This is a genomic window from Actinomadura sp. NPDC047616, from assembly GCF_040642915.1.
GTDB lineage: Bacteria > Actinomycetota > Actinomycetes > Streptosporangiales > Streptosporangiaceae > Spirillospora > Spirillospora miaoliensis.
Genome location: NZ_JBEYTB010000028.1, coordinates 1 through 56,191, shown reverse-complemented (window position 1 = coordinate 56,191; position 56,191 = coordinate 1). Strand labels below are relative to the sequence as shown.

The 56,191-nt window shown below is 73.0% G+C and carries 47 protein-coding genes and 1 pseudogene (1 of these 48 cut by a window edge); 25 read left to right on the top strand and 23 right to left on the bottom strand.

The window, feature by feature from the left end; genetic code table 11:
• Both ABZ801_RS40095 and ABZ801_RS40090 read right to left on the bottom strand, forming a co-directional pair.
• Positions 1–530: the 5' portion of a DUF4245 domain-containing protein gene (locus ABZ801_RS40095; RefSeq protein ID WP_344959423.1), read on the bottom strand. It extends 253 nt beyond the left edge of the window; the window shows 530 of its 783 coding nt (coding positions 1–530); its start codon is at positions 528–530; its stop codon lies beyond the left edge, outside the window.
• Between the two features lie 20 nt (positions 531–550).
• A complete protein-coding gene (locus ABZ801_RS40090) occupies positions 551–1,243 on the bottom strand; it encodes a TetR/AcrR family transcriptional regulator (RefSeq protein WP_344959425.1) in 693 nt (230 codons plus the stop codon).
• A 180-nt stretch (positions 1,244–1,423) separates the two neighbouring features.
• Here ABZ801_RS40090 and glpX point away from each other — a divergent pair, with 180 nt between their 5' ends.
• Positions 1,424–2,458: a class II fructose-bisphosphatase gene (glpX, locus tag ABZ801_RS40085; protein ID WP_360708823.1), complete on the top strand. Its 1,035-nt coding sequence runs from the start codon at positions 1,424–1,426 to the stop codon at positions 2,456–2,458.
• A gap of 84 nt (positions 2,459–2,542) precedes the next feature.
• On the opposite strand, the gene ABZ801_RS40080 is transcribed toward glpX, so the two are convergent.
• Positions 2,543–3,151, bottom strand: a complete 609-nt coding sequence (locus ABZ801_RS40080) for a DUF1707 domain-containing protein (protein ID WP_344959429.1) — start codon at positions 3,149–3,151, stop codon at positions 2,543–2,545.
• A gap of 154 nt (positions 3,152–3,305) precedes the next feature.
• On the opposite strand from ABZ801_RS40080, the gene ABZ801_RS40075 reads away from it, so the two are divergent.
• The 3 genes from ABZ801_RS40075 (at position 3,306) to ABZ801_RS40065 (ending at position 6,423) form a co-directional block, all read left to right on the top strand.
• A complete protein-coding gene (locus tag ABZ801_RS40075) occupies positions 3,306–4,265 on the top strand; it encodes an ABC transporter ATP-binding protein (protein WP_360708819.1) in 960 nt (319 codons plus the stop codon).
• Complete coding sequence (locus tag ABZ801_RS40070) at positions 4,262–5,074, top strand: ABC transporter permease (RefSeq protein WP_344959433.1); 813 nt, start codon at positions 4,262–4,264, stop codon at positions 5,072–5,074. Before ABZ801_RS40075 ends, ABZ801_RS40070 begins: the two co-directional genes overlap by 4 nt.
• 119 nt (positions 5,075–5,193) lie before the next feature.
• The gene (locus tag ABZ801_RS40065; protein WP_360708816.1) at positions 5,194–6,423 is read left to right on the top strand and encodes an MFS transporter; all 1,230 of its coding nucleotides are present in this window, start codon (positions 5,194–5,196) and stop codon (positions 6,421–6,423) included.
• A gap of 54 nt (positions 6,424–6,477) precedes the next feature.
• Here the strand turns inward: ABZ801_RS40065 and ABZ801_RS40060 are convergent, their stop codons facing one another.
• Both ABZ801_RS40060 and ABZ801_RS40055 read right to left on the bottom strand, forming a co-directional pair.
• Entirely contained in the window at positions 6,478–6,708 is a 231-nt protein-coding gene (locus ABZ801_RS40060) for a hypothetical protein (protein WP_344959438.1), read from the bottom strand.
• A gap of 29 nt (positions 6,709–6,737) precedes the next feature.
• Positions 6,738–8,264 (bottom strand): PLP-dependent aminotransferase family protein, encoded by a 1,527-nt coding sequence (locus ABZ801_RS40055; RefSeq protein ID WP_360708813.1) that lies wholly within the window; start codon positions 8,262–8,264, stop codon positions 6,738–6,740.
• Positions 8,265–8,439: 175 nt separating this feature from the next.
• On the opposite strand from ABZ801_RS40055, the gene ABZ801_RS40050 reads away from it, so the two are divergent.
• The 3 genes from ABZ801_RS40050 (at position 8,440) to ABZ801_RS40040 (ending at position 13,017) form a co-directional block, all read left to right on the top strand.
• Positions 8,440–10,080, top strand: a complete 1,641-nt coding sequence (locus ABZ801_RS40050; protein ID WP_360708811.1) for a fumarate hydratase — start codon at positions 8,440–8,442, stop codon at positions 10,078–10,080.
• A 95-nt stretch (positions 10,081–10,175) separates the two neighbouring features.
• A complete protein-coding gene (locus tag ABZ801_RS40045) occupies positions 10,176–11,465 on the top strand; it encodes a serine/threonine-protein kinase (protein ID WP_360708808.1) in 1,290 nt (429 codons plus the stop codon).
• Positions 11,466–11,604: 139 nt separating this feature from the next.
• Positions 11,605–13,017, top strand: coding sequence for a class II fumarate hydratase (locus ABZ801_RS40040; RefSeq protein ID WP_360708805.1), 1,413 nt, complete (start codon positions 11,605–11,607; stop codon positions 13,015–13,017).
• 34 nt (positions 13,018–13,051) lie between these two features.
• On the opposite strand, the gene ABZ801_RS40035 is transcribed toward ABZ801_RS40040, so the two are convergent.
• The 4 genes from ABZ801_RS40035 to ABZ801_RS40020 all read right to left on the bottom strand — a co-directional run bounded on the left by ABZ801_RS40035 (position 13,052) and on the right by ABZ801_RS40020 (position 17,504).
• Positions 13,052–13,963, bottom strand: coding sequence for a lytic transglycosylase domain-containing protein (locus ABZ801_RS40035; protein WP_360708802.1), 912 nt, complete (start codon positions 13,961–13,963; stop codon positions 13,052–13,054).
• 476 nt (positions 13,964–14,439) lie between these two features.
• Positions 14,440–15,798 (bottom strand): PhoH family protein, encoded by a 1,359-nt coding sequence (locus ABZ801_RS40030; protein ID WP_344959450.1) that lies wholly within the window; start codon positions 15,796–15,798, stop codon positions 14,440–14,442.
• A 132-nt stretch (positions 15,799–15,930) separates the two neighbouring features.
• Positions 15,931–16,686, bottom strand: coding sequence for an isoprenyl transferase (locus ABZ801_RS40025; protein ID WP_344959567.1), 756 nt, complete (start codon positions 16,684–16,686; stop codon positions 15,931–15,933).
• 296 nt (positions 16,687–16,982) lie between these two features.
• Positions 16,983–17,504 (bottom strand): hypothetical protein, encoded by a 522-nt coding sequence (locus ABZ801_RS40020; protein ID WP_344959452.1) that lies wholly within the window; start codon positions 17,502–17,504, stop codon positions 16,983–16,985.
• Between the two features lie 116 nt (positions 17,505–17,620).
• On the opposite strand from ABZ801_RS40020, the gene ABZ801_RS40015 reads away from it, so the two are divergent.
• The gene (locus tag ABZ801_RS40015) at positions 17,621–19,162 is read left to right on the top strand and encodes an MFS transporter (RefSeq protein WP_360708799.1); all 1,542 of its coding nucleotides are present in this window, start codon (positions 17,621–17,623) and stop codon (positions 19,160–19,162) included.
• Complete coding sequence (locus ABZ801_RS40010; protein ID WP_360708796.1) at positions 19,143–19,838, top strand: TetR family transcriptional regulator; 696 nt, start codon at positions 19,143–19,145, stop codon at positions 19,836–19,838. Before ABZ801_RS40015 ends, ABZ801_RS40010 begins: the two co-directional genes overlap by 20 nt.
• A gap of 68 nt (positions 19,839–19,906) precedes the next feature.
• On the opposite strand, the gene ABZ801_RS40005 is transcribed toward ABZ801_RS40010, so the two are convergent.
• The 3 genes from ABZ801_RS40005 to ABZ801_RS39995 all read right to left on the bottom strand — a co-directional run bounded on the left by ABZ801_RS40005 (position 19,907) and on the right by ABZ801_RS39995 (position 24,310).
• Positions 19,907–21,088, bottom strand: a complete 1,182-nt coding sequence (locus ABZ801_RS40005) for a C40 family peptidase (protein ID WP_360708793.1) — start codon at positions 21,086–21,088, stop codon at positions 19,907–19,909.
• A 245-nt stretch (positions 21,089–21,333) separates the two neighbouring features.
• On the bottom strand, positions 21,334–23,319 hold the full coding sequence (locus tag ABZ801_RS40000) for a thioredoxin domain-containing protein (RefSeq protein ID WP_360708790.1): 1,986 nt from the start codon (positions 23,317–23,319) through the stop codon (positions 21,334–21,336).
• Between the two features lie 31 nt (positions 23,320–23,350).
• Positions 23,351–24,310, bottom strand: a complete 960-nt coding sequence (locus ABZ801_RS39995) for a ribonuclease Z (protein WP_360708787.1) — start codon at positions 24,308–24,310, stop codon at positions 23,351–23,353.
• Positions 24,311–24,400: 90 nt separating this feature from the next.
• On the opposite strand from ABZ801_RS39995, the gene ABZ801_RS39990 reads away from it, so the two are divergent.
• Positions 24,401–24,877 carry a pyridoxamine 5'-phosphate oxidase family protein gene (locus tag ABZ801_RS39990; protein ID WP_360708784.1) on the top strand — a complete coding sequence of 159 codons (477 nt, stop codon included), beginning with the start codon at positions 24,401–24,403 and terminating at the stop codon, positions 24,875–24,877.
• Between the two features lie 60 nt (positions 24,878–24,937).
• Here the strand turns inward: ABZ801_RS39990 and ABZ801_RS39985 are convergent, their stop codons facing one another.
• A complete protein-coding gene (locus tag ABZ801_RS39985) occupies positions 24,938–25,204 on the bottom strand; it encodes a hypothetical protein (protein WP_360708828.1) in 267 nt (88 codons plus the stop codon).
• The gene (mca, locus tag ABZ801_RS39980) at positions 25,204–26,058 is read right to left on the bottom strand and encodes a mycothiol conjugate amidase Mca (RefSeq protein ID WP_344959571.1); all 855 of its coding nucleotides are present in this window, start codon (positions 26,056–26,058) and stop codon (positions 25,204–25,206) included. The genes ABZ801_RS39985 and mca overlap by 1 nt, the downstream gene beginning before the upstream one ends.
• A 225-nt stretch (positions 26,059–26,283) precedes the next feature.
• Between mca and ABZ801_RS39975 the strand changes: the two genes are divergently transcribed.
• Together ABZ801_RS39975 and greA are read left to right on the top strand one after the other, a co-directional pair.
• On the top strand, positions 26,284–26,676 hold the full coding sequence (locus ABZ801_RS39975) for a DUF4307 domain-containing protein (RefSeq protein ID WP_344959466.1): 393 nt from the start codon (positions 26,284–26,286) through the stop codon (positions 26,674–26,676).
• A 179-nt stretch (positions 26,677–26,855) separates the two neighbouring features.
• Complete coding sequence (greA, locus tag ABZ801_RS39970) at positions 26,856–27,356, top strand: transcription elongation factor GreA (RefSeq protein ID WP_344959468.1); 501 nt, start codon at positions 26,856–26,858, stop codon at positions 27,354–27,356.
• Positions 27,357–27,715: 359 nt separating this feature from the next.
• On the opposite strand, the pseudogene ABZ801_RS39965 reads toward greA, so the two are convergent.
• A pseudogene (locus tag ABZ801_RS39965) lies at positions 27,716–28,186 on the bottom strand (Lrp/AsnC family transcriptional regulator); the annotation flags it as partial.
• 122 nt (positions 28,187–28,308) lie between these two features.
• Between ABZ801_RS39965 and hppD the strand changes: the two are divergent.
• The 4 genes from hppD (at position 28,309) to ABZ801_RS39945 (ending at position 33,483) form a co-directional block, all read left to right on the top strand.
• Positions 28,309–29,400 (top strand): 4-hydroxyphenylpyruvate dioxygenase, encoded by a 1,092-nt coding sequence (gene hppD / locus ABZ801_RS39960; protein WP_360708781.1) that lies wholly within the window; start codon positions 28,309–28,311, stop codon positions 29,398–29,400.
• 139 nt (positions 29,401–29,539) lie between these two features.
• Complete coding sequence (locus ABZ801_RS39955) at positions 29,540–30,250, top strand: RDD family protein (protein WP_360708778.1); 711 nt, start codon at positions 29,540–29,542, stop codon at positions 30,248–30,250.
• A 70-nt stretch (positions 30,251–30,320) separates the two neighbouring features.
• On the top strand, positions 30,321–31,931 hold the full coding sequence (locus ABZ801_RS39950) for a M1 family metallopeptidase (protein WP_360708775.1): 1,611 nt from the start codon (positions 30,321–30,323) through the stop codon (positions 31,929–31,931).
• 127 nt (positions 31,932–32,058) lie between these two features.
• The gene (locus ABZ801_RS39945; protein ID WP_360708772.1) at positions 32,059–33,483 is read left to right on the top strand and encodes a M1 family metallopeptidase; all 1,425 of its coding nucleotides are present in this window, start codon (positions 32,059–32,061) and stop codon (positions 33,481–33,483) included.
• A 41-nt stretch (positions 33,484–33,524) separates the two neighbouring features.
• Here ABZ801_RS39945 and ABZ801_RS39940 read toward each other — a convergent pair whose 3' ends face one another.
• On the bottom strand, positions 33,525–34,529 hold the full coding sequence (locus ABZ801_RS39940; RefSeq protein ID WP_360708769.1) for an aldo/keto reductase: 1,005 nt from the start codon (positions 34,527–34,529) through the stop codon (positions 33,525–33,527).
• Positions 34,530–34,590: 61 nt separating this feature from the next.
• On the opposite strand from ABZ801_RS39940, the gene ABZ801_RS39935 reads away from it, so the two are divergent.
• Together ABZ801_RS39935 and ABZ801_RS39930 are read left to right on the top strand one after the other, a co-directional pair.
• On the top strand, positions 34,591–35,469 hold the full coding sequence (locus tag ABZ801_RS39935; RefSeq protein ID WP_360708767.1) for a LysR substrate-binding domain-containing protein: 879 nt from the start codon (positions 34,591–34,593) through the stop codon (positions 35,467–35,469).
• 112 nt (positions 35,470–35,581) lie between these two features.
• Entirely contained in the window at positions 35,582–37,006 is a 1,425-nt protein-coding gene (locus ABZ801_RS39930; protein WP_360708764.1) for a M1 family metallopeptidase, read from the top strand.
• A gap of 81 nt (positions 37,007–37,087) precedes the next feature.
• Here the strand turns inward: ABZ801_RS39930 and ilvA are convergent, their stop codons facing one another.
• From ilvA to ABZ801_RS39915, 3 genes are all read right to left on the bottom strand, one after another.
• Positions 37,088–38,311 carry a threonine ammonia-lyase gene (gene ilvA / locus ABZ801_RS39925; protein ID WP_360708761.1) on the bottom strand — a complete coding sequence of 408 codons (1,224 nt, stop codon included), beginning with the start codon at positions 38,309–38,311 and terminating at the stop codon, positions 37,088–37,090.
• Between the two features lie 76 nt (positions 38,312–38,387).
• Positions 38,388–39,332 carry an ROK family protein gene (locus tag ABZ801_RS39920; protein ID WP_344959488.1) on the bottom strand — a complete coding sequence of 315 codons (945 nt, stop codon included), beginning with the start codon at positions 39,330–39,332 and terminating at the stop codon, positions 38,388–38,390.
• Positions 39,325–40,488 carry an FIST N-terminal domain-containing protein gene (locus ABZ801_RS39915; protein ID WP_360708758.1) on the bottom strand — a complete coding sequence of 388 codons (1,164 nt, stop codon included), beginning with the start codon at positions 40,486–40,488 and terminating at the stop codon, positions 39,325–39,327. The genes ABZ801_RS39920 and ABZ801_RS39915 overlap by 8 nt, the downstream gene beginning before the upstream one ends.
• Positions 40,489–40,650: 162 nt before the next feature.
• Between ABZ801_RS39915 and ABZ801_RS39910 the strand changes: the two genes are divergently transcribed.
• The 3 genes from ABZ801_RS39910 to ABZ801_RS39900 all read left to right on the top strand — a co-directional run bounded on the left by ABZ801_RS39910 (position 40,651) and on the right by ABZ801_RS39900 (position 44,785).
• Positions 40,651–42,105: a sigma 54-interacting transcriptional regulator gene (locus tag ABZ801_RS39910; protein ID WP_360708755.1), complete on the top strand. Its 1,455-nt coding sequence runs from the start codon at positions 40,651–40,653 to the stop codon at positions 42,103–42,105.
• 45 nt (positions 42,106–42,150) lie between these two features.
• Positions 42,151–44,133 (top strand): hypothetical protein, encoded by a 1,983-nt coding sequence (locus ABZ801_RS39905; RefSeq protein WP_360708752.1) that lies wholly within the window; start codon positions 42,151–42,153, stop codon positions 44,131–44,133.
• Between the two features lie 106 nt (positions 44,134–44,239).
• On the top strand, positions 44,240–44,785 hold the full coding sequence (locus ABZ801_RS39900) for a hypothetical protein (RefSeq protein ID WP_360708749.1): 546 nt from the start codon (positions 44,240–44,242) through the stop codon (positions 44,783–44,785).
• A 90-nt stretch (positions 44,786–44,875) separates the two neighbouring features.
• On the opposite strand, the gene ABZ801_RS39895 is transcribed toward ABZ801_RS39900, so the two are convergent.
• The gene (locus tag ABZ801_RS39895) at positions 44,876–46,003 is read right to left on the bottom strand and encodes an alpha/beta fold hydrolase (protein WP_360708746.1); all 1,128 of its coding nucleotides are present in this window, start codon (positions 46,001–46,003) and stop codon (positions 44,876–44,878) included.
• Positions 46,004–46,126: 123 nt separating this feature from the next.
• Positions 46,127–47,275, bottom strand: coding sequence for a cystathionine gamma-synthase (locus tag ABZ801_RS39890; protein WP_344959500.1), 1,149 nt, complete (start codon positions 47,273–47,275; stop codon positions 46,127–46,129).
• A gap of 234 nt (positions 47,276–47,509) precedes the next feature.
• Here ABZ801_RS39890 and ABZ801_RS39885 point away from each other — a divergent pair, with 234 nt between their 5' ends.
• Positions 47,510–49,666 (top strand): MMPL family transporter, encoded by a 2,157-nt coding sequence (locus tag ABZ801_RS39885; protein ID WP_360708743.1) that lies wholly within the window; start codon positions 47,510–47,512, stop codon positions 49,664–49,666.
• A 276-nt stretch (positions 49,667–49,942) separates the two neighbouring features.
• On the opposite strand, the gene ABZ801_RS39880 is transcribed toward ABZ801_RS39885, so the two are convergent.
• The gene (locus tag ABZ801_RS39880) at positions 49,943–51,313 is read right to left on the bottom strand and encodes a cystathionine beta-synthase (RefSeq protein WP_360708740.1); all 1,371 of its coding nucleotides are present in this window, start codon (positions 51,311–51,313) and stop codon (positions 49,943–49,945) included.
• Between the two features lie 174 nt (positions 51,314–51,487).
• Between ABZ801_RS39880 and ABZ801_RS39875 the strand changes: the two genes are divergently transcribed.
• The 3 genes from ABZ801_RS39875 (at position 51,488) to ABZ801_RS39865 (ending at position 54,273) form a co-directional block, all read left to right on the top strand.
• Complete coding sequence (locus ABZ801_RS39875; protein ID WP_360708737.1) at positions 51,488–52,525, top strand: SGNH/GDSL hydrolase family protein; 1,038 nt, start codon at positions 51,488–51,490, stop codon at positions 52,523–52,525.
• Positions 52,526–52,631: 106 nt separating this feature from the next.
• Positions 52,632–53,852 carry an acetyl-CoA C-acetyltransferase gene (locus ABZ801_RS39870; protein ID WP_360708734.1) on the top strand — a complete coding sequence of 407 codons (1,221 nt, stop codon included), beginning with the start codon at positions 52,632–52,634 and terminating at the stop codon, positions 53,850–53,852.
• A 193-nt stretch (positions 53,853–54,045) separates the two neighbouring features.
• The gene (locus tag ABZ801_RS39865) at positions 54,046–54,273 is read left to right on the top strand and encodes a DUF4287 domain-containing protein (protein ID WP_344959510.1); all 228 of its coding nucleotides are present in this window, start codon (positions 54,046–54,048) and stop codon (positions 54,271–54,273) included.
• A 465-nt stretch (positions 54,274–54,738) separates the two neighbouring features.
• Here ABZ801_RS39865 and ABZ801_RS39860 read toward each other — a convergent pair whose 3' ends face one another.
• Positions 54,739–55,551, bottom strand: a complete 813-nt coding sequence (locus tag ABZ801_RS39860; protein WP_360708730.1) for a Bax inhibitor-1/YccA family protein — start codon at positions 55,549–55,551, stop codon at positions 54,739–54,741.
• Between the last annotated feature and the right edge of the window lie 640 nt (positions 55,552–56,191).

Sequence of the window (56,191 nt, the reverse complement as noted above, 5' to 3'; positions counted from 1 at the left end):
TACTCGGACGCCTTCTCGTTGCTCTGCTCCAGCGCCGCGTACTCGTCGCTGGGGGTGACGAACCCCAGATGCCACGCCACCGGTCCCTTGCCCTCGCCCAGGCCGTGCAGCCGCGAGCTGGTGGGACGCCACGTGGGCGGCAGGTTCTCGGGCGCGTGCACGGTGTAGGGGGCGTCGCTGCGCATCGCCCAGAGCTGGCTCTGGTAGTCGACGGTGGGCAGGACCTCCTTGTTGCTGCGCGGCGTGATCACGTAGATCGCCGCGACGAGCAGCAGGCAGGCGCCCATCGCCAGGGTGAACCCGCCCAGCCCGGTGGTCAGCCGCTTGTAGACGGCGGGGCTCACCCGGACCGGCCCCGTGGCCGCGGCCTGGTCGCCGCCCGGCGCCGCGGCCCGCGCCGGCGCCGACTCGTCCGGCGCGGCACCGTCGGAAGCGGCGGCGTCGTTTGGAGCGGTGTCGCCGGGCACGGTGTCGCTCGCGGGGGCGTCGCTCGGCGGGGCGTCGGACGTCGGTGGGGTCTTCTCGCTCACGTTCCCAGGATCCCGCACGGTCAGCCGTGCCCCGTCCGGGGGTTGTGGATCGTGGACACGATGGCCATGACGTCGTCGGCCAGCGCGCGCGAGGCCGCCTCGTCGTCGCTGAGGGAGATCTCCGACACCGCGCCCGCCATCGCCCCGGTCAGCACGACGACCAGCGCCTCGTCCACGCCCCCGTCGGCGGTGTGGAACAGGGCGGCGTTGCGGCGGGCCCACTTGTTGAGCCGCTGGCGCATGACGCGGTCGAAGCCGGGCGGCCCGTCGCCGGAGATGAACAGCCGGGCCACGTCCCGTTCGGCCAGGCAGCCGTCCAGGTAGGCGCCCGCCCCGGCGATGAACAGCCGCATGGGGTCGTTCTCACCGGCCTCGCGCGCCCGGTTCACCGCCTCCCGGGTGCGCTCCTGCTGGCGTCCCTGGAACTCCTCGAACAGCGTGAGGTACAGGTCCGCCTTGCCGTTGAAGTGGTGGTAGAGGCTGCCGACGCTGGCCCCCGCCTTGGCGACGATGTCGGTGACGGCGGCCTGGGCGAAGCCCGCCTCGCAGAACACGTCCCGCGCGGCGGCCAGCAGCGCGCTGCGCGTGGCGGCGCCGCGGTCGGAGGTGCGGGCGGGGGCGTCGCCGCCGGCGTCCGCCCGTGTCCCGGCCGCGTCCGCACCGCCGCCGGCCGCGGCGACCCCGCCGGAGGGGACATCGATCTCGCTGCTCATGAGCCCTGAGATTACGCCCTCCGGGCCGGTGGAGCGCGATCCGCCGATGCCCGGTCCGTCAAAAACGGGCCGTTCGGGGTATTGGATCCCCCATGCGCCTTGTCTGGTCTGGTCCAATTTGTGACCTCGGACGCGGCGCGCCGAGAATCCACGGAGATCACCGACCGAAAGGCCGCCGCCATGTCGCACGAGACCACCGTCCACTCCCCGCTCGTCACCGAGCCCGCGGCGCCGGACCGCAACCTGGCCCTGGAGCTGGTCCGGGTGACCGAGGCCGCCGCCATGGCCGCCGCCCGCTGGGTGGGCCGCGGCGACAAGAACGGCGCCGACGGCGCGGCCGTCAACGCCATGCGCCAGCTGATCAACACCGTGGCGATGCGGGGCGTGGTGGTGATCGGCGAGGGTGAGAAGGACAACGCCCCGATGCTGTTCAACGGCGAGCACGTGGGCGACGGCAGCGGCGCCGAGTGCGACGTGGCCGTGGACCCGATCGACGGCACCCGGCTGACCGCGATGGGCATGAGCAACGCGATCGCGGTGCTGGCGGTGGCGCCGCGCGGGTCGATGTACGACCCGTCGGCCGTGTTCTACATGGAGAAGCTGGCGACCGGCCCGGAGGCCGCCGACGCGGTGGACATCGAACGCCCGATCGCCGACAACATCGCCGCCGTCGCCCGCGCCAAGGGCTCCTCGCCGCACGACGTGACCGTGGTGATCCTGGACCGGCCGCGGCACGAGGACATCGTCCGGCAGGTCCGCGCCACCGGCGCCCGGATCAAGTTCATCACCGACGGGGACGTGGCCGGCGCGATCATGGCGGCGCGCGAGGGCACCGGCGTGGACCTGCTGCTGGGCATCGGCGGCACCCCGGAGGGGATCATCGCGGCCTGCGCGATCAAGGCGCTGGGCGGGGTGCTGCAGGGCCGGTTGTGGCCGCGCAACGACGAGGAGCGCGACAAGGCGCTGGCCGCCGGGCACGACCTGGACCGGGTGCTGACCACCGACGACCTGGTCACCTCCGACGACGTGTTCTTCGCCGCCACCGGCATCACCGACGGCGAGCTGGTGGACGGCGTGCGCTACCGCAAGGGCACCGCGGTCACGCACTCGCTGGTGATGCGCTCGCGCAGCGGCACCATCCGCTCGATCACCAGCGAGCACAAGCTGAACAAGCTGCGGGCCTACAGCGCGATCAACTTCGACACCGCGCAGTAGCGGCGCCGGCGGCCGGAGCCGCGGCCACGCGCCGCGGCTCGGCGGCGGCTCGACTCAGCGGCGGCTCAGCGGCGTGGCGGTGGCTCAGCGGCGGCGGTTCAGGCGGTCGCGGACGCGGTCGCGCAGGGTGCGCTTCGGGGTGCGGGCCCGCACCGAGCCGAAGATCATCGTGCCGCCGATCTCGACCGTGGGACCCTCGTCGTAGGGGCGGGTGCGCACGTCGCGGGTGCTGAGGACGGTGCGCCCGGTCACGTCCACGCGGACGCCGTCGGGCACCAGCAGGCGGATGCGGCCCCCCAGCACCATGGCGTCCAGCACCACGTGCCGCCGCTGCAGCACGGCCTGCCGCAGGTCGAGTTCGACGGTGCCGAACAGCGCCAGCAGCGGCAGCCGGACCGGCACCACCCACCGGCCCTCCCGCCGCATCCGGCCGAACATGGCGGACACGGGACGGTCGTCGACGAGGATCGGCTGGGTCTCCTGGGGGCCGAGATCGGCGGTGAGGCCGGTCAGGTCGCCGAGGGTGCGGGCGGCGTAGACGCGTTCGGTGCGCTCGGCGTGCTCGTCGATGGTGAGCCGCCCGTCGGCCAGGGCCTCCCGCAGCACGGCCGCCACGCGTTCCCGGTCGGCGTCGGAGGCGCGCAGTTCCCGCACGCTCGGTTCGCTCGGGGGCCGTCGGCTGGGGGTCTCCACGCTTAGAGGGTAGCCGCCGCCCGTCCCGGTCCCGCCGAACCCGCCGAACCCGCGGGGGCACGGAAGCGGGGTCGGAAGCGGCGTTGGAAAAGGTCGTCCACGGCCCGGAAAAATCTGTGGGGAATTGCCCGATCCGTCACCTACAGTGACGCTCATGGCCGTACAGCGTGGTGCGCAGACCTCCGTCCGGGGACCGGCCGCCGGGAGCGCGGCCGCGATCAGCCTGCGCGGGGTGGTCAAGCGCTTCGGCGACTTCACCGCCGTGGACGGCCTCGACCTGGAGGTGGCGCCCGGCACGTGCCTGGGCCTGCTCGGCCCGAACGGCGCGGGCAAGTCGACCACGATGAAGCTGCTCACCGCCCAGGCGATCGCCGACGAGGGCACGATCCACGTGCTGGGGCTGCCGGTGCCGGGCGAGTCCAAACGGGTGCGGGCGGCGATGGGCGTCGTCCCGCAGCAGGACAACCTGGACGAGGAGCTGACCGCCCGGGAGAACCTGGAGGTGTTCGCGCACCTGTACCGGGTGCCGCGGCGCCGGCGGCGGGCGGCCGTGGACGACGCGCTGGCCCTGGCGCACCTGACCGGCCGGGCGCACACCAAGGTCGACGACCTGTCGGGCGGGATGCGGCGGCGGCTGCTGATCGCGCGCGGGCTGGTGCACCGTCCCGCGCTGGTGCTGCTGGACGAGCCGACCGTGGGGCTGGACCCGCAGGTGCGCGCCGACCTGTGGGGGCTGATCGACGGGCTGCGCTCGCACGGCACGACGGTGCTGATGTCCACGCACTACATCGAGGAGGCCGAGCGGCTGGCCGACGACTGCGCGCTGATGTCGCGCGGCCGGGTGGTGGCGCGGGGCGCGCCCGCCGAGCTGATCGCCGAGCACGCCGGGCGGCAGGTCGTCGAGCACTTCGGCCCGCCGGAGCGGCTGGCGGAGGTCGAGCGGCTGGCGCGCGCGGCGGGGCTGGCGACCCGGCGCACCGGCCCGTCGGTGTCGGTGCTGAAGGCCGAGGCGATGCCGCCGTCGCTGGCCGAGGAGCTGGGGCCGGACGGCGTCCGCCGCGCCGCCACCCTGGAGGACGTGTTCGTGGTGCTCACCGGGGAGAAGGTCGAATGACCACCGATCACGCGACGGGGCAGGTCGCGCCGCCGCGCCCGCTGCGCAGGTTCGAGCTGGCGCCGGTGGGCGGGATCTGGCGGCACGAGCTGGCGCTGTTCCGCCGCTACTGGAAGTCGCAGACGTTCGCCGCGACCGTCGAGCCGACGTTCTACCTGCTGGCGTTCGGCTACGGGTTCGGGTCGCTGGTCGCGGTGGTGTCCGGCATGCGCTACCTGGACTTCATGGCGACCGGCGTGGTGGGCATCGCCGCGTTGTTCACCGCCGTGTTCCCGGGGATGTTCAACGGCTACATCCGGCGGGTGTTCCAGCACACCTACGACGCGATCCTGGCCACGCCGGTGGACGTGCACGAGCTGGTCACCGGCGAGGCGCTGTGGATCGCGGCCAAGGGGTCGGTGTACTCGTGCACGCCGCTGGTGGTGGCGCTGTTCTTCGGGCTGGACCCGTCGCCGGGCATGCTGCTGGTGCCGTTCCTGGTCTTCTGGCTGTCGCTGGGGTTCGCGCTGTTCGGGATGTGGACGTCCACGATCGTGCCGTCCATCAACTCGTTCGACTACGTGATCACGGGTGTGATCACGCCGCTGTTCCTGGTGGCGGGCACCTTCTTCCCGGTGGACGCGCTGCCGCGGTGGGCGCAGTACGTGGCGTGGGCCAACCCGCTGTACCACTGCGTGGAGCTGGTGCGGCACGCGGTGTTCGGGCTGCGTCCGCTGGTCGACCTGGGGCATCTGGCCCTGCTGGTGGTGTTCTCCGCGCTGATGTGGCTGCTGGCCGTGCGCGGCATGCGCCGCCGCCTCATCGACTGAGATCGCCCCGGCAAGGGGACCGGCCAGGGGATTCGCGCGCCGGGGGCGCTGCGGTACGCTGCCGCCCTGACGCGAAACTTTCTCATCTTCGGCCCCGGTGGCGGAGAGGCGGGCGCCGCATGACCGTGCGGATCACCGGGCGGGACCGGCGGGCGCGGCCGGCCGCCTACGCCGCGTTCGCCGTGCAGGGCCTGTGCTTCGCCTCGCTGGTGACGCAGGTGCCGCGGATCCAGAAGGCGCACCAGCTCAGCGACGCCACGCTGTCGCTGGTGCTGCTGACGGTGCCGCTGGTCGCCGGGCTGGGCAGCGTGCTGGCGGGCGCGGCGTTCGCGCGCGTCGGCAGCGGGCCGGTGCTGCGGGTGGCGCAGCCGGGGGTGTGCGCGGCGATCGTGCTGATCGGGACGACCGGCGACGCGGACGTGCCGCTGTACGCGGCGGTCGCGCTGTTCGGGCTGTTCGTCGGGGCGGTGGACGCGGCGATGAACGCCCAGGGCATCGCGGTCGAGCGGCGCTACGGCATGAGCCTGATCACCGGCTGCTACGCGGTGTGGAGCGTCGCGGGCATCCTCGGCGGCCTGTGGGCCTCGCTGTCCAACCGGATCGACCTGTCGCTGCCGGTCTGCTTCACCGCGGCCGCGGCGGTGGGGCTGGCCGGGACGCTGGGAACCGGACACCTGCTGTACGGCAGGCACGAGGAGGGCGACGGGCCGAGCGCCGAGGAGCTGAAGGCGGCCGGGCGGCGCGTCCCGTGGCGTCCGATCCTGGTGGTGGGAACGGCGATGGCCGTGGCGTACCTCGCCGACGCGGCTCTGTCCAACTACGGCGCCAAGTACCTGGACGACGAGCTGTCCGGCAGCGACTGGGTGGCTCCGCTGGGCTACGTGGCCTACCAGATCGCGATGGTGGTCAGCCGCGCCGTGGCCGACTTCGGCGTGCGGCGCTCGGGAGCGGTGCGGGTGGTGCGCGTGGGCGGGGCGATCGGCCTGGCGGGGATGGCGGGCGTGGTTGCCGCGCCCAACGCCGCCGTCGCCATCGCCGCGTTCGCCGTGGCGGGGCTGGGCCTCAGCGTGATCGCGCCGGTGTCGTACTCGGCCGCGGGCAAGGTGGACCCGACCGGGCTGGGCGTGGCCGTGGCACGGGTCAACGTCTTCAACTACGTGGGGTTCGTGCTGGGCGCCGCCGTCGTGGGGGCGATCGCGCCCATCGACCCGGACCACGGGCTGCGGCTGGCGTTCGTCGTGCCGACGGTGCTGGTGCTGCTGGTGTTCGTCACCGCCAGGGGCTTCGACCCGGTGGTGGACGGGAAGGCTCGGCCGGGCGCTCCTGCGATGGAGCGCCCGGCCGTCTGACCCGGGAGCCTGACGCCGTCGGCCGGACCTCCCGGAACGGGGCGTTAGTCAGGCTCAGGCATCTTCCAGGGCGACGACGGCGCGTTCCCCCGCGGCCTGCGCCTCCTCGGGGGACATGTCCTGCTGCGCACGGGCGAGGGCGACCTCGGCCGCGTCCACGGCGGCCCGGGCGGTGACCGCGTGCTCCTGAGCCCGGTCGAGGTCGCCGAGCCCGACACAGTCGAACGCCACCTGCGCGTCGTGAACGGCCATCTTCAGTTGTCGCGCGGCCTCGTCCAGACTCATCCATACCTCCTTCTGCGGGGAGCCTCTTCCTACCCTCCTGCACCCTCCGTAATCGCCCTACCCAGCAGTTCGGCGGCGCGCGCCAGGCGGGCCTCCGGCAGCCGGGCGTAGCCGAGCACCAGCGCGGGCGGGGCCTGCCCGGCGCGCGCGGCCGACCACATCGGCGCCGCCCCCGCCACCGCCACCCCGGCGCGGGCGGCGGACGCGACGACGGCCTCCTCGTCACATCCCCTGGGCAGCTCCAGGTAAAGGTGAATCCCGGCGGAGATTCCCCGCACCGCCGCGTTGGGCGCGTGGGCGCGCAGCGCCTTCACCAGGGCGTCGCGACGGGAGCGGTACTGCCGTCGCATGACCCGCAGGTGCCGGTCGTATCCGCCGTCGGCGATGAAACGTGCCAACGCGTACTGCTCCAGAACGGGATTCCCGAGGTCGGTCTGGGCGCGGTAGGCGCGCAGCCGTTCGGCCAGGTGCGGCGGCGCCACGGCCCAGCCCAGCCGCATGGCCGGGGCCAGGGACTTGCTCACCGACCCGAACAGCACGACGTGTTCGGGGGCGATGCCCTGCATGCACCCGACGGGATCGCGGTCGTAACGGAACTCGGCGTCGTAGTCGTCCTCCAGGATGAGGCCCCCCGTCCTGCGCGCCCACGCGATGAGGGCGGCGCGGCGGTGCGGGGCCAGCACCACACCGGTGGGGTACTGGTGCGCGGGCGTCACCAGCACAGCGCGCGCTTGGGTACGGACGAGCGCGTCAACGTCCAGGCCGTCACGGTCCACCGGGACGCGCACCAGCCGTATCCCGGTCGCCTCCAGCATCGGCAGCTGCCGCACGCTCGTGGGGTCCTCGACGGCCAGGACGCGGTGCCCCTCCTCGGCCAGCAGCCGCACCGTGGCCGCCAGGCCCTGCGCCACCCCGTTCATCACCAGCACCTGCTCCGGCCCGGCGTGCGCGGCGCGGACGCGGCCCAGGTATCCGGCCAGTTCGGCGCGCAGCGCGGGCACGCCCGCGGGGTCGGGGTAGATCAGCTCGTCGTTCGGCACGTCGCGCAGCACCGCGCGCATCGTCGCCAGCCAGCGCGCCCTGGGGAAGGCGGCGAGGTCGGGGATGCCGGGCCACAGGTCGTAGGCGAACTCGCCGCCCGCGTCCCGCGGCTCGGCGGCGGGGTCGTGCGCCGCCGCGGACGTCCCGGCGCGGGGGGACGGCGCGTCGACGGCGGGCGCCCTGCGCACGGTGGCCTTCGCCTGCGGGGCGGGTGCGGTGGGCGCGTCGTCCCAGGGTGCGAGGCGGGGCGGCGGGGTCTCGTCGGGGCGGGCCAGGGGCGCGACCCGCGTGCCGTCCCCGCGTCGCGCCAGGAGGAAGCCCTCGGCGACGAGTTGCTCGTAGGCGGCGACCACCACACCGCGGGAGACGTCGAGGTCCCGGGAAAGGTCGCGGCTGGACGGCAGCCGCGTCCCTGGGGCCAGCCGCCCGGAGCGGATCGCCGCGCGGAATCCGGCGGCGATCTGTGTGGCCAGCCGTCCGGCGGACCGGTCGAGGGGAAGATGCAGATCCGTCACATGAGGTTCAGCGTTTCCAACGCCGTATCCCGTCACCCGTGGACCACGAGGTCCGTGCCCCAGCGCCGCCCCGCGCGCGCGGCGGTCGTACGCTGTAGGGCGGCCCCACCGGATGCCCGGGCCGCGCCCCCGCCGGGTGCGCGCCCGTGAGCAAGACAGCGCGCGAGGTTCATCGATGCCCGAGTTCTCCTACACCGACCTGCTGCCGACCGGCCCGGACGACACCGAGTACCGGCTGCTGACGTCCGAGGGCGTGTCGACGTTCGAGGCGGGCGGGCGGAGGTTCCTGCAGGTCGAGCCGGAGGCGCTGCGGCTGCTCACCGAGACCGCCATGCGCGACGTCGCGCACCTGCTGCGGCCCGCCCACCTGGCGCAGCTGCGCAAGATCCTGGACGACCCCGAGGCCAGCCCCAACGACCGGTTCGTGGCGCTGGACCTGCTGAAGAACGCCGGCATCGCCTCCGGCGGCGTGCTGCCGATGTGCCAGGACACCGGCACCGCGATCGTCATGGGCAAGCGGGGCCAGCACGTGCTCACCGACGGCCGCGACGAGGAGCACATCTCGCGCGGCGTGTACGACGCCTACACCCGGCTGAACCTGCGCTACTCCCAGATGGCGCCGCTGACCATGTGGGAGGAGAAGAACACCGGCAGCAACCTGCCCGCGCAGGTCGAGCTGTACGCCACGTCCGGCGACGCCTACAAGTTCCTGTTCATGGCCAAGGGCGGCGGCAGCGCCAACAAGTCGTTCCTGTACCAGGAGACCAAGGCCGTCCTGAACCCGAAGCGGATGATGTCCTTCCTGGAGGAGAAGATCCGCTCGCTGGGCACGGCGGCCTGCCCGCCGTACCACCTGGCGATCGTGGTGGGCGGCACGTCCGCCGAGTACGCGCTCAAGACCGCCAAGTACGCCTCCGCGCACTACCTGGACGCCCTGCCCACCGAGGGCTCCCCGCTCGGCCACGGCTTCCGCGACCTGGAGCTGGAGCAGCAGGTGTTCGAGCTGACCCAGCGGCTCGGCATCGGCGCGCAGTTCGGCGGCAAGTACTTCTGCCACGACGTGCGCGTGGTGCGGCTGCCCCGGCACGGCGCGTCGTGCCCGGTGGCGATCGCCGTGTCGTGCAGCGCCGACCGGCAGGCCCTCGGCAAGATCACCGCGGAGGGCGTGTTCCTGGAGCGGCTGGAGACCGACCCGGCCCGCTACCTGCCCGACACCACCGACGACCAGCTCGACGGCGAGGTGGTGCGCGTCGACCTGAACCGGCCGATGGACGAGATCCGCGCCGAGCTCACCCGCTACCCGGTCAAGACCCGGCTGTCGCTGACCGGGCCGCTGGTGGTGGCCCGCGACATCGCGCACGCCAAGATCAAGGAGCGGCTGGACGCGGGCGAGCCGATGCCGGCGTACCTGCGCGACCACGCCGTCTACTACGCGGGCCCGGCCAAGACGCCCGAGGGGTACGCCTCCGGCTCGTTCGGCCCGACCACCGCCGGTCGCATGGACTCCTACGTCGAGCAGTTCCAGGCGGCGGGCGGGTCGATGGTCATGCTGGCCAAGGGCAACCGGTCGCAGCAGGTCACCGACGCGTGCAAGAAGCACGGCGGCTTCTACCTGGGCTCCATCGGCGGCCCGGCCGCGCGGCTGGCGCAGGACTGCATCAAGAAGGTGGAGGTCCTGGAGTACCCGGAGCTGGGCATGGAGGCCGTCTGGAAGATCGAGGTGGTCGACTTCCCGGCGTTCATCGTGGTGGACGACAAGGGCAACGACTTCTTCGCCGACACCACCGGCCCGCTGCTGACGATCGGGCGGCGGTAGCGGCGCGGGACACCGGCAGGCACATCACCCGACACCCCAACAAACTGCCCCAGACCGCCGGGTGACGGAGGGGCCCCTCCGGTATCTTGTCCGCCATGTCCCGGTCAGAGCGCCTCGTTCTCGCGACGCGCTACCGGCTGGTCTCGCGCATGGGCCAAGGCGCCAACGGCACGGTCTGGAAGGGTCACGACGACCTCCTCGACCGCGCCGTGGCGATCAAGGAACTGCGGGTGCCGGAGGACCTGTCCGAGGACGACCGGGTCGTCTTCTACCGGCGCACCCTGCGCGAGGCGCGGGCCCCGGCCCAGCTGCGCACCCCGTCGATCGTCGAGGTCTACGACGTGGTGATCGAGCAGGGCCGGCCGTGGATCGTGATGGAGCTGGTCGAGGCGCCCAGCCTGGAGCAGATCATCCGGGAGTCCGGCCCGCTGCCGCCCGAGCGGGTCGGCCCCATCGCCCGCCAGCTGCTGGACGCGCTGGCGGCCGCGCACCGCGCCGGGATCGTGCACCGCGACCTCAAGCCCGGCAACGTGCTGCTGGACGGCGACCGGGTGGTGCTCACCGACTTCGGGCTGTGCTTTCCGGCCGGGTCGGCGAGCCTGACCGGGTCGGGCCACTTCATGGGGTCGCCCGCGTACGTGGCGCCGGAGGTGGCCGCCGGCGAGCAGGCCACCCCGCGTTCGGACCTGTGGTCGCTGGGCGCCACGCTGTTCGCCGCGCTGGAGGGCCGCCCGCCCTTCGAGCGCGGCAACGTGATGGCCACCCTCAGCGCGCTGGCCAACGAGCCCGCGCCCGTCCCGCGCAACGCCGGGCCCCTGGCGCCCGTGGTGAGCGGCCTGCTGGAGAAGAACCCCGCCCGGCGGCTCAGCCACGCCCGCGCGGCCGACCGGCTGGAACGGGCGCTGGCCGGGCCGCGCTCGGGCCGCCGCCCGCCGACCCCGCGGCTGCGGGTGATGGCGGCGATCGCGCTGGCCGGGGCGACGGTGGCGTCCTGCGGCATCGGCGCCACCGCGCTGGTCATCGGCATGTCCCGGGAGAGCTCCGGCCCGTCGCCCACCGAGCCCGCCACGGCCGCCGCGCGCCCCCGGGCGGGCGGCGGCGACGCCGACGCGGCCCCGCCCGGCACCGCGTCCGCCACGCTGGTCGTACGGGCCCGCACCGACCACTGCAAGGTCTTCGTCTCGGTGCCCGGCCCCAGCATCGAGGTGCTCACCGACGAGACGCTGCCGCGCGGGGACGCCCGCCAGTACGACCGGCCCCGTCTCAACGCCGTGATCCACGACGCGTCCGCGTGCGACGTGTGGGTCAACGGGCAGCGCAAGCCGCTCGGCGAGCCGGGCCGGCGGCAGACCTACACCGTCACCAAGGACACCCCCGGAAGCTGACCGCTCGCCGCGCCCCGGGCGCCGGGCGTCAGGCCATGCGTCGGCACGGAATGCGGCAGGCCCCGCCGGGAATGCACAGGGCCGTCTTCGAAGCTGCTGAGAGAGCAGGGTTGAGATCCGAAGCCGGAGGTGGCCTTCCATGAGCGAGCACGCGCAGTTCCGGATCGAGCACGACTCCATGGGCGAGGTGCGCGTCCCCGCCGACGCCAAGTGGCGGGCGCAGACACAGCGCGCGGTGGAGAACTTCCCGATCTCCGGGCGGACGCTGGAACCCGCGCACATCGCGGCGCTCGGTCACGTGAAGGCGGCCGCCGCGACCGTCAACGCCGAGCTGGGCGTGCTGGACAAGGACCTGGCCGAGGCGATCCGCGAGGCCGCCCTGGAGGTCGCCGACGGCCGCTGGAACGACCAGTTCCCCGTCGACGTGTTCCAGACCGGGTCCGGGACGTCGTCCAACATGAACGCCAACGAGGTCATCGCGACGCTGGCGCAGGAACGGCTGGGCCGCCCCGTGCACCCCAACGACCACGTCAACGCCTCCCAGTCGTCCAACGACGTGTTCCCCTCCTCCATCCACATCGCGGCCACGGGCGCGGTCGTCAACGAGCTGATCCCGGCGCTGCGGCACCTGGAGGCGGCGCTCGGCCGCAAGGCCGCCGAGTTCGCCACCGTCGTCAAGGCGGGCCGCACCCACCTGATGGACGCCACCCCGGTCACGCTCGGCCAGGAGTTCGGCGGCTACGCGGCGCAGGTGCGGCACGGGGTGGAGCGGCTGGAGGCCGTGCTGCCGCGGCTGGCCGAGCTGCCGCTGGGCGGCACCGCCGTCGGCACCGGCATCAACACCCCCGAGGGCTTCGCGCCGCGCGTCATCGCCGAGATCGCCCGCGTCACCGGGCTGCCGCTGACCGAGGCGCGCGACCACTTCGAGGCGCAGGGCGCCCGGGACGGCCTGGTGGAGGCCAGCGGGGCGCTGCGCACCGTCGCGGTCGGCCTCAACAAGATCGCCAACGATCTGCGCTGGATGGGCTCGGGGCCGCGCGCCGGGCTGGCCGAGATCCGGCTGCCCGACCTGCAGCCCGGCTCCTCGATCATGCCGGGCAAGGTCAACCCGGTGATCCCCGAGGCGGTGACCCAGGTGGCCGCCCAGGTGATCGGCAACGACGCGGCCGTCGCGTTCGGCGGCGCGTCCGGCAGCTTCGAGCTGAACGTCATGCTGCCGATGCTGGCCCGCAACCTGCTGGAGTCGATCACCCTGCTGGCCGGCGCGTCACGGCTGCTGGCCGACCGCTGCGTCGACGGCATCGAGGCGAACGTCGAGCGGCTGCGCGAGTACGCCGAGTCGTCCCCGTCGATCGTCACGCCGCTCAACCGCTACATCGGCTACGAGGAGGCCGCCAAGGTCGCCAAGCAGGCCCTGGCCGAGCGCAGGACCATCCGCGAGGTGGTGCTGGAACGCGGCTACGTCGACGACGGCAGGCTCACCCTGGAGCAGCTCGACGCGGCCCTGGACGTGCTGTCCATGACCAACGCCGAGCCGCCAGGACGCTCCTGACCGCGACCTGCGTCCGTCGGGGACGGACGGGCCGTCAGTACCAGCCCGTGCTCTGCGAGTGCTGCCACGCCGCGCACGGGCTGCCGTACCGGCCCTTGATGTAGCCGAGGCCCCAGCGGATCTGCGTCTTGGCGTTGGTGCGCCAGTCGGCGCCCTCGCTGGCCATCTTGGAGCCGGGCAGTGCCTGCGGGATGCCGTACGCGCCGGAGGTGGGGTTGGAGGCGCGGTAGTTCCAGTGGCTTTCCTTGTTCCACAGGTTCACCAGGCAGCCGAACTGGGTGCTGGGGTTGAACCCGTAGTTGTCCATGATGGCCTTGGCGTACGCCTGCGCCTCGCCCGCGGGCATCGGGTTGCCCGCCGTCGGCGCGCCGCCCGACCCGCCTTCGTCCTTGTCCTCGGGCTTCTTGGTCGGGATCGGGGTGCCCTTGGGCAGCAGCGCGGGCCGCTTGACGGTCTCCTTGCGCGCGTTGCGGGAGGCGCGTTCCACCGCCTGCTTGTGGCGCGCGGCGGCCAGGGCCTCCAGGTCCACGGGCGGCTGCTTGGGGGCGTCCGCCAGCGGGGACGGCTGCACGACGGTCTTGTCTCCCTCGCCGCCGGTGAAGGCGAACGCGGCGACCGCGCCGCCGCCGACCAGCACCAGCGCGCCGGCCGCCACCGCGGCGACCTTCAGTCCCGTGCGCCCGCCGCCCGGCCGGCCCGGCTCACCGGGAGCCTTGGCCGCCTTGGGCGCCTTTGAGGCCCTGCGCGCCCTGGCGGGCTTGCGGGAACGCGGCGCAGGCCCCTGGGGCATGCCCGGGCCGACCTCGATCTCCTCGCGCGGGGCGTCGGGGGCGCCGTAGGGCGCCTGCGCCGGGTCGCCCGTGGAAACGGCCTGCAACGTGGCGGTGTCCCCGCCGGGCTCGCCGAGACCGTCGCCCGCACGCGCGGACGCCCCGGCGACGCGCACGTCGCTCTCATGGGGGCTCTGCCGCGGAAGCTGGTGGGGAGCCGCCTGGAAGGGCGTCTGCGGCTCCGGCTGTGGGGACTGTCGATCGTCTCGCCTAGGGGACCCGGGGCGGTCTCCGTACAAGGCGGTCCTTCCGACGGTCGCACGCGCATGGTCACGCGCACGAACTGCTTCCACCCCCGGCCCACTCGGGGGGTGCTTACGGGGAGACACAATGCCCGACGGAAAGGGAGGCTCCGCAACAGGAACGAGACGAATGCTGCGGATGAGACTTTTGTCAACCCACCGGTAACGTCCCCAAAACGGGGATGAGACCTGCGATTCCGCAGGACGCCGTGCGGTCTTGTGACCTTCCTCACATGTACACGCAGCGGCGTTTAACGATCACAATGCGCACCCGGATTGGCCTCGGAAAGCACCGCGCCCCGGCGGCCCGCACGGGACCACCGGGGCGCGGCGCGCGACCCGCTCGACCGTCAGGCGCCCACGTCGCCCAGCATGTCGGTCACCAGCTCGGCGATCGGCGACCGTTCCGAGCGCGTCAGCGTGACGTGCGCGAACAACGGGTGCCCCTTGAGCCGCTCCACCACGGCGGCCACCCCGTCGTGCCGCCCCACCCGCAGGTTGTCGCGCTGCGCGACGTCATGGGTGAGCACCACGCGCGAGCCCGCGCCGATGCGCGACAGCACGGTGAGCAGCACCCCGCGCTCCAGCGACTGCGCCTCGTCCACGATCACGAAGGCGTCGTGCAGGGACCGGCCGCGGATGTGGGTGAGCGGCAGCACCTCCAGCATGCCGCGGTCGAGGACCTCCTCGATGACCTCCGGGGTGGTCACCGCCGACAGCGTGTCGTAGACGGCCTGCGCCCAGGGCGACATCTTCTCGTTCTCGGTGCCCGGCAGGTAGCCCAGCTCCTGGCCGCCGACGGCGTACAGCGGGCGGAACACCACGACCTTGCGGTGGCGGCGGCGCTCCAGCACGGCCTCCAGGCCCGCGCACAGCGCCAGGGCGGACTTGCCGGTGCCGGCCCGGCCGCCCAGCGACACGATGCCCACGTCCTCGTCCATCAGCAGGTCGAGCGCCACCCGCTGTTCGGCGGAGCGGCCGCGCAGGCCGAACACCTCGCGGTCGCCGCGCACCAGCCGGACCGACTTGTCGGGCTGCACCCGGGCCAGCGCCGAGCCGCGCTCCGACAGCAGCCGCAGGCCCGTGTGGCACGGCAGGTCGCGCGCCTCCTCCAGGTCGGCCGTGCCGGTGTCGTACAGCTCCTCGATCAGGTCGGCGGGCACCTCCAGCTCGCGCATCCCGGTCCAGCCGGACTCCACGACCGCCAGCTCGGCCCGGTACTCCTCGGCCGCCAGCCCCACCGCCGACGCCTTGACCCGCATCGGCAGGTCCTTGGACACCAGCACCACGTCGCGGCCCTCCCGGGCCAGCCAGGCCGCCACCGACAGGATGCGGGTGTCGTTGTCGCCCAGCCGGAACCCGTCCGGGAGCACGGTGGGGTCGGAGTGGTTGAGTTCGACCCGGACCGTTCCACCCAGCTCCCCGACCGGCACCGGGTCGTCCAGCCGCCCGTGCGCGACCCGCAGGTCGTCCAGGGTCCGCAGGGCCTGCCGGGCAAAGTAGCCCAGCTCCGGGTGGTGGCGCTTGGCCTCGAGCTCGGAGATGACGACGATGGGGAGTACGACCTCGTGCTCGGCGAACCGGGTCATCGCCCCCGGGTCGGCGAGCAGGACGCTGGTGTCGAGGACGTACGTGCGCCGAACCGAGCCGTCGGTCCCGGGCCCGGAGGAGCCCCCGGAGAGGGGCCGGCGCGTGGAGGTTGTGGCCACTCGATCTCCCTGTGCAGAGGGGATTTGCCGGTGGCGCCGCAGTCCGCCCCCGTCACGTCCGGGACCGGCGCGGTCTCCGGGACATCTGGGGCGGTGATCGGCGGGAACGGCGGGCGCTCCCGCGAGTGATCCTCAGGAACCGAAGCGCCGGTGCCGCGCGGCGTAGGAGCGCAGCGCCCGCAGGAAGTCGACCTTGCGGAAGTCCGGCCAGTGGACCTCGCAGAAATAGAACTCCGAGTGGGCGCTCTGCCACAGCATGAACCCCGACAGGCGCTGCTCCCCCGAGGTGCGGATGAGCAGGTCCGGGTCGGGCTGGCCGCGCGTGTAGAGATGCTCCGCGATGTGCTCGACGTCGAGGACCTCGGCGAGCTCCTCGATGCTGGTGCCTTTGCCCGCCTGCTCAAGCAGCAGTGAGCGCACCGCATCAGCGATCTCACGCCTACCTCCATACCCAACCGCGACGTTCACAATCAGGCCGGGGGCGCCGGATGTGGCCTCATAGGCGTCTTTCAGGACACGCGCCGTCTTGTCGGGCAGCAGGTCCAGCGCGCCGACCGGCTTGACGTGCCAGCCGTCGGCGGCGAGTTTCTGCACGGTGTTCTCGATGATCTCCAGCAGCGGGTCGAGCTCGGCGGCGGGCCGCGACAGGTTGTCGGTGGACAGCAGCCACAGCGTGACCACCTCGACCCCGGCCTCGGTGCACCAGTGCAGCAGTTCGGAGATCTTGTCGGCTCCGGCGCGGTGGCCGGTGTTGACGTCGGTCAGGCCCATGGAGCGGGCCCAGCGGCGGTTGCCGTCCAGGATCACCCCGACGTGGCGGGGGATGTTGTCGGTGGGCAGCGACGCCTCGACGCGCCGCTCGTACATGCGGTAGACGGCGTCGCGGATCGCCGCGTACGGGCCGCTGCGGCGGACGGCCGAGGTCACGCGTGCGCGGTGTCCGTCCTCCTTGGCAGTGTCACGGCTCACGTCGGATTCCGCTCCGCGACGCGTCCCACCCCACCGAACCCCCATGTGGGCTTCCCTTCGAGCAGCCGTCTCCTGTGAGAACGAGGCTCAATTATGGCTCGCGAGCAAGGGTTGTCCTACCGTCTTGGACGTTTGCGGCCTCGTGCGCGGTTTCAGCATATTTCGCACCGAACGGCAGGAAATCCCTCGGGAGGGCGACGCGCGGGCCGGGGCGGCTACGCCTGGGGTCCGGCCGCGCGGGCGCGCTCGACGTGCTCCAGGGCGGCGCGCAGTTCGGCGAGCCACTCGTCGGTGTTCTTGCCGACCAGCCGGACGCACCAGGCCAGCGCGTCACTGCGGCTGCGCGCCACGCCCGCCTCGACCAGGGTGTCCAGGACGCGTCGTTCGGGCTGGCGCAGCCGGGTCATCACCGGCACCGACAGCGTGGTGAACATCTCGCGGACGCCCCCGCAGACCACCCCCCAGGACACGCGCTGCCCGAAGCGGTGCTCGGCCTCGCGGGCGATGGCCATGCGGCGTTCCCGGGTGTCCTCGCGGAAGCGCTGGATGTGCCCGGCCAGCATGGCGGCGCGCTCGGTCTCCGAGACGCCGCGCGCGGCCGCGGGCTCGGGCAGGCGGCCGACCACGCTGATCTCCTCGCGGTCGAGGACGACCTCGACCGGCCCTTCGAACCAGCCCTCGGGCAGGCGGCCGGTGAACCAGCCCCGGACCTTCTCCACCGCCTCGCTCGTAGTCATGTAATCAAAATTACAGGCTCCCGCGACGTCCCCGGCCAGCCGCCCCACGATTGACACACGCCATCTTTTGAGAGTTACTGTCACTTCATAGTGAATCTCATACGGAGGTGACTCTCATGGCGGGGGCGGACCCGCGGCGCTGGTGGGCCCTGGGCGCGCTGGCGCTGGCGCTGCTGGCACTGGGCTTCGACCTGACGATCCTGAACGTGGCGCTGGCCACCATGTCGCGGGAGCTGGACGCCGGGACCAGCGAGCTGCAGTGGATCGTCGACTCCTACGTCCTGGTGTTCGCGGCGCTGCTGCTGCCGGCCGGGCTGCTGGGCGACCGGTTCGGCCGCAAGCGGATGCTGCTGGTGGGCCTCGCGGTGTTCGGCGCCGCCTCCGTCGGCGGGGCGCTGGCCGGCTCCCCCGGCTGGGTGGTCGCGGCACGCGTCGCCATGGGCGTCGGCGCCGCGGTGCTGATGCCGCTGTCCATGTCGATCCTGCCGACGATCTTCCCGCCGGAGGAGCGCACCCGGGCGATCGCGGTGTGGACCGGCTCGATGGCGCTCGGCCTGCCGCTCGGGCCGCTGCTGGGCGGCTGGCTGCTGGAGCACTTCTGGTGGGGCTCGATCTTCGTGATCAACGTTCCGGTGGTCGTCGTCGCGATGGGGGCCATCGCGCTGCTCGTCCCCGAGTCGCGCGACCCGGCCCGGCCCTCGCTGGACGTCCCGGGCGCGCTGCTGTCGATCAGCGGCCTGGCGGCCCTGGTGTACGGGGTGATCGAGGGACCGGTGGCGGGGTGGGGCGACCCCGGGGTGATGGGCGCGCTGGCCGCCGGGGTGGTGCTGCTGGCGAACCTCGTCGTCTGGGAGAGCCGGGCCCGGCAGCCGATGATGAACCTGGCGCTGTTCCGCGACCGGCGGTTCGTCTGGTCGGCGGCGGTCACCACGGCCGCCAACCTGATGATGGCCGGGATCCTGTTCGTCCTGCCCCAGTATCTGCAGGTGGTGCTGGGCAACGACGCGTTCGGCACCGGGCTGCGGCTGATCCCGATGCTGCTCGGCCTGCTGGTCGGCGCGGTCCTCACCGACCGGCTGGCCGCCCGCGCCGGGCACAAGCCGATCATGGTCGCGGGCCTGGCGGTGCTCGGCGCCGGGTTCGGGCTGGGCGCGCTGACCGGCGCGGACGGCGGCTACTCCTACGCCGCCCTGTGGCTGACCGTGCTCGGCGTGGGCCTCGGCCTGACCATGGTGCCCGCCATGGACCTGGTGATCTCGCTGCTGCCCGGCGGTGAGGTCGGCCGCGACTCCGGGCTGGTGCAGACGCTGCGGCAGACCGGTTCCGCGCTGGGCATCGCGCTGCTCGGCAGCCTGCTGTCCCAGCTGTACCGGGACCGCGTGGAGACGGACGGGCTCCCGCGCGAGGCGGCCGGCGCCGCGCGCGACTCGGTCGGCGGGGCGGCGGCGGTGGCGCAGCGGCTCGGCGACGACGCGCTGCTCGCCTCGGCCCGCGAGGCGTTCGTGCACGGCATGAACGGACTGCTGGCCGCCTGCGCGGGCCTCACCGCGGTCATGGCGGTGCTGGCGCTGGCGTTCCTGCCGGGACGGCGGGCGGGCCGAGATGCGGCCGCGTCCGGCGATGGCCGACAATCGACCCATGCGCACGCGGCCGACTGACCAGCGCCCGTCCGGACAGGGCGGGGAGCGTCCCGCCGACCAGCCGGTGGACCGGCTGGAGCGCCACCTGCGCGGGCTGCCGCTGCGCGAGCGCAAGAAGCTGCGCACCCGCAGGTCGATCCAGAACCACGCCCTGCGGCTGTTCGCCGAGCAGGGCTACGAGGCCACGACGGTGGAGCAGATCGCCGCGGCCGCCGAGGTGTCCCCCAGCACGTTCTTCCGCTACTTCCCGTCCAAGGAGGACGTGGTCGTCACCGACGAGTACGACCCGATCATGGCCGAGCTGTTCCGTGCCCAGCCGCCGGAGCTGCCCGTGGTGGAGGCGCTGCGAACGACCTACCGCGAGGTGTTCCGGCACATGTGGGCCGAGGACATGGACGCGATCGTCACGCGGGTCCGGCTGATGACGGAGGTGCCGGCGCTGCGCGCCCGGACGCTGGAGTCGATCCGCGCGGGCACGCTCGGGATCGTCAGCGAACTCGTCGCCGAGCGCACCGGGCGGTCGGTCAGGGACCCGGAGGTACAGGCGTTCTCCTGGGCGATGATCGGCGTGATGATCGGCGCCATGTACACCTGGATCGACGGCGGCGGCAAGGAGGACCTGGGCGACCTCATCGACCGCAACATGGCGTTCCTGGCGGCGGGCTGCCCGATCGACGCCCCGCCCGCGGGCTGACCGGGGTCAGCGCGCCGAGGGTCGGGGCAGCCCGCGATTCTCAGTACGCGATGCTCAGTACGCGATGCTCAGTAGGCGATGCTCGAGGCGCGCCGCGGATTGACGCGCACCGCGCCCTTGAAGTTGCGGAAGTAGACGTCCTGCACCTGCACCACGGTGCCGCGGCGCGGCGCGGCGATCATCTTGCCGTCGCCGATGTAGAGCGCGATGTGCGAGATGTAGCCGGGCGCGGTCGGGTCGTTGGCCCAGATGAGCATGTCGCCCGGCTGCGCCTTCTCGAACGGGATCACCCAGCCGGCGCGGGCCTGGTCGGCGGCCACGCGCGGCAGGCGGACCCCGGCGCGGGCGAAGGCGTACTGCATCAGCCCCGAGCAGTCGTAGCCGCCCTCGGCCTCCGACTCGCCGCCCCACACGTACGGCCAGCCCAGCCGCGTCCGCGCCGCCTCGATCACCGTGCGCACCTGCCGGGCGGTCATCACCTGGCCGTTGGCCGCGGGCAGCCTCTCGGCGCTCGGGTAGTCGATCTCGGGGTCGACCTCGACGGCCTTGGCCTGCCTCGGCAGCACCTTGGCGCGCAGGTGCCTGATCAGCTCGGCCCGGTCGACCTTGGGGGCGGAGATCAGCAGGGCGTTGCCGGACGGCACCCCCAGCGCGCGTGCCGTGTCGCGCGAGACGACGGCGTCGACGTCGGCGATGCCCATGGTGGCGTACGCGCCGACCCGCACCTCGCTCTGCCGGTCCTTGCCGCCGATGGGGACGCGGCTGCCGAGCTGCAGCCCGCCGTCGCTGCCCATGGTGAACGAGACCGCCACGTCGCCCGCGGCGATGTTGCGCCACAGCGCGTCGGACTGGGCGGTGGGCTTGGGCGTGTAGTTGCGGAAGGTGGACGGGTCGACGCCCAGCAGCCCCACCCGCTTGCCCGCGACCATGGCCTGGACGGCGTCGACGACCTCGACGCCCTTCACGCCCCTGATCTTGCGAATCTTCTCGACGGTGCCGGCGGACAGCGTGCCGGGCGCGGCCACGAGCACGTGCGGGGTGAGCCGCTTGCCGAGCGGAGCCACCGCCGCGGGGGACAGCGCGGAGGTGCCGGACGCGGCGACGAACCGGCCGGCGATCTGCGTCTGCGGCTGCGGCCCGGGGGACGCGGACGAGCCGTGGGCCAGCAGCACCGCGACGTCGGCGGCCAGTGTGGTCGCCGCCGTCACGCCGATGATCATCGGTAGCATCCGGCGGCTCGGCTCGCGCACCCCACCACTCCCTCGTCCCTCGCCCCGACCGGCCCCACGATCGTGACCCTGGTGACTATGACCGATTTCGCGGCTTACGTCCAGGTACATACCGTAACCAGCGCCACTTCCGGCGATCCGCCCGCGAAGCGGCATATCCGCCCCAGCTACTCATTGGTAACACCCGGCCGAGACGAGATCAATGTCACGGTGCCACAAAATGGATCTTTCTTCCAAAGGAGCCGGGCATCTGTCCACACCCGGACTTAGGAATGCAGCTCCCGGGTCAGGTCGGCCGGCGTCGTCACCGGCAGGCGGCAGGCGAAGTGGCGGCACACGTACGCGGCGGGCGCGCCGTCCACCGGCCCGCGTCCCTCCAGCAGCGGCACCCGCGCCGGGGCGCCGGGCGTCCCCACGCTGACCACCGCGCCCGGCGCGGGCGACATCAGCGCCGTGCGGTGCAGCAGGCGCGTGCGCTCGTCCTCCGGCTCCCCCACGATCGCGATCTCCACCGGCCCCGCCGCGTACGCCTCGGCCACGGCCAGCCCCCAGCCGGCGAACCGGGCGTGCTTGGCCGCCAGCAGGGTGGCCGGCGCCAGCGCCGCCGCGGCCGCCTCCCGGTGCCGCGACGAGCCGGTCAGCGCCGCGTACGACAGCAGCGCCCCGGCGGCGGCGAACTGGCCGGACGGGGTGGCGTTGTCGGTCGGGTCCTGGGGCCGCCGGAACAGCCGCTCGGCGTCGTCGGCGGTGTCGTAGAAGCCGCCGTCGCCGTCGCCGAACCGCTCCAGCACCGCGTCCAGCAGCACCCCCGCCAGCCGCACGTGCGCGGCGTCGCCGGTGACGCCGTGCAGGGCCAGCAGCCCCTCGGCCATGTCGGCGTAGTCCTCCAGCACGCCCGCGTTGGCCCCGGCCGTCCCCGCCCGGGACGTGCGGGTCAGGCGGCCGTCGCGCAGGTGCACGCTCTCGACCAGCCGCACGATCTCCGTCGCCGCCGTCACCAGGTCGGGCCGCTCGAACAGCGCCCCGCACTCGGCCAGCGCGGCGACCGCCAGCCCGTTCCAGGCCGCCACGACCTTGTCGTCGCGGGCCGGGGGCACGCGCCGCCCGCGCGCCTCCAGCAGGGCGGCGCGGACACGTGCGTGGCGTTCCAGGTCGTCGGGGTCCCTCAGCAGCCGCAGCACCGAGGTGCCGTGCTCGAACGAGCCGCCCTCGGTGACGTCGAAGATCTCGGCCGCGTACGCGCCGTCCTCGTCCCCGAGCACCTCGCGCAGTTGCGCGGGCGTCCACACGTAGTACTTGCCCTCCACGCCCTCACTGTCGGCGTCCAGGGCCGAGGCCAGTCCGCCCTCGGTGGTGCGCAGGTCGCGCAGCATCCAGTCGCAGGTCTCCACAGCGATCCTGCGGGCGAACGGACTGCCGGTCAGCCGCCACCAGTGCGCGTACACGCGTGCCAGCAGCGCGTTGTCGTACAGCATCTTCTCGAAGTGCGGCACGACCCAGGAGTCGTCCACCGAGTAGCGGGCGAAGCCGCCGCCGAGCTGGTCGTACATGCCGCCGCGCGCCATCGCCTCCAGCGTGTGCCCGGCCATGGCCAGGGCCTGCTCGTCCCCGGTGCGGGCGTGGTGGCGCAGCAGGAACTCCAGCGCCATCGACGGCGGGAACTTGGGCGCGCCGCCGAACCCGCCGCGCGCCGCGTCATAGGCCCCGGCCAGCGCGCGCACCGCGTCGGCGAGCTGCTCGGCGCCGGGCGGCTCGGCCCGTGCCGCCAGCGGGCCGCGCGAGGCCAGGGCGTCGACGACCTGCCGCCCCTGCCCGACCACCTCGTCGCGCTTGTCCGTCCACGCCCTGTGGACGGCCTGCAGCAGCGCCTGAAAGTGCTGACGCGGGAAGTAGGTGCCGCAGTAGAACGGGTGCCCGTCGGGCGTCATGAACACCGTCATCGGCCAGCCGCCCTGGCCGGTCATGGCCTGGGTCGCCTCCATGTAGACGGCGTCGACGTCGGGCCGTTCCTCCCGGTCGACCTTGATGTTGACGAACATCTCGTTCATCATCCGCGCGGTCGTCTCGTCCTCGAACGACTCGTGCGCCATGACGTGACACCAGTGGCACGCGGCATAGCCCACCGAGAGCAGCACCGGCACCTCGCGGCGCCTGGCCTCGGCGAACGCCTCCTCGTCCCACTCCCGCCAGTCCACGGGGTTGTCGGCGTGCTGCAGCAGGTACGGGCTGGTCGCGTCCTTGAGGCGGTTCATGTCACCGATCCTGCCCGATCCGCCGGTTCCCTCACCCGTCCGTCCGGCGCACGCCCGCGGGCGTGCGGCGGCGACGCGGGAGGGGGATGCGGTCGAGGTCGTGGGCGATGACGATGTCGCCGGTGAAGCCCGCCGCGGCGGCCTGCTCGGCGAAGCGCGGCTCGTCGTCGGCGCGGTAGCGCTCGGAGAAGTGGGTGAGCACCAGGCGCCGCACCCCGCCGCGGGCGGCGACCCGGCCCGCCTGCCCGGCGGTCAGGTGGCCGTACTCGGCCGCCAGGGCGGCGTCCTCGTCGAGGAACGTCGACTCGATGATCAGCAGGTCGACGCCGTCGGCCAGCCGGTGGGCGGCGTCGCAGAGCCGGGTGTCCATGACGAACGCGACCTTCTGGCCGGGTCGCCGCACGCTGCACTCCTCCAGCGTGACGGTGCGGCCGTCGCGGGTGGTGACCCGTCCCTCCTCCTGCAGGCGCCGTACGAGCGGGCCGCGCACGCCCCGGGCGGCCAGCTCGGCGGGCAGCATCGTCACCCCGTCGGGCTCCTCCAGGCGGTAGCCGTACGCCTCCACGGGGTGCGACAGGCGCCGCGCGGTGAGGGTGAACGGGCCGGTGGCGATCTCGGCGTGGTCGCCGGAGATCGGCCGCTCCTGGATCACGGTCGTGTCGACGAACGCCGTGGCGTGCCGCAGCCGTTCCCAGTAGACGGCGCCGGCGGCGGGGAAGGCGGCGTGCACGGGGTGCCGCACGCCGTCGCGGGCGATCCGCTGGACGACCCCCGGCACGCCCAGGCAGTGGTCGCCGTGGAAGTGGGTGACGCAGATCCACGTCACGTCGTGCGCCGAGACGCCCGCGAGCGTCATCTGCCGCTGCGTGCCCTCCCCCGGGTCGAACAGCAGGCCGTGCCCGTCCCAGCGCAGCAGATAGCCGTTGTGGTTGCGGAACCTGGTGGGCACCGCGCTGGCGGAGCCGAGGACGACGAGATCACGCGCGGACATGCCCCCCATGATGGTCCCCGCCCCACCCTGGTAAGCGAGTGGTTATTCTGACGGCGACGTCGGTGACGCGATCGGACCCGAGGAGCGCCGGTGGCCGGAAACAAGCGCGAGCAGATCAGGATGACGCCGGAGGAGGTCGCCGACTTCCTGGCCGCCTCGTTCAAGGTGCAGGTCGCCACGGTCGGCCCGCAGGGCGAACCGCACCTGGTGACGATGTTCTACACGCTGCTCGACGGCAAGATCGCCTTCACCACGTACCAGCGCTCGCAGAAGGTGCTGAACCTGCGCCGCGACCCCACCATGACGTGCCTGGTGGAGGACGGCACCGAGTACCACGAGCTGCGCGGCGCCGCGCTGTACGGCAAGGGCCGCGTCATCGAGGACCCGGACGTCCGGCTGCGGGTCGGCGCGGTGGTCGGCGCCCGCATCGCCGGGCTGCCCGTGCCCGACCCCGGGCAGCCCCTGGACGCCGGCTTCGCCGCGGGCCTGGAGAGGTCGCTGGCCAAGCGCGTCGTGATCGTGATGGAGCCGGACCGGATCGTCAGCTGGGACCACCGCAAGGCCTGACCGCGGGCCGCACGCCCCAGGAGACCCGCGCGCGGACACGGTCACCTGGGGCGGGCCCGGTCAGTCCTTGCGGGGAGCGTCCGCGGCCTTCTCGGCCTTGCCGGCCTTGTCACCGGACTTGGCCTGCTGAGCGCGCTCCCACTCCTGCTGCTTGAGGTCGGCCTCGCGCGGGGCCTGGATGTTGCGCATCCGCTTGTTCATCGAACGCAGCAGCAGGAACGTGGCCACCGCCATGGCGACGAAGAAGCCGAACCCCAGCAGGCCGGGGGTGACCGTGTCGTCGTTGAGCGGAATGGCCTGGTCGAGCGGTACGGCCAGCGGAAGCATCACACAGACACCTTCTCCCGGATGCCGGCGAACAGGTCGTCCTCCGGCAGTTCGGTGTCCACCAGGGACCTGGCCAAATGGTAGTCCTCGGTCGGCCATGCCTCGCGCTGGAGGTCCAGCGGGCAGGCGAACCAGGAGCCGTTGGGGTCGATCTGGGTGGCGTGCGCCAGCAGCGCCTTGTCGCGGATCTCGAAGTAGTCGGCGCACGGCACGCGGGTCGTGACCTCCCACAGCTGCGGCCGGTCGTCGAAACCTTTGATCCAGTCGCCGTAGGGGGACTCCAGCCCGGCGTCCAGCATCGCCTCGTGCAGGGTGAGGATCCGCTCCCGGGTGAAGGTCATGTGGTAGTAGAGCTTGAGCGGCTGCCACGGCTCGCCCGTCCCCGGGTACCGGTCGGGGTCGCCCGCGGCCTCGAACGCCTCCACCGACACCTCGTGCGTCTTGACGTGGTCGGGGTGCGGGTAGCCGCCCTTCTCGTCGTAGGTGAGGATCACGTGCGGACGGAACTCTCGCACGGCCCGCACCAGCGGCTCGGCGGCCTTCTCCAGCGGCTCCAGCGCGAAGCAGCCCTCCGGAAGCGGGGGCGGCGGGTCGCCCTCGGGGAAGCCGGAGTCGACGAACCCCAGCCAGCGCTGGTCGACGCCCAGGATCTCGCGGGCGCGGGCCATCTCCTCCTGCCGCACCCGGGCGATGTCCGCGCGGACCTCCGGACGCTCCATGGCCGGGTTGAGGATGTCGCCGCGCTCGCCGCCGGTGCACGTCACCACCAGCACGTCCACGCCCTCGGCGACGTAACGGGCCATCGTGGCGGCCCCCTTGCTCGACTCGTCGTCGGGGTGGGCGTGCACGGCCATCAGCCGCAGCCGGCCGCCGCCCGGGCCGGATCCGTCCGGTCGTGGGCCGGCCTGCGCGCCGTTCGGCGAGCCGGTCGGCGCGGTACCGTCGATGAGCTCGGACACCTGGGGTTCTCCCTCTCAGCAGCATGTCTGGGCGTTACGAGGGCCCCGGTACGGAGCACCCGCCGCGACAGAAGAGAATTGTTCCTGACAACGTCCACGGATCGCACGGAGATTCCCGCCATGGCCACCAGCGCGCCCCCCGCCTCCACCGCCTCCGAGCGGCCGCGCCGCGGCGGCCGGCTGGGGTACGTCCTCATCGGCCTGCTGGCCGCGGTGATGGCCGTGGGCTGGGCCGTGGTCATGGCGAACGTGGGCCAGACACCGGGAATAGCGGCGCAGACCATCACCTTTTCCATAGTGAACGATTCATCTGTGCAGATCCGGTATCAGGTGGCCAAGCCGAAGGACTCGGAGGTCCGCTGCGTAGTGGACGCCTTCGACACCGACTTCGCCGTGGTGGCGCACAAGGAGATCACCGTTCCGCCCGGGACGTCGGAGCTCAAGCGCAGCGACACCCTGCAGACCTCCCGGCGGGCCACCGGCGCCCGGATCAAGGACTGCCGCGAGATCTGAATCGCCGGCAGCAGGCCACGACTCGTGACCTTGGTATTGGCAGATTACCTACGCCGTCCGCAGGGAACCTTTACCGCACACATCGCATAGGCTAGAGGTTTCACCTGGCCGCATTTCATGTCGATGTGGCGCTCTCCCCCGGGCGAGCGAGGATCGCAACATGTGGATGAGGAGTACCCGTGACCGAGACCCGCGCTGACAACGTCACCTGGCTCACCCAGGAGGCGTACGACCGGCTCAAGGCCGAGCTGGACCATCTGTCGGGCCCCGGCCGCATCGAGATCGCGCAGAGGATCGAGGCGGCGCGGGAGGAGGGCGACCTGCGCGAGAACGGCGGCTACCACGCGGCCAAGGAGGAGCAGGGCAAGATCGAGGCGCGGATCCTGCAGCTCCAGGGCATCCTGGAGAACGCCCGCGTCGGCGAGGCCCCGCGCACCGAGGGCGTCGTCGGTCCCGGCATGACCGTCACCGTGGCGTTCGAGGGCGATGACGAGGAGGTCACCTTCCTGCTGGCCTCCCGCGAGGAGAGCGGTGCCCCCATCGACGTGTACTCGCCCAAGTCGCCCCTCGGCGCGGCCATCAACGGCAAGAAGGTCGGCGAGAAGGCCACCTACACGCTGCCCAACGGCCGCAGCATGACCGTCGAGATCCTCGGCGCCACCGCCTACCAGGGCTCCTGACCCCTCGGCCACAGCCGATCCGGCCCGCCGCCCGCCAGGGGCGGCGGGCCGTCGCCTTTCCGGGCCCGTGCTTCCGGCCACCTCTCATTCCGGGCCGGCCATTGTTCCGTGCCGCTCATCTCCGGGCCGACCGTTCACCGGGCCCGGCCCTCGCGGCGACCGTCCGCGGGCGCGCGATCCGGCGCGCGATCCGGCGGCCGTGATGCCGGGCGACCGTGTCACCAGCCCCGGTTCCGCGGCTGCCGTCCGTCGGCGGGCGGTCCGGCGGGCCGGGGCGGCGCGGCGCGGGCGGTCCGCGGCTCACCGGTGCTCGATTCGGCGGCGCGGGACTCGGCGGCGGCGCGGGTTTCGGCGGCGCGGGCGGCCTGGCGGACGAGCGGGAGGGTGCGGTAGGGCACCTGCGTGGCCAGGGAGATCACGGTCGAGGCGCGCTCCACCCCGCTGACGTCGACGACCAGGTCGATGACGCGCTGCAGGTCCTGGTTGCTGCGGGCGACGAGGCGGCAGAGCATGTCGCCCGGCCCGGTGATCGTGTGCGCCTCGATCACCTCGGGGATCGCGGCGAGCCGCTCGGCCACCGGGTCGTGCCCGCCGGGCTGGCGGATCTGCAGGGTGACGAACGCCGTCACGCCGTAGCCGAGCGCGGCCGGGTCGACGTCGGGGCCGTAGCCGCGGACGACCCCGCGCCGGGCCAGGCGGTCCAGCCGCGCCTGCACGGTGCCGCGGGCCACGCCCAGGCGGCGGGACGCCTCCAGCACCCCGATGCGCGGCTCGGCGGCCAGCAGTTCGATCAACCGTCCGTCCAGGCCGTCGACGGGTTCGGCGGGCACCGTGTCCTCCTCATGGTCATCCTGTACAGGCCGACCGGGCGTTCCCCTACAGCGCTGTGCAGATTGCCCAGTGATCTGGACCACTCTTGCGCACTCTGCAGGCGTCTGTCGAGATTGACGGCATGGACGATTTTCCGGTCAAGGGCATGGACGCCGTCGTGTTCGCCGTCGGCAACGCCAAGCAGACGGCGCACTACTACTCCACCGCGTTCGGCATGCGCCGGGTCGCCTACCGCGGGCCGGAGAACGGCAGCCGCGACGAGGCGGTGCACGTGCTGGAATCGGGTTCGGCGCGGTTCGTGTTCCGCGGGCCGGTGCGGGCGGGCACCGACCTCGGACGGCACGTCGCCGAGCACGGTGACGGGGTGGTCGACCTGGCCATCGAGGTCCCCGACGTCGAGGCGGCCTACCGGCACGCGCTCGCCAAGGGCGCCACGGGCCTGACCGAGCCGCACGTCCTGGAGGACGACTACGGCAAGGTCGTGATCGCCGCGATCGCCACCTACGGCGAGACGCGGCACTCCCTGGTCGACCGCTCCAACTACTCGGGCCCCTACCTGCCCGGCTTCGTCCCCGCCGACCCGATCGTCGAGCCGCCGGCCAGGCGGTACTTCCAGGCGATCGACCACTGCGTGGGCAACGTCGAGCGCATGGACGAGTGGGCCGACTTCTACCACCGGGTCATGGGCTTCACCGACATGGCCGAGTTCATCGGCGACGACATCGCCACCGAGTACTCGGCGCTGATGTCCAAGGTCGTGGCGGACGGCACCCGCAAGGTGAAGTTCCCGCTCAACGAGCCCGCCGAGAGCCGGCGCAAGTCGCAGATCGAGGAGTACCTGGAGTTCTACGGCGGCCCCGGCGTGCAGCACATCGCGCTGGCGACCAACGACATCCTGGCCGCGGTGGACCAGATGAAGGCCGCCGGGGTGGAGTTCCTCGACACCCCCGACTCCTATTACGAGGACCCCGAGCTGCGCGCGCGCATCGGCTCGGTGCGGGTCCCGGTGGAGGAGCTGCAGAAGCGCCGCATCCTGGTGGACCGCGACGAGGACGGCTACCTGCTGCAGATCTTCACCAGGCCGGTGCAGGACCGTCCCACGGTGTTCTTCGAGCTCATCGAGCGGCACGGCTCCCTGGGCTTCGGCAAGGGCAACTTCAAGGCCCTGTTCGAGGCGATCGAACGCGAGCAGGCCCGCCGCGGCAACCTGTGAGCCGGACCACCCCGGCCCGTGCCGGCCGCCCGCCGGGCGGCTGACACGGCGGCAACGGGCGATCAGCGGTCGGTAAACATTCGCCGGTCCCGGGCGTGGTGAGGTCCGGGCGGCGGTGGCGCGAGCCCACCTTGACGGCATGACGCAACCGCCGCACGACCCCACGCCCGGGGAACGGCCGGAGGACGAGCCGTGGCGCGCGCCCGGCGAGTCCGGCGCCCAGCCACCACCGTCCCGGCAGCCCCGGCCCGACCGGCAGCCAGGCGAACAGCCGCCCCCGTATCCCGGCCCCTACGGCGGTCAGGGCCCGCACGGCGGTGTCCCCCAGTACGGCATGCCCCCGTCCTACGGCGGCTACGGCCCGGCCGGGCCCACCGCCGAGCTGGCCCGCCGCTGGGCGCGGCTCGGCGCGGCCGTCGTCGACTCCCTTCTGCTCAGCGTCGTGATGCTGCCGATCCTGCTGCCGCTGGTGGACTGGCGGCAGATGACCGGCCCGTCCCCGAACGCCCCGATGGTCGATCGCGGGCAGCTGGCCGCGAACGTGGCCTACCTCGTGCTCGCCTTCCTCTACTACTGGCTGATGCACCTGCGGTTCGGGCAGACGCTCGGCAAGATGCTGCTGAGGATCAGGGTGGTGCGGGCCGACACCGGTGGCGCGATCAACGTCGGCCAGGCCGCGGGGCGGTCGGCGTTCTACAGCGTCCTGGGCGGCCTGTGCGGCTGCATCGGCATCGTCGACGTGGCGTGGATCCTGTGGGACGAGCGCAGGCAGGCTCTGCACGACAAGGTCGCCGGGACGGTCGTGGTCAAGGCGCGTCCCGGCACGCCCAACCCGTACGCCCGGCACTGACGACCCCCGCCGGTAGATCTTTTTACTGTGGATTTGCCCAGTCTGCCCGGCGGCGGGCAGGCTGGGCACCGTGCCTACCGCCGGAAATCCGCTCAGGCCTGCCCGCCCCCCCGGCTCCCGGACCGCCTCGCGCGGTGTCGCGGGCCTGACCGCGCTGGCGCTCGCCGGCACACTGGCGGCCTGCCAGTTGCCCAACGGCGACCGTGACACGGGCCTGCCGGCCCAGCCCTCGCAGGGGGCGGCCGCCCGCCCCGGGCAGGACACCATCGGCGACCCCTACGTGCCCGGTGACGGCAACGCCGGGTACGACGTCCAGCACTACGGCCTCAAGCTGGCCATCACGCCGGGCGGCGCCGAGGAGCTGGACGGCACCGCCGAGATCACCGCCACCGCCACGCAGCGGCTGCCCTCGTTCAACCTCGACCTGACCGGCCTGCAGGTGTCGCAGGTGACGGTGGACGGCGCGGCGGCGCGGCAGCGGCAGGACGGCGAGGAGCTGACCGTCTCCCCGGCCAAGCCGGTGGAGAAGGGCGCTCGGTTCACCGTGGCGGTGCGCTACTCGGGGACGCCGCGCCCGGTGAACGACCCGATCCTGGGCCGCTACGGGTGGATCCGCACCCCCGACGGGGTGTTCGTGGCCTGCCAGCCGAGCGGCGCGCACACCTGGTTCCCCAGCAACGACCATCCCAGCGACAAGGCCACGTTCGACTTCGAGATCACCGTCCCGGACGGGCTGACCGCCATCGCCAACGGCGAGCCGGCCACCCCGCTGAACGACGCCGGGGGCGGCGCCCCGTCCGGCGCCCCCGAAGCCCCCGAAGCCCCAGGAGCGCCCGGCGCCCCTGGCGACCCCGGCGCGCCCGGCGGCCCCGGCGCGGAGCAGAGCCCGGCGGTCACGCCGATCTCCGCGCGGCGGTCGTCGACGACGAAGTGGCGGGTGAAGGAGCCGATGGCCACGTACCTGGCCACGGTCACCGTGGGCCGGTTCGGGGTCACGACGAGCCGCACGCCCGGCGGGGTGACCAACATCTCCGCCGTCGACCCGACGGTGCCGGGCGCCGACCTGGACGTCTTCCACACCAAGAACGCCCAGATCACCGACGAGCTGGCGCGGCGGTTCGGCCCGTACCCGTTCTCCTCCACCGGCGGCATCGTGGACAACGCCCAGGTCGGGTTCGCGCTGGAGACGCAGACCCGTCCGGTGTACGGGGCGTACGGCATCGACGACACGCTGCTGGCGCACGAGCTGGCGCACCAGTGGTTCGGCGACAGCGTCAGCGTGACGCGCTGGAAGGACATCTGGCTGAACGAGGGCTTCGCGACCTACGCGGAGTGGATGTGGGCCGAGAAGGCGGGCGGGCAGTCCGTCCAGGCCCGGTTCGACGAGCTGTACGCCGACCGCGGCAACCGTGAGCTGTGGGACGTGCCGCCGGGCAACCCCGGCCGCTCGCAGATGTTCGCCCGTTCGGTGTACGACCGGGGCGGCATGACCCTGCACGCGCTGCGCACGAAGGTCGGCGACGCCAAGTTCTTCCAGATCCTGCAGACCTGGACCAGGGAGCGGCGGCACTCCTCGGGCACCACCGAGCAGTTCATCGAGGTGGCCGAACGGGTGTCGGGGCAGAAGCTCGGCTCGCTGTTCGACGACTGGCTGTACAAGCGGGGCCGTCCCGGCCGCTGACCACCCGCCGCGTCCGCGAACCGGCCGGGGCGTGATCGTCAAACGGTGACCAAGCGACGGCAAGCAGCGGGGAACCTCCGGCGCGTCCGCGCGACGCCGTGCCGCGCCGCCGCGCACAGTGGCGTCGATGAACGGGGCTTGGGTGCGCGCGACCGCGGCGGCGACCGTGGCCGTCCTGCTGGTGACCTCGGGCGGCGGGGACGCTTCCGCCGTCCCCGAGGAGGATCCCGCCGACTACGGCACGATCGGCGGCCCGGGCATCGGTGACCCGTACTTCCCCAACGCGGGCAACGGCGGCTACGACGTCCAGCACTACGACGTCGACCTCGGCTACCCCGGAACGAAGGGCGAGATCGACGCCACCGTCACCGTCAACGCCCGGGCGGCCCAGTCGCTGTCGGCGTTCAGCCTGGACTACCGCGGCCCGGCCATCTCCTCGGTCACGGTCGAGGGCAGACCCGCCCGGCACCAGCGCGACGGCCAGGAACTGACGATCACTCCGGCCAGGTCGATCTCCTCGGGGCAGGTGTTCACCACGGTGGTGCGTTACGCCGGACGCCCCGGTCCGATGCCGGACGGCCCCCTCGGCACGTACGGGTGGATACCGACCCGGGACGGCGCGGTCGTGCTGTCCCAGCCGGACGGCGCGCCGACCTGGCTGCCGGTCAACGACCATCCCAGCGACAAGGCGACCTACTCGTTCCGGATCACCGTGCCCAAGGGCCTGCGCGCGGTCGCCAACGGCAGACCCGGCCGCGTCGTCCGCCGGGGTGCCAGGACCACCTACGAGTGGGCCGAGGACTCCCCCATGGCCAGCTACCTGGCGACGGTGGCGATCGGGCGGTTCCGGATGCGGCACGGCAAGGCGGGCCGCATCCCGGTGATCACGGCCGTCGACCCGAGGTTCCGCAGGTCGGCGGACCGCGTGCACCGCACCACGATCAAGGCGGTGCGCTGGGCGGAGAAGATGTTCGGCCCCTACCCGTTCGCCACCGCGGGCGGCGTCGTGGACGACCCGGAGCTGGACTACGCGCTGGAGACCCAGGAGCGCCCGGTCTACGCCGGGTTCGTGCCGAGCGACGAGTTCATCGTCCACGAGCTGGCGCACCAGTGGTTCGGCAACAGCGTCAGCCTGCGCAACTGGCGGGACATCTGGCTGAACGAGGGCTTCGCCACCTACGCCGAGTGGCTGTGGCGGGAACGGGGCGAACGGGGCGGGCGCCACCGCAACACCGCCGAGAAGGTGTTCCGGCGCTACTACCGGCTGCCCGGCGACTCCTCGGTCTTCCGCCCGCCGCCCGGCGTTCCCGGCCGCAACGACATGTTCGGGTTCTCGGTCTACACGCGGGGCGCGATGTGCCTGCACGCGCTGCGCAGGCGGGTCGGCGACCGCGCGTTCTTCGCGATCCTGCGCGAGTGGGCGCGCACCCACCGCGACGCCAGCGCTGCCACGCCCGAGTTCGTCCGGCTGTCCGAGCGGATCTCCGGCCGCGACCTGGACGGCCTGTTCCGCACCTGGCTGTACGGCAAGGGCAAGCCCCGCCGCTGGTGACCCCGCCTCCGGTGGCCCGCCGCCGGTGACCCGCCGCCCGGTCATGGGCCGCGATCCTGCAGCAGGGTGCCGCCGGCCGGTGTGACCCGTGCCAGCGCGGCGTCCAGTTGCGCGAGCGTGTCGGCGTGCAGGTCGATGTGGGCGGCCTGCAGGTTCTCCTCGATGTGCGCGGGAGTGCGGCTGCCGGGGATCGGCACCACGTCCTGCCCCTGGTGCAGCAGCCACGCCAGCGCCAGTTGGCCGGGGGTGATGCCGAGGTCGGCGGCGATGCCGCGCACGGCCACGTAGGCGTCGTTGTTGGCGGCGAGGTTGGCGTCGCCGAACCGGGGGTTGTTGCGGCGGAAGTCGCCGTCGCCGACCCGCTCGACGGTGCCGGTCAGGAACCCGGCGCCGAGCGGGCTCCACGCCACCACCCCCACCCCGAGCTCGCGGGCGGCCGCCAGCAGGTCGGGGTCCGCCGGCCGCCACATCGACCACTCGGTCTGCACGGCCTGCACGGGATGCACCGCGTGGGCCCGCCGCAGCTGCTCGGCCGTGACGTTGGACAGCCCCAGGTACCGGACGAGCCCGTCGTCCACCAGTTCGGCGACCGCGCCGACGGTGTCCTCGATCGGCACCTTCGGGTCGGGGAAGTGCGGATAGTACAGGTCGATCACGTCGACGTCCAGGTTGCGCAGGCTGGCCTCGGCGTACCCGCGCACGTACCGGGGCTCGGCGTTGACGGCCAGCTCGCCGAACTCGAACCCGACGGGGAACCGGTGCGGCTCGGCGCCGTCGGGGACGCGGAACCCGAACTTGGTGGCCACCACGACCTCGTCGCGGCGACCCTTGATCGCCTTGCCGACGAGCCGCTCGTTGTGGCCGTCCTCGCCGTAGCCGTCGCTGGTGTCGACGAACGTGGCGCCGCCGTCGAGCGCGTGGCGCAGCGCGGCCAGCGCCCGGTCCTCGTCGACCTCTCCGTACATGCCGGGCGACAGCACCATCGCGCCGTATCCGATCGCGGGCACCCGCAGGCGTCCCAGCCCGCGCGAAGGAATCTCGTTCATGCCTCCACGCTGCCGTCCGGACGGTCCGAACGTCCAAGACATAGCGGTATAACCAGAGGTAATGGATGCCCATCTCCGGGAGCTGCGCTACTTCGCGGCCATCGCCGACGAGCTGAACTTCACCCGCGCCGCCGCCCGGCTGTTCGTCTCGCAGCCGGCGCTGTCCAAGCAGATCCGGGCCCTGGAGCGGCGGCTGGGCTTCGAGCTGTTCGAACGGCGCGGCCGCGAGATCGCGCTGACGCCGCAGGGCGCGGCGCTGCTGCCGGCCGTCCGCGACGTCCTGGGCACCTGGGACCGCGCCTACGCCGAGACCCGTGCGCTCGACCGCCCCCGTACCCTGGTCGTCGGCATGCAGACGGCCGTCGGCCGCGACCCGCAGCGCCACGCCCTGCGCCGGTTCCGCGAGCTGGCGCCCGACTGGACGGTGTCGCTGCGGCTGGTCGGCTGGGACGATCCCACCGCCGGGCTGGCCGACGCCTCCAGCGACGTGGCGTTCGTGTGGCTGCCGGTCCCCGCCGCCGGCATCCGCACCCACACCCTGGTCGGCGAACGCCGCCACGTGGCGCTGCCCGACGACCATCCGCTGGCCGCCCGCGCCGAGATCGACTTCGCCGACCTGCTGGACGAGCCGTTCATCGCGCTGCCCGCCACGGCCGGTCCGCTGCGCGACTTCTGGCTGGCGCTCGACGCGCGCGGGGGCCGTCCGCCGCGGATCGGCGCCGAGGCCACGGCCCCGGACGAGGTGTTCGAGGCGGTGTCGTCCGGCCTGGGCGTCGTCCTGCTCGCCGAGGGCAACACCCGCCTCTACCAGCGGCCCGGCGTGGTCTGCCGGCCCGTGCGCGGTCTGGCGCCCGCCGAGCTGGCCGTGGCCTGGCGCGCCGACGACACCCGCGAGATCACCCGCCTGTTCGTCGCCGCCCTGCGCGGCGCCGCCGGCTGACGGCCCCGCCGGGGTGGGCGACCCCAACGAATTCGATACCAAATCGAGCTTGTACTGCACAGATGCCGCTGACAGCTTGAGGGGCGTTGTCTGATGAGCTGAGGACGAGTCGATGAGCAGATCCCCCCGAGCGGTGGCCGCGGTGGCGCTCGGCGTCGCCGCGAGCCTGATGGTGACGGCCGCGCCCGCGGGCGCGGCCCCCGTGCGGTACACGCCCGGCGCGCCGGGCGCGGGCGACCCCTACTTCCCCGACATGGGCAACGGCGGCTACGACGCCGCCCACTACGACGTCGCGCTGACCTACGACCCGGCGTCCAAGGGCATCTCGGCGGTCACCACGATCAAGGCGCGGGCCACCCAGCACCTGTCGCGGTTCAACCTCGACTTCCAGGGACCGCTGAAGATCTCGGCGCTGACGGTGAACGGCAAGAAGGCCGCCTACAAGCGCACCGGCGCCCAGGAACTGGAGATCACCCCGGACAAGGGCCTGCGCAAGGGCAACAGCTTCACCGTCAGCGTGGCCTACTCGGGCGTCCCCGAGGGCGTGGACGACCCGGCGCTGGGCCGCTCCGGCTGGATCCCGACCGACGACGGCGCGGTCATGCTCAACCAGCCGATCGGCGCCGCGACCGTCTACCCGGTCAACGACGCCCCGTCCGACAAGGCCACCTACACCTTCACGCTGACCGCGCCGAAGGACCTGACCACGCTCGCCAACGGCGACCCGGCGGGCCGCTGGACCAGGGGCGCCCAGACCACCACCCGCTGGGTGATGAACAAGCCCATGGCCAGCGAGCTCAGCATGATCGCGATCGGGAAGTACGACGTGGTCACCGGCCGGACCGCGCGGGGCGTGCCCAACATCACCGCCACCGACGCCCGCCTCGGCATCTCCGCCCGGTTGGCCAAGGACTTCCACGACCAGACCGCCGAGTTCCAGGAGTGGCTGGCCGGCAACTACGGCCGCTACCCGTTCTCCTCCACCGGCGGCATCGTGGTCAAGGCCGGGGTCGGGTACGCGCTGGAGACCCAGGGCCGCCCGGTGTACGACCTGGGCCGGCGGCCGGGCACCATCCCGCGGCCGGACCTGACCGTCCACGAGCTGGCCCACCAGTGGTTCGGCGACAGCGTGACGCCCGAGCGGTGGGCCGACATCTGGCTCAACGAGGGCTTCGCCACCTACTCCGAGTGGCTGTACTTCGAGAAGTACACCGGCAAGACCGCGCAGCAGAGCTTCGACGAGGTGTACGCCACGCCCGCCGACGACGACCTGTGGAAGCCGGTCACGGCCGACCCCGGCCGCGACAACATCTTCCACTCCACGGTCTACGACCGGGGCGCGATGACCCTGCACATGCTCCGCAGGACCATCGGCGACCAGGCGTTCTTCAAGCTCGTCAAGCTGTGGCCGACGGTCAACAAGGACGGCAACGTCTCCACCCGGGACTTCATCGCGTTCGCGGAGAAGGTCTCCGGCAGGCAGCTCGACGACCTGTTCGACAAGTGGGTCTACACCTCCGGCAAGCCCGCCCTGTGAGTGACCCCGACGACGCTGTGAGATGACGCTGTGAGATGACCCTGCCGGGCCGGGCCCGGGGCGCGCCGCCCCGGGCCCGGCTCATGTCTGGACGAGGGTGTACCCCTTCTCCCGCAGCCGGGTCAGCACCTCCTCGCAGTGGTCGGCGCCGCGCGTCTCCAGGTGCATGAGCACCTCGGCCTCCTCGACGTGCAGGCGGGCCGCGACCCGTTCGTGCATGACGTCCAGCACGTTGACGCCCAGCTCGGCCAGCTCGCCGAGCAGCGTGACCAGGGCGCCGGGACGGTCGTTGAGGCGGCACCGCACGACCAGGTAGCGGCCGGCCCCGGCCAGGCCGTGCCGCAGCACCTTCGACAGCAGCAGCGGGTCGATGTTGCCGCCCGACAGCAGCACCGCCACCGGGGTCCGCACGGCGTAGGAGTGCTCCAGCAGCGCCGCCACGCCCGCCGCGCCCGCCGGTTCCACCACCTGCTTGGCGCGTTCGAGGCACAGCAGCAGCGCCTGGGAGATCGACTCCTCGGTGACGGTGACGACCGCGTCCAGCAGCTCGGTCACCAGGTCGTAGGTGAGGTCGCCGGGGCGGCCGACGGAGATGCCGTCGGCCATGGTGGGCTGCACCTCCACCCGGACGGGCCGTCCCGCCGCCAGCGACGCGGGGAACGCCGCCGCCCGCTTGGCCTGCGCGCCGACGACCTTGATGTCCGGGCCGCCGCTCTCCTCGACCGCGCCCTTGAGCGCCACGGCCACGCCCGACATCAGCCCGCCCCCGCCGACCGCGCCGACGACGGTGCGCACGTCCGGGAGCTGGTCGAGGATCTCCAGTCCGATCGTGCCCTGCCCGGCCACCACGTCCGGGTGGTCGAAGGGGTGGATGAGCACCGCGCCGTGCTCCTCGGCGTGGCGCTGCGCGGCGACCAGGCAGTCGTCCACGGTGGGTCCGGGGAACACCACGTCGGCGCCGTACCCGCGGGTCGCGGCGACCTTGGGCAGCGGCGCGCCCTCCGGCATGAACACCGTGGCCTTGGCGCCGAGCATGCTCGCCGCCAGCGCCACGCCCTGGGCGTGGTTGCCCGCGCTGGCCGCGACGACCCCGCGGGCCCGTTCGGCGTCGCTGAGCCGGGCGATCCGCACGTACGCGCCGCGGATCTTGAACGAGCCGGTGCGCTGCAGGTTCTCGCACTTGAGGTAGACCGGGCCGCCGATCAGCTCGGACAGCACCCGGGAGTGGACGAGCGGCGTCGGCGCGATCACCTCGCGCAGCAGCTCACGCGCCGCGCGGACGTCGTCGACGGAGACGAGGACCATGTCCTTGATCCTCCCACGCGGACCGTGCCGCGCGCCGCCGCCGGCGGCCGCCGGTGGGGCCCGGCCGTGCGGAGGGTCAGCCGGCCGTCCAGTAGCGGTCGCCGGCCAGCACGAGGGCGGCGGCGCCGATCAGGCCGGAGGACTGGCCGAGTGCGGTCGGGACGACCCGCAGGCGCCGCGCGAAGTCCATGCGGGCGTGGACGTCCAGCGCCTCGCGCACCGCGTCGAACAGCGGCGCGCCGACCTGCGACACCCCGCCGCCGATCACCGCCGTGTCCAGGTCGCACAGGTGGGTGGCGGACGCCAGCGCGACGCCCACCGCGCGGCCCGCGCGCCGCACGGCCTCCCGGGCGAGACGATGCCCGGCGAGGGCGTCGGCGGCCAGGTCGGCGCCGGTGGCGTCGGGGTCGTCCGGGCGCCAGCCCTCGCCCCGGGCCCAGCGGAGCAGGGACGGGCCGCTGGCCACGGCCTCCAGGCAGCCGCGTCCCCCGCACGGGCACGGCGGGCCGCCGGGCTCGACGACGATGTGCCCGACGTGCCCGGCGTTGCCGGACGCCCCGTCCGCCAGGCGGCCGCCGAGCACCAGCCCGCCGCCGACGCCGGTGGACACCACCATGCCCAGGACGTTGCCGTGGCCGCGTCCGGCGCCCCGCCAGTGCTCGCCGACGGCGACGCACACCGCGTCGTTGTGCACCCGCACCGGCAGGCCCGGGTAGCGCTCGCTGAGCCGCCGCCGCAGCGGGAACCCGCGCCAGGCCGGGATGTTCAGCGGCGACACCTCGGCGTCCGGCCAGGTCATCGGTCCGCTGCAGCCCACGCCGACCCCGGCCGGGGACGGGCGGCCCGCGTCGGCGTGCACCTCGTCCAGAAGGTCCGTCAGCGCCTTCCACAGCACCTCGGGGGTCTCCTGGGCGAGCGTGGGCGTCCTGCCCTCCGCGACGATCCGGCCGTCGCCGTCCACCACCGCCGCGGCGATCTTCGTGCCGCCGATGTCGACGGCCAGGACCACCGGCTCAGTCATCGGCCTCGGCCGGGCCGAAGGCCAGGATGGACGCGGTGAACCCGTGCACGTGGTTGCGCCCGGCGACGGGGCCGATCTCCCCGGCGGCGAAGAAACCGCCGACGCCCGCGGGCCCGAACGCGCGGGTCAGCATCTTGGCGTCGTGGTCGGAGTCGGGGAACATGGCCCGGCCGCGCCCGTTGCAGGAGAACAGCAGCGCCCCCTCCACCGGGGTCAGGTCGAAGCGCTCCAGCAGGTCGGCCAGGTCCTGGTCGGCGGCCCCGGCGTCGCGCACCTGGAACCGCACGGTGCGGCCGACCTCCACCACGTCGCCGATGGCGATGGCGCCGCTGTCGGTGTCGGCGCCCACCACCCCGCGCACCAGGAAGTCGCCGTACTCGTGCACGTCGGCGTACTCGTCCATGGCCAGGCCGATCAGCAGGCCGCGCCCGGCCAGCTCCTGCTCCTCCTCGGGCAGGCCCAGCACGATCTGCTCCAGCTTGTCCAGCGCCGGGGTGCCCGCCAGCTCGTACACCAGGTTGTCGTCGGCCCGGGTGACCACCATGTCGGGGCCGATCGGCCGGGCGCCCTGGCTGACCACGGTGGCCGCGGCCACCGGCCCGCCGAGCACCAGCCCGACCGCGCCCGAGTCGTGGACCTCGCCGTTGAGGAACAGCCGGGTGGCGCCGCGTCCGCCGCCGTCGGCCATGCCGCCCACCAGCGGCAGGCCGGGCAGCGCCTCCGCCGAACGCTCCACGAAGGCGTCCACCGGGAAGGTGTACGGGTCGGTCAGCAGCATGCCCACCACGTCGTCGTCGCGGGTCTCGGGCATGCCGACCACGACGAGCCGGTCCTCGGCCTTGAGGGTCTCCAGCCGGAACGGCTCCAGCCGCGCCCCGGGCAGCTCGGCCGCCCACGCGCTGGCCGCCCTCTCGTCCTCCACCCCGCGGCCGCCGCCGATCACCCCGGAGGCGCTGCAGCCCACGACGACGCGGGCGCCCGCGCCGCGCATCGCCCGGCGCGCCGCCTCCTCCACCTCGCTCGGGTCCGGCCCGGACACGAACAGGCACAAAAGGTCCGGGCGGCCGTCCAGCGGCGCGATCGCCTGCTCGACCGCCGACTCGGCGGCGGCCGACAGGTCGGGGCCCAGGGCCAGTCCGTCACCGAATCGCGTCATCGGCGCCCCCTCCCTCGTCCGCGGCGTCCCGCGTTCCCATACCGTGGGGGTTCCCGCACCGTCGTGCGTTCCCCATTTCCAGTCTCCCCCGTGCCCGCCCGCGGACCCAAACCCCGCCTCCGGGGGTGCGACCGCCCGCGTCCGCGACGTAGTGTCGATCGCGTGCGTCCATCCACACCTCCAGAGACCACGCGGGGCGGGCTGCGCGAGAGCGGCCATGTCCACCGGTCGGTGAAGGCCGAGATCCGTCACAACCTGCTCGCCCGCCTGAAAGCGGGCGAACCGCGCTTCCCGGGCATCGTCGGGTTCGACGACACCGTGCTGCCGCACGTGGAGCGGGCCCTGCTCGCCGGGCACGACATGGTGCTGCTGGGCGAGCGCGGCCAGGGCAAGACGCGGCTGATCCGGACCATCGCGGGCCTGCTGGACGAGTGGACCCCGGTCGTCGCCGGGTGCGAGATCAACGACCACCCGTACGCGCCGGTCTGCGTGCGCTGCCGCCGCCTGGCCGACGAGCTGGGCGACGACCTGCCGGTCACCTGGAAGCACCGCGACGAGCGGTACGGCGAGAAGCTGGCCACCCCCGACACCGGCGTCGGCGACCTGATCGGCGACGTCGACCCGATCAAGGTGGCCGAGGGCCGCACGCTGGGCGACCCCGAGACCGTCCACTTCGGCCTGGTGCCGCGCACCAACCGGGGCGTCTTCTGCATCAACGAGCTGCCCGACCTGGCCGAGCGCATCCAGGTGTCGCTGCTGAACGTGCTGGAGGAGCGCGACGTGCAGGTCCGCGGCTACGCGCTGCGGCTGCCGCTGGACGTGCTGCTGGTGGCCAGCGCCAACCCCGAGGACTACACCAACCGCGGCCGCATCATCACGCCGCTGAAGGACCGGTTCGGCGCCGAGATCCGCACCCACTACCCGCTGGAGCTGGACGACGAGCTGGACCTCATCCGCCAGGAGGCCGAGTTCGACTTCTTCGCCGGCGACGGCTCCCCGCTGACCAAGGCGGCGGCCGACCTGCCCGCCGAGGTGCCGGCCCACCTGCTGGAGATCGTGGCCCGGTTCACCCGCCTGGTGCGCGAGTCGACTGCGGTGGACGCCCGTTCCGGGGTGTCGGCGCGGTTCGCGCTGGCGGGCGCGGAGACCGTGGCCGCCGGGGCGGTGCGCCGCGCCGCGCTGACCGGCGAGGAGCACGCCGTGGCCCGGGTCTGCGACCTGCCCGCCGTCGTCCCGTCGCTGATGGGCAAGGTGGAGTTCGAGGTCAGCGAGGAGGGCCGCGAGCAGGAGGTGCTGGAGCACCTGCTGCGCCGGGCGATCGCCGAGACCTACCGCCGCACCCTCGGCGGGGCCGACCTGTCCGGGCTGCTGGACAAGTTCGACTCCGGCGAGAGCGTGGAGTCCGGCGAGCTGGTGCCCGCCACCGAGCTGCTGCGCCGCATCGGCCACGTCCCCGGCCTGGCCAAGATCATGGAACGGCTGGACATGACCGGGGAGTCGCCGGGGCAGGCCGCGGCGGCGCTGGAGTTCGCCCTGGAGGGGCTGTTCCTGACCCGCCGGCTCTCCAAGGACACCGCGGCCGGACGCGGCGACGGCACCGCCACGTACCGCACATGACCTTCCCGAGTCGCACATGACCGTCCCCAAGAGCCTGGGGGTTCGATGAGCCGTTACCGGTACGGGGCCTATGAGGGCGGGCCCGACCCGCTGGCCCCGCCGTACGACGTGCGGGCCGCGCTGGACGCGATGGGCGACTCGGTGCTGGAGGGGACCCGCCCCGAGGAGGCGCTGCGCGAGCTGCTGCGCCGGGGCCTGCCCGGCGCGCAGGGCCGCCGCGGGCTGGACGACCTGCTGCGCGAGGTGCGGCGCCGCCGCCGCGAGCTGCGCGACCGCGGCCGCCTGGACGGGACGCTGGAGCAGGTGCGCTCGCTCCTGGACACCGCGATCGGGCAGGAGCGGGCCGAGCTGTTCCCCGACCCGAGCGACGAGGCCCGGCTGCGCGAGGCCGAGCTGGACGCGCTGCCGTCCGACGCGTCCCAGGCGGTACGGCGCCTGGCCGACTACGACTGGCGGTCCGACGCGGCCCGCGCCACCTACGAGCAGATCAAGGACCTGCTGCGGCGCGAGGTGCTGGACGCCCGCTTCCAGGGCATGAAGCAGGCCCTCAGCAGCCAGGACCCCCAGGCGATGCGGCGCGTCAAGGACATGATGGCCGCGCTGAACGACATGCTCGACAAGGACGCCCGCGGCGAGCACACCCAGGCCGACTTCGACCGGTTCATGCAGGAGTACGGGGACTTCTTTCCCGAGAACCCGGAGAACCTGGAGGAACTGGTCGACTCCCTGGCCCGCCGCGCGGCCGCCATGGAGCGCCTGCTGGACTCGCTGACGCCCGAGCAGCGCGCCGAGCTGGCCGGGCTGATGGACCAGGTCATGCAGGACGCGGGCCTGGCCATGGAGATGACCCGGCTGACCGACGCGCTGCGCGCCCGCCGTCCCGACCTGGCCTGGGGCGGGCAGGAGCAGATGACCGGGCAGGACCCGCTCGGCATGGGCGACGCCACCACCGCGCTCGCCGAGCTGGCCGACCTGGCCGACCTGGAGGCCGCGCTCGCCCAGGACTACCCGGGCGCGCGCCTGGACGACATCGACGAGGAGGCGGTCCGCCGCGCGCTGGGCCGCCAGGCCGTCGACGACCTGGCGCAGCTGCGCCGCATCGAGGCCGAGCTGGAGCGCCAGGGCTACCTGCAGCGCCGCCGCGGCGGCCTGGAACTGACGCCCAAGGCCGTGCGGCGGCTCGGCGAGACGGCGCTGCGCCGGGTGTTCGCCCAGCTCACCTCCGGCCGGCAGGGCGACCACGACCAGCGCGACGCCGGGCAGGCCGGGGAGCTGACCGGCTCCAGCCGGCCCTGGCGGTTCGGCGACGAGCAGCCCCTCGACGTCGTCCGCACGGTGAGCAACGCGATCCGCCGCAACGCCATGGAGGGCTCCGGCGCGGGCGGCGGCGTGCGGCTGAACAGCGTCAAACTGGACGTCGACGACTTCGAGGTGCAGGAGACCGAACGCCGCACCGCCGCGGCCGTGTGCCTGCTGGTCGACCTGTCGTACTCGATGGTGCTGCGCGGCACCTGGGCGGCGGCCAAGCAGACCACCCTGGCCCTGCACACGCTGGTGACCAGCAAGTACCCGCAGGACGCCATCCAGATCATCGGGTTCTCCAACTACGCCCGGGTGCTGCACCCCACCGAGATGGCCGGGCTGGACTGGGACATGGTGCAGGGCACCAACCTGCACCATGCGCTGATGATCGCGGGCCGGCACCTGGACCGGCACCCCGACTTCGAGCCGATCGTGCTGGTGGTCACCGACGGGGAGCCCACCGCCCACCTGCGCCCCGACGGCCGGTCCCTGTTCGACTACCCGCCGTCCCCCGAGACCCTCGTGCTGACGCTGGCCGAGGTCGACAAGATGACCCGGCGCGGCGCCTGCCTCAACGTGTTCATGCTGGCCGAGGACCGCCGCCTGGTGTCTTTCGTGGAGGAGGTGGCCCGGCGCAACGGCGGCCGGGTGTTCGCGCCCGACGCCGAACGGCTCGGCGAGTACGTCGTCAGCGACTACCTCCGGGTGCGCCGCGGCCGCCGCTGAAGGGCGTAATCGTTTGGGGGGCGCCCCCCAAACCCCCGTCAAGCGATCGGGCAATCCTCGCTCCTCCGGCGCTCCGCCGCGGTCGCCGAGCGTTAGGGTCGGTTCTATGTCGACCACCGACCGGCTGCTGCTCTTCCTGCACATCGGGTTCGCGATCTTCACGCTGGGGCCGCTGACGGCCGCCACCATGGCCAGCCCGCGCTACATCCGCAAGGGCAACGTGGTGGTGCTGCGCTACCTCACCCGGGTCACGCGGATCTACGGGCTGGGCACCCTGGGGATCTTCCTCTTCGGTCTGTTCCTGGCCAAGGGCCGGTTCAACCAGATGTGGCTGTCGGCGTCCATGACCCTGTTCGTGGTGGCGCTGGCCCTGCTGGTGCTCGTCGAACGCGACCAGCGCAAGGCGGCGCACGCGCTGGAGCTCGCGGCGGCAGAGGCGGCGCGTCCCGTCGAGGCGGCGCAGCCGGGACCGGCGCCCGCCGGAAGGGAGCCCGCCGCGGCCGAGGGCGAGCAGGAGCCCGCCCGGCCGGCGGCCGCCGCCGCGACGTTCGAGGACGTCGCGCAGGTGGAGCGCGGCCGCATCGCCGCGATCTCCGGCGTGGTGGCCGTGATCTGGCTGGTGATCCTCGTCCTGATGATCTGGTACTCCTAGCGCGCTGAGCCCCGCCGGGCTCGGCGGGGCTCAGCGGCTACGGCCTCAGGTCCGCGGCTACGGCCTCAGGTCAGCGGCTACGGCCTCAGGTCAGCGGGTGCGGGCCTTGAGGAAGGACAGGATCCGGGGGTAGACGCTCGGGTTGTCCATCAGCGCGGGCCCGTGCATGCTGCCCGGCACCGTGGTGACCGTGGCGGGCACGCCGGCGCGGTTGAGCGCCCCGGCCAGGCCGGTGCTCTGAGTGCGCGGGACGAACTCGGTGGTGCCGTGCATGAGCAGCATCGGGGCGTCGCCCGCCGAGGCGTGGGTGGCCGAGCTGGCGTCGTCGACCTTCGTCCAGCAGGTGGCGTTCTCGGGGCCGGGACGGCAGCCCAGCAGCGTGACCACGGCGCGGCGCAGCTTGCGCTGGCCGGGGGTGGCGGTCAGCTCGGCGCCGACCTGGTAGGCCAGGTACGGGGTGTTGACCGGCGACAGCGCGACCACCCCGCGGACGCGCTGGGCGCCCTGGCCGTAGGCGCCGAGCTGGGTGGCCAGCAGCCCGCCGGCCGACGAGCCGATCACCACGATCCGGTCCGGGTCGACGTTCCAGCGCTTGGCGTTGCGCTTGACGTAGTCGAGCGCGGCCTCGACGTCGTCGCGCTGGGCGGGCCAGGCGGCGGTGCCCGCCAGCCGGTAGTTGGCGGCGAAGACCGCGAAGCCCTCGTTGGTGAGGCGGCGGGCGAAGTACTTCCAGCCGCTCTTGTCACCGCCGAGCCAGTAACCGCCGTGCAGCACCAGCACGCCCGGACGCGGCTTCTCGGCCTGCCGGGCGCCCTGCCCGCGCGCGGCCGATGACGAGGTCGGCGACGGACGCCAGTACGCGTCGAGGCGCTGGCGCGGCGCGGACCCGTAGGCGTAGGTGACCATGCGCGGCGGCCTGGGCGTCACCATCACCGCCCGCGCCGACGTCACCGAGTCGGTGTCGGTGTCCGGAGCGGACGCGCCCGGCGAACCGGGGGCCTGCGACGGCGTCGCCGAGCCCGCCGGACCGGACGGCTCCGACGACGCGTCCGGCTCCGGCGCCGGGGGCGTCGACGACGGCGAGACGGTCGCCTCGGCCGTCGCCGAACCGCCGGGCGGCGGGGTCGGCGCGGTGGCCTGGGCGGCCCCGCCCGGCACGGCGACGGCCGCGATGCAGGTGGCGGCGAACGCCGCTCCGCTCACCAATACCTTGCGCACCCCGGACCCTTTCCTGAAGAGATCTTGGTGCGCACATCATATAGAGCGTCCCCGCTCCGCGCCGGGCCAACGCCGCTGCCGATGACTCCGCCGACGATGTCGCCGATGATCTCGCCGATGACGTCAGCCGAGCGCGCGGCGCAGGTCGGCCAGCAGGTCGCCGGCGTCCTCGATGCCGACCGACAGCCGCACCAGGTCGGCCGGGACCTCCAGCGGCGACCCGGCGACCGACGCGTGGGTCATCCGCGCCGGATGCTCGATCAGCGACTCCACCCCGCCCAGCGACTCGCCGAGAGTGAACAGCTTCGTCCGCTCGCACACCCGGACGGCGGCCTCCTCCGTCTCCATCCGGAAGGACACCATCCCGCCGAACCCGCGCATCTGCTTGGCCGCGGTCTCGTGGCCCGGGTGGTCGGGCAGCCCCGGGTAGAGCACCTGCTTCACGGCCGGGTGCGCGGTGAGCATGTCGACCACGGCGGCGGCGTTGGCGCAGTGCCGGTCCATCCGCACCGCCAGCGTCTTGACGCCGCGCAGGGTCAGCCAGGCGTCGAACGGCCCGGCCACCGCGCCCATGGCGTTCTGGTGGAACGCCAGGCGCTCCCCCAGGTCGGCGTCGGCCGCCACCAGCGCGCCGCCGACCACGTCGGAGTGGCCGCCCAGGTACTTGGTGGTCGAGTGGACGACCACGTCGGCGCCCAGCGCCAGCGGCCGCTGCAGGTAGGGCGAGGCGAAGGTGTTGTCGACCACCAGCAGGGCGCCCGCCTCGTGCGCGACGGCGGCCAGCGCGGCGATGTCGGCCACGCCGAGCAGCGGGTTGGTCGGCGTCTCCACCCAGATGATCTTCGTTTCGGGACGGACGGCGGCGCGCACCGCGGCCACGTCGCCGAGCGGCACCGGATCGTACGCCAGCCCCCAGCGCTCGAACACCTTGGCGAACAGCCGGTACGTGCCGCCGTAGGCGTCACCGGGGATGACGACGTGGTCGCCCGGCGCGCACACCGTGCGCAGGAGGGCGTCCTCGGCGGCCAGCCCGGAGGCGAACGCCAGCCCCCGCGCTCCCCCCTCCAGTTCGGCCAGGCATACCTCCAGCGCGGTACGCGTCGGATTGGCCGAACGGGAGTACTCGTAGCCGCCGCGCAGCCCCCCGATGCCGTCCTGCTTGTACGTCGAGACCTGGTAGATCGGGGGCACGACCGCCCCCGTGGCCGGGTCGGGCTCCTGCCCGGCGTGGATGGCCAGCGTCTCGAACCCCTGGTGAACCTCGTCGTCCATGAGCACGAGGCTATCCACCCCTCGCCACTCCTTCGGGAGGAGGTGGTCCCCCGTAGGTATCAGCCCCGATTTCGGCTCCCGGGTTGACCACTTTCGCCGGGCCGATCCCTACGGTTGAACCGTATCCAGAGATGACTGACTGATCCCGCTCCGGCGACCCCGCACGCCGGGCGGCCCCGAGTTCGCGAGCCCCGGGCTCGCGGCGTACCGCTCTCCCCCATTGAAGGAAACCGCATGTTCGCACGCCTGGCCCGCGTGGTGGTCAGACACCCCTGGCTGACGCTCCTGACATGGGCGGTGGCCTGGGTCGCCATCGTCTTCCTGTCACCCTCGCTGAAGACCGAGTCCGACCAGAGCGAGTTCCTGCCGTCCTCCTACGAGGCCGTGCAGGCCGCCGAACTGGCGCAGAAGTCCTTCCCGCAGCAGGCCGACGCCACCACGCTGATCGTGGTGAAGCGGTCCGACGGCGGGCAGCTCACCGCGGCCGACACCGCGAAGATCGGGCAGGCCGCGCAGGCGCTGACCGCCAAGAAGTACCCGACGGTGCAGGCGTTCGCGACCGGCCCGCAGACGGTGGCGCCCAACAAGAAGATCCAGCTCATCAGCGTCCCCATGAAGGGGTCGACGCCGGACGAGGCCACCAAGCAGGGCGACGCGGTCAAGGACATCCGCAAGGACCTGCCGGGCATGCTGGGGTCCGGGCTGACCGCCAACGTCGGCGGTGACGTCGCCACGTTCACCGACAACGAGGACTCCTTCAACACCTCGTTCATCCTGGTGACCGTCGGCACCTTCGTGCTGATCATCGGGCTGATCCTGGTGATCTTCCGGGCGCCGGTCGCGGCGATCCTGCCGATCATCGTGATCATGCTGACCGAGGCCATGGCCAGCGGGCTGATCGGGGCGGCGTCCAGGCTGCTGAACTTCACCGGTGACGACAGCCTGACGATCATCATGACGATCGTGCTGTTCGGCATCGGCGCCGACTACTACCTGTTCGTGCTGTTCCGCTACCGGGAGCGGCTGCGCGCCGGCGACGACAAGAAGACCGCGATGATCGTGGCGATGGAGCGGGTCGGCGAGGTCATCACCTCGGCCGCGGCCGCCATCGCGGTGACGTTCCTGGTGCTGATGCTCGCCTCGTTCGGCATCTTCTCCGCGTGGGGCCCGTCGCTGGCCATCGGCGTGCTGGTCATGGGCATCACGTCGCTGACGGTGTTCCCGGCGATCGTGTCGCTGCTGGGCCCGGCGGTCTTCTGGCCGTCCAAGTCGTGGAAGCAGCAGCCGAAGGCGCGGGTCTCCTCCGGTCTCGGCCGGATGGTCGGGCGGCGCCCGGCGCTGGTGGCGCTGGTCTCCGGCGCGCTGCTGGTCCTCCTGGCGGTCGGGGCGGTCGGCTTCAAGGCCGACTACGACTTCCAGTCCAGCTTCCCGGAGAACACCGAGTCCGCGCAGGCCATGAAGGACATGCAGAGCGCCTTCCCGGCCGGTCTGACCAAGCCCGTCCAGGTCTACCTGCAGTCCGAGAACGGGCAGCCGATCCCCAAGACCGCCATCGAGTCGTTCCGGCAGCAGGCCGGGTCGCTGCCGGGGGTGGGCGGCGTGCAGCCCGCCCAGCCCGCACCGGGCGGCCGGGTCGTCCAGGTGGACCTGCTGCTCAAGAAGAACCCCGTGTCCAACGACTCGATCAACCTGGTCAAGGACGACCTGCGGCCCGCGGCCCACAAGATCACCCCGCCGGGCACGAAGATGCTCGTCGGCGGCGAGACCGCCATCTACGGCGACATCAACAAGGTCGTCAACCGCGACCTGTCGGTCATCCTGCCGGTGGCCGGGGTGCTGATCGCGCTGATCCTGCTGCTCCTGCTGCGCTCGGTGGTCGCCCCGCTGTACCTGGTGCCGGCGGTGCTGCTCGGCTTCGCCGCCACCATGGGCGCCGCGGTGTACGTCTTCCAGGGCCTGATGGGCGAGGCCGGCGAGGTCTTCCACCTGCCGATCATGCTGTACCTGTTCGTGCTGGCCATCGGGACGGACTACAACATCCTGATGACCGCGCGGCTGCGCGAGGAGGCCAAGGAGGGGCACGAGCCGCGGCGCGCCGCCGCCCTGGCGGTGGAGCACGGCGGCCCCACGGTCGCCGCGGCGGGCCTGATCCTGGCCGGCACCTTCTCGGTGATGCTGCTGGCCGAGGTCTCGATGCTGCAGCAGATGGGCTTCTCGATCGCCATCGGCATCGCCCTGTCGGCCTTCGTGATGTCGATCTTCCTGGTGCCGGGCGTCACCGCGCTGCTCGGCCACCGGGCCTGGTGGCCCGGGCACGGCGACCGGCCCGCCTCGTCCGGCAAGGCCGGCCCGCTGGAGGAGGAGTACGCCGGCACGGGGGCCCGCACCTAGCGGGTCCCGCCCAGGCGGCCCGCCCCTCGGCGGGCCGCCTCCGACCGGGGGCATCGCCCCCGTGACCGATAGAGACGTTGGGCCGCGGAACGCCGGCCGACCAAGCCGCCCACACCGCCGGCGGCCCGCGGCCCAACACCCGGGGAAGAAACCGAAGCGCCGGAGCCCCCTTTGCGCAGGGGCCCCGGCGCTTCGCCGCGTCCAACGGCGGCTACGCGCCCCGGCCACACAACCCGGCCACGTGACCCGGCTGCGCGGGCCGGCGCTCGATCCCGGCTACCCGCCGGCGAGGAAGGCGAGCAGGTCCTGGCGGGTGAGCAGGCCCTTGGGTTTGCCGTCGACCAGCACGACCAGCGCGCCCGCCTTCTCCATGACCTCCACGGCCTTGCTCACCGGCTCGCCGGAGCCGATCGTCGGCAGCGGCGCCGACATGTGCGTCCCGACGGTGTCGCCCAGCGAGCCGCGGTCGCGCACCAGCAGGTCCAGCAGGTCCCGCTCGGCGACCGAGCCGACCACCTCGGCCGCCATGACCGGCGGCTCCTCCTTCATCACGGGGAGCTGCGACACCTCGTACTCGCGCATGATCGCGATCGCGGTCTCCACGCTCTCGTGCGGGTGGACGTGCACGAACTCCGGCAGCTGCCCGCTCTTGCGGGTGAGCACCTCGCCGACCCGGGCCTCCTCGGTGGACGGGGTCAGGAAGCCGTAGTCGGCCATCCAGTCGTCGTTGAAGATCTTCGACAGGTAGCCGCGGCCGCCGTCCGGCAGCAGCACCACGATCACCGCGTCCTCGTCGGCGTCCGCGGCGACCCGCAGCGCGGCCGCCACCGCCATCCCGCAGGACCCGCCGACCAGCAGCGCCTCCTCGCGGGCCAGCCGCCGGGTCATGGTGAACGACTCCTTGTCGGAGATCGCGATGACCTGGTCGCAGATCGTCCGGTCGTAGGTCTCCGGCCAGATGTCCTCGCCGACGCCCTCCACCAGGTACGGACGGCCGCTGCCGCCCGAGTACACCGAGCCCTCGGGGTCGGCGCCGATCACCTTCACCCGCCCGCCGGACGCCTCCTTGAGGTAGCGTCCGACGCCGCTGATCGTGCCCCCGGTGCCGATGCCCGCCACGAAGTGGGTGATCCGCCCGTCGGTCTGCTTCCAGATCTCCGGGCCGGTGGTCTCGTAGTGCGAGCGCGGGTTGCCCGGGTTGACGTACTGGTTCGGCTTCCACGCCCCCGGGATCTCGGCGGCCAGCCGGTCGGACACCGAGTAGTACGACTCGGGGTGCTCGGGCGGCACCGCGGTCGGGCAGACCACGACCTCGGCGCCGTACGCGCGCAGCACGTCCAGCTTGTCCTTGGCGACCTTGTCCGGGCACACGAAGACGCAGCGGTAACCGCGCTCCTGCGCGACGATGGCCAGCCCCACCCCGGTGTTGCCGGAGGTCGGCTCGACGATCGTGCCGCCCGGCCGCAGCAGGCCGGACTCCTCGGCGGCGTCGATCATGCGGACCGCGATGCGGTCCTTGACCGAGCCGCCGGGATTGAAGTACTCCACCTTGGCCAGCACCTGTGGGCGCAGCCCGGCGGTGACTTTGCGCAGCCGGACGAGCGGGGTGTCACCCATCAGCTCGACCAGCGAATCGTGTACCTGCACCGCGACATCCTTGTCGAATCAGTTTGTTACATCCCTGTTCAACCAGCGTGTGCCGCGCCGGGAAGGGATGTGGGTTCGGATAGATTCCAATTCCTGACGGTAGCCCAGTGAGACGGCGGCGGGCACGTTCCGGTGACGGTGCCGCGCCCGCCGGTTACGGAGGGTCGACGGACGATGCTGAGAGCGTTGACGGCACGCCGCATCGCGACGGCCGCCGCCTACGGGGGCGGGGGCCTCACCGCCCTCGGGGGCCTGACCTTCGGACTCATCGTCGTCGAGGCCAAGCTCGCCCGCCGGATCATCCAGGCCACGCCGAACGGCGACCCCCCGGTCGCCGACGGCCTGTACGGGGGCGGCGCCGAGGACGGCGAGGCGTCGGCCGCACCGCTCTCGTTCGTGATGCTGGGCGACTCCACCGCGGCCGGGCTGGGCGTCCACGAGCCCGACGAGACGCCGGCCGCGCTGCTGGCGGCGGGCCTGTCGTCGATCGCGGGACGTCCGGTGCGGCTGACCAACGTGGCGCTGTCCGGGGCCCGTTCGGAGGCACTGCCCGACCAGGTGGACAAGGCCCTGGCCGCCCGTCCCGACGTCGCCGTCATCATGATCGGCGCCAACGACGTCACGGCCCGGGTGCCCGCCGCCGAGTCGGTGCGCCACCTGGCCGCGGCCGTGGAGCGGCTGCACGGCGCGGGCTGCCGGGTGGTCGTCGGCACCTGTCCCGACCTCGGCTCGGTGCAGCCGGTGATGCAGCCGCTGCGGTGGATCGCCCGCCGCGCCAGCCGCCAGCTCGCCGCCGCGCAGACCATCGCGGTCGTCGAACGCGGCGGGCGGACCGTGTCGCTGGGCGACCTGCTCGGCCGCGAGTTCGAGGCCGACCCGCACGAGATGTTCAGCGCGGACCGCTACCACCCGTCCGCCCGGGGCTACGCCGCGGCGGCCGCAGCCGTCCTGCCGTCGATGGCCGCGGCGCTCGGGCTGGAGCCCGAACCCGAGGAGCTGCCGGACGTGCGGCGCGGCGAGGGCGTCCTGCCCGTCTACCTGGCCGCCGCCGAGGCCGCCGAGGAACCCGGCACCGAGGTCGCCGGCACCCGGGTCGCGGGCCGTGAGCGCGGCCCCCGGGGCCGCTGGGCCACCCTGCTGCGGCGCCGCGAGGTCGGCGAGACCGCCGAGGAACCCGACGATCCCGAGGCGGTCCGGCACGGCGTGGCCTAGGCCCCGGCGGTGTGAGCCGGGTCATGGGCGGCGGATCCGCGCCTGTTAGATTTCAAGTGACCAGCGGGTAACACCGGCATCGGCCGCTGACACGAGGAGATCCGCAATGCCCGAGGCAGTCATCGTCGCCACCGCGCGCTCCCCCATCGGACGCGCCTTCAAGGGTTCGCTGAAGGACCTGCGCCCCGACGACCTCACCGCCGAGATGATCAGGGCGGCCATGGCCAAGGTGCCGCAGCTGGACCCGGGCCAGGTCGACGACCTGCTGCTCGGCTGCGGCCTGCCCGGCGGCGAGCAGGGCTACAACATGGCCCGCGTCGTCGCGGTGCTGCTCGGCTGGGACCAGGTGCCCGGCGCCACCGTCACCCGCTACTGCTCCTCGTCCCTGCAGACCACCCGGATGGCCTTCCACGCGATCAAGGCGGGCGAGGCCGACGTGATCATCTCGGCGGGCGTGGAGATGGTGTCCCGGTTCGCCAAGGGCAGCAGCGACGGCCTGCCCGACACCCAGAACCCGGTGTTCAACGACGCGGTGGCGCGCACCGCCAAGCGCTCGGAGGGCGAGGCCGACACCTGGCGGGACCCGCGCGAGGACGGGCAGCTTCCCGACATCTACATCGCGATGGGCCAGACCGCCGAGAACGTCGCCCAGCTGCGCGGCGTCTCCCGGCAGGCGCAGGACGAGTTCGGCGTCCGCTCCCAGAACCTCGCCGAGAAGGCCATCGCCAACGGCTTCTGGGCCGCCGACATCACCCCCGTCACCCTCCCCGACGGCACCGTCGTCGAGAAGGACGACGGCCCCCGTCCGGGCACCACCTACGAGAAGGTCGCGGCGCTGCAGCCGTCCTTCCGCCCCGACGGGACGGTCACCCCCGGCAACTGCTGCCCGCTCAACGACGGCGCCGCGGCCGTGGTCATCATGAGCGACACCAAGGCCGCCGAACTCGGCATCACCCCGCTGGCGCGGATCGTGTCCACCGGCGTGTCCGCGCTGTCCCCCGAGATCATGGGCCTCGGCCCGGTCGAGGCGTCCCGCCGGGCGCTGGCGCGGGCGGGCATGACCATCGACGACATCGACCTCGTCGAGATCAACGAGGCGTTCGCCGCCCAGGTGCTGCCGTCCGCCGAGGAGCTGGGCGTCGACCTGGACAAGCTCAACGTCAACGGCGGCGCCATCGCGGTCGGCCACCCGTTCGGCATGACCGGCGCCCGCATCACCTCCACCCTGCTCAACAGCCTGCGCTTCCACGACAAGCAGTTCGGGCTGGAGACCATGTGCGTCGGCGGCGGCCAGGGCATGGCGATGGTGGTCGAGCGGCTGTCCTGAGTCCGACCGGAGCCGGTCACGCACGATCTGCTGGTGCGCGACGCCCGTCCGGCAGCACAGCGGCGGGCGCCGCGCCCCGGCACGTTACAAATGATCTACGTTACGACAAAGATAGGTCCCCGTTAGGGGGTTGTCACTTCCGGCGTGGTGTTGCACAGTCCAAGGAAGAGCCCCGCCAACCTGGAGGTGCCAATTGTCCCTGAACCACTCGCCGGAGACGCACAGCAAGCTGATCGCCCGCATCCCCACGGTCACAGGACGTGACCTGCCCGAGTGGTTCACCGCCATCGAGAACGGCCCGTCGTTCCTGCGCTGCGAGGAACGCTGCAACTGGCTCGCCGAGGAGCACGGCATCTCGTACGGATACGCCGCCGCCCTCGTCCGCGAACACGAACGCACCCGCCGCGCCCGGCACTACTGATCGCGGGGGGAGCAGTGTGCTCGGTGAGCCCCGCTCACCTTCGCCACCGCCCCGTGTCACCCAGGGGGACGCCCCCTGGAACCCCGTCCGGGCCGAAGGTGCTCGACCGGAGCAGCACAGGGAGACACTCCCTGCCCCGTCCGGGCCGTAAGGACTCGACTGGCAGAGCCGACCGGACACCACAACCCTGCAGTACCCCCAGGGGAGAACCTCCTGGACCCGTTCGTCGTCGCGACGGACGAACACAACCTCATAACACCCGGGCCGTATCACGACGTTCGTTCGCCGGCGGTGCCGGCGTTGACGACCGGGTGTGACGGGACGGACCCGCCCAAGGAATGCCCCCGCACGCCGTGGCGCTGCGCGTTTCGGCCCGTGGCGCAGAGTCCGCCCCGTAACGGATCCGCCCCCGCACCGGCTGACGCCGATGCGGGGGCGGATTCTCGTCTGGGACGTTTCTCGCGGTCAGTCGCGGCCGGAGAAGTAGGACAGGAACCTCAGCAGCTCCAGGTAGATCCACACGAGGCTGAGCACCAGCCCGAACGCGCAGTACCAGGCGAACTTCTCGGGCGCCCCGGCCCGCACGCCCTGCTCGATGGAGTCGAAGTCCAGGAGCAGGAACAGGCAGCCGAGCAGGATGGCGGCCACGCTGAACACGTAGGCCATCGGGTTGCCGGGGTCGCGGATGCCGATGCCGTCCTCGGCGCCGAACAGCTGGACGACCACGTTGACCAGCATCAGGCCGACCATCGCGAAGCCCGCCGCGAGGACGTACCTGGCGAACTTGGGGGTGACGCGGATGATGCGCAGCGAGTGGACGGCGAGCATCGCCCCGAACGCCAGCGCGGTGCCGACCACCGCCTGGAACACCACGCCGTGGTAGAGATCGTTGTAGGCGTGGCTGACGATCCCGACCGCGACGCCGTACACCGCGGCGAACGCCAGCACCAGCGGCGCGTTGGCCTTCTGCCCGAAGGTGATGAAGGCCCAGATCCCCACCTCGGCGATGACCGCCACGGCCAGCACCGGCATGGCCAGCTCGGCGGGCACCAGCGTCCACGCCAGCGCCGCGGCGACCACCAGCGTCAGCAGCGTGAGGAACCCGCGGACGACGACGTCGTCGATGGTCATCGGCCGGGTGGCCGGGGGCGCGGACGGCGTGTAGGAGGGCGCGTTGTACATCTCATGCAGTTGCTGGGGCGGCGGCGCGCCGTAGCCGCCCCCTCCCGCCTGCCGCCCGAAGGCATTGCCCCGGAAGGCCGGGTTCCTGCTCTCCATCAGTAGCCTCCACAGTGGCTGACCTCTTCGATCAGTCTAGACGTGGCAGGCATTCCCAATGTTCCCCAGAGATATGACGGCTTGGTATCGGTCCCGCATCACAGTGCCACCGCCGTCCCAAACACCACCCGCACCCAACCCAAAACCCACCCCACCCCTTCACGCCGCACCCCACATGGTCTTGCCACCCCTCCACAAAGAACGCGAACCTGTAGCAAGCAACACGGAGCCGACTACCCGTCCGACCCTTGACACCGCCACGCCCCACCCACTGAGCGACGTCAGCCACATGGCCTTGCTCAGGCTGCCAAGGCGACGCGCTCTGCACGCGTCCAGCAGGCCCGTGTAGCGAGCGGCCCCACCAGAGGCACAGAAACAGGCATTAACCCATACAGCGCTGCCCCTCCACGCCCCGGCACAGCAACCTCAGACACTTGGTCTTGCTCAGCCTGCCGGGAGGCAACGCTCCGCGGGGGTTCGGCGAGTGCGCGTTGTGAGCGCCCCGCCAGGGGGCGCCCACCACGCGCACGGGCGCGGCACGGCCCCCCCCCGCGGGGCCGCCCCCCCCCCCCGGCGGGGGGTGCAGGGCGGGGCCCCCCCGGGGAAAACCACCGGGCCCACCGCGGAGCCGCGCCCACAG

Bases quoted from the DNA above. Each gene is read 5' to 3' on its own strand.
- ABZ801_RS39975 (WP_344959466.1), top strand. From the start codon at position 26,284: ATGGCCACCAGCGCGCCCCCCGCCTCCACCGCCTCCGAGCGGCCGCGC.
- ABZ801_RS39885 (WP_360708743.1), top strand. From the start codon at position 47,510: ATGTTCGCACGCCTGGCCCGCGTGGTGGTCAGACACCCCTGGCTGACG.
- glpX (WP_360708823.1), top strand. From the start codon at position 1,424: ATGTCGCACGAGACCACCGTCCACTCCCCGCTCGTCACCGAGCCCGCG.
- ABZ801_RS40070 (WP_344959433.1), top strand. From the start codon at position 4,262: ATGACCACCGATCACGCGACGGGGCAGGTCGCGCCGCCGCGCCCGCTG.
- ABZ801_RS40045 (WP_360708808.1), top strand. From the start codon at position 10,176: ATGTCCCGGTCAGAGCGCCTCGTTCTCGCGACGCGCTACCGGCTGGTC.
- ABZ801_RS39900 (WP_360708749.1), top strand. From the start codon at position 44,240: ATGTCGACCACCGACCGGCTGCTGCTCTTCCTGCACATCGGGTTCGCG.
- ABZ801_RS39905 (WP_360708752.1), top strand. From the start codon at position 42,151: ATGAGCCGTTACCGGTACGGGGCCTATGAGGGCGGGCCCGACCCGCTG.
- ABZ801_RS39915 (WP_360708758.1), bottom strand. From the start codon at position 40,488: ATGACGCGATTCGGTGACGGACTGGCCCTGGGCCCCGACCTGTCGGCC.
- ABZ801_RS39945 (WP_360708772.1), top strand. From the start codon at position 32,059: ATGAACGGGGCTTGGGTGCGCGCGACCGCGGCGGCGACCGTGGCCGTC.
- ABZ801_RS40060 (WP_344959438.1), bottom strand. From the start codon at position 6,708: ATGAGTCTGGACGAGGCCGCGCGACAACTGAAGATGGCCGTTCACGAC.
- ABZ801_RS40020 (WP_344959452.1), bottom strand. From the start codon at position 17,504: ATGACTACGAGCGAGGCGGTGGAGAAGGTCCGGGGCTGGTTCACCGGC.
- ABZ801_RS39870 (WP_360708734.1), top strand. From the start codon at position 52,632: ATGCCCGAGGCAGTCATCGTCGCCACCGCGCGCTCCCCCATCGGACGC.
- ABZ801_RS40040 (WP_360708805.1), top strand. From the start codon at position 11,605: ATGAGCGAGCACGCGCAGTTCCGGATCGAGCACGACTCCATGGGCGAG.
- ABZ801_RS40015 (WP_360708799.1), top strand. From the start codon at position 17,621: ATGGCGGGGGCGGACCCGCGGCGCTGGTGGGCCCTGGGCGCGCTGGCG.
- ABZ801_RS40065 (WP_360708816.1), top strand. From the start codon at position 5,194: ATGACCGTGCGGATCACCGGGCGGGACCGGCGGGCGCGGCCGGCCGCC.
- ABZ801_RS40000 (WP_360708790.1), bottom strand. From the start codon at position 23,319: ATGAACCGCCTCAAGGACGCGACCAGCCCGTACCTGCTGCAGCACGCC.
- ABZ801_RS39920 (WP_344959488.1), bottom strand. From the start codon at position 39,332: ATGACTGAGCCGGTGGTCCTGGCCGTCGACATCGGCGGCACGAAGATC.
- ABZ801_RS39890 (WP_344959500.1), bottom strand. From the start codon at position 47,275: ATGGACGACGAGGTTCACCAGGGGTTCGAGACGCTGGCCATCCACGCC.
- ABZ801_RS39875 (WP_360708737.1), top strand. From the start codon at position 51,488: ATGCTGAGAGCGTTGACGGCACGCCGCATCGCGACGGCCGCCGCCTAC.
- ABZ801_RS39955 (WP_360708778.1), top strand. From the start codon at position 29,540: ATGACGCAACCGCCGCACGACCCCACGCCCGGGGAACGGCCGGAGGAC.
- ilvA (WP_360708761.1), bottom strand. From the start codon at position 38,311: ATGGTCCTCGTCTCCGTCGACGACGTCCGCGCGGCGCGTGAGCTGCTG.
- ABZ801_RS40090 (WP_344959425.1), bottom strand. From the start codon at position 1,243: ATGAGCAGCGAGATCGATGTCCCCTCCGGCGGGGTCGCCGCGGCCGGC.
- ABZ801_RS39930 (WP_360708764.1), top strand. From the start codon at position 35,582: ATGAGCAGATCCCCCCGAGCGGTGGCCGCGGTGGCGCTCGGCGTCGCC.
- ABZ801_RS39935 (WP_360708767.1), top strand. From the start codon at position 34,591: ATGGATGCCCATCTCCGGGAGCTGCGCTACTTCGCGGCCATCGCCGAC.
- ABZ801_RS40075 (WP_360708819.1), top strand. From the start codon at position 3,306: ATGGCCGTACAGCGTGGTGCGCAGACCTCCGTCCGGGGACCGGCCGCC.
- ABZ801_RS40010 (WP_360708796.1), top strand. From the start codon at position 19,143: ATGCGCACGCGGCCGACTGACCAGCGCCCGTCCGGACAGGGCGGGGAG.
- ABZ801_RS39860 (WP_360708730.1), bottom strand. From the start codon at position 55,551: ATGGAGAGCAGGAACCCGGCCTTCCGGGGCAATGCCTTCGGGCGGCAG.
- ABZ801_RS39940 (WP_360708769.1), bottom strand. From the start codon at position 34,529: ATGAACGAGATTCCTTCGCGCGGGCTGGGACGCCTGCGGGTGCCCGCG.
- mca (WP_344959571.1), bottom strand. From the start codon at position 26,058: ATGGCCGTGCACGCCCACCCCGACGACGAGTCGAGCAAGGGGGCCGCC.
- ABZ801_RS39995 (WP_360708787.1), bottom strand. From the start codon at position 24,310: ATGTCCGCGCGTGATCTCGTCGTCCTCGGCTCCGCCAGCGCGGTGCCC.
- ABZ801_RS40050 (WP_360708811.1), top strand. From the start codon at position 8,440: ATGCCCGAGTTCTCCTACACCGACCTGCTGCCGACCGGCCCGGACGAC.
- ABZ801_RS39985 (WP_360708828.1), bottom strand. From the start codon at position 25,204: ATGCTTCCGCTGGCCGTACCGCTCGACCAGGCCATTCCGCTCAACGAC.
- hppD (WP_360708781.1), top strand. From the start codon at position 28,309: ATGGACGATTTTCCGGTCAAGGGCATGGACGCCGTCGTGTTCGCCGTC.